At 60.8% G+C, this 57,498-nt stretch carries 51 protein-coding genes (2 of these 51 only partly in view); 18 read left to right on the top strand and 33 right to left on the bottom strand.

Going from position 1 to position 57,498, the window contains the following annotated elements; all coding sequences use genetic code 11:
* The 3 genes in view from NTD89_RS13410 to NTD89_RS13400 are tightly spaced (each overlapping or abutting the next) and all read left to right on the top strand, a layout consistent with a single transcriptional unit that may run on beyond the window.
* A protein-coding gene (locus NTD89_RS13410) for an amino acid ABC transporter permease (protein WP_032884905.1) crosses the window boundary here: on the top strand, positions 1-437 show its 3' portion. Its footprint begins 223 nt before the window's first position; 437 of the gene's 660 nt are visible here — the last part of the coding sequence; its start codon lies beyond the left edge, outside the window; its stop codon occupies positions 435-437.
* Positions 434-1,210, top strand: coding sequence for an amino acid ABC transporter ATP-binding protein (locus NTD89_RS13405; RefSeq protein ID WP_262208160.1), 777 nt, complete (start codon positions 434-436; stop codon positions 1,208-1,210). The genes NTD89_RS13410 and NTD89_RS13405 overlap by 4 nt, the downstream gene beginning before the upstream one ends.
* Positions 1,207-2,058 (top strand): transporter substrate-binding domain-containing protein, encoded by an 852-nt coding sequence (locus NTD89_RS13400; RefSeq protein WP_262208158.1) that lies wholly within the window; start codon positions 1,207-1,209, stop codon positions 2,056-2,058. The genes NTD89_RS13405 and NTD89_RS13400 overlap by 4 nt, the downstream gene beginning before the upstream one ends.
* 250 nt (positions 2,059-2,308) lie before the next feature.
* Here the strand turns inward: NTD89_RS13400 and NTD89_RS13395 are convergent, their stop codons facing one another.
* The gene (locus NTD89_RS13395) at positions 2,309-3,469 is read right to left on the bottom strand and encodes an AAA family ATPase (protein ID WP_262208156.1); all 1,161 of its coding nucleotides are present in this window, start codon (positions 3,467-3,469) and stop codon (positions 2,309-2,311) included.
* Between the two features lie 122 nt (positions 3,470-3,591).
* On the opposite strand from NTD89_RS13395, the gene NTD89_RS13390 reads away from it, so the two are divergent.
* The 4 genes from NTD89_RS13390 to NTD89_RS13375 all read left to right on the top strand — a co-directional run bounded on the left by NTD89_RS13390 (position 3,592) and on the right by NTD89_RS13375 (position 11,103).
* Positions 3,592-4,674: an efflux RND transporter periplasmic adaptor subunit gene (locus NTD89_RS13390; protein ID WP_262208154.1), complete on the top strand. Its 1,083-nt coding sequence runs from the start codon at positions 3,592-3,594 to the stop codon at positions 4,672-4,674.
* On the top strand, positions 4,671-5,741 hold the full coding sequence (locus tag NTD89_RS13385) for an efflux RND transporter periplasmic adaptor subunit (RefSeq protein ID WP_242201423.1): 1,071 nt from the start codon (positions 4,671-4,673) through the stop codon (positions 5,739-5,741). Before NTD89_RS13390 ends, NTD89_RS13385 begins: the two co-directional genes overlap by 4 nt.
* Complete coding sequence (locus NTD89_RS13380) at positions 5,738-8,791, top strand: efflux RND transporter permease subunit (protein ID WP_262208153.1); 3,054 nt, start codon at positions 5,738-5,740, stop codon at positions 8,789-8,791. Before NTD89_RS13385 ends, NTD89_RS13380 begins: the two co-directional genes overlap by 4 nt.
* A 116-nt stretch (positions 8,792-8,907) precedes the next feature.
* Positions 8,908-11,103 carry a glycoside hydrolase gene (locus tag NTD89_RS13375; protein WP_262208151.1) on the top strand — a complete coding sequence of 732 codons (2,196 nt, stop codon included), beginning with the start codon at positions 8,908-8,910 and terminating at the stop codon, positions 11,101-11,103.
* A 108-nt stretch (positions 11,104-11,211) separates the two neighbouring features.
* Here the strand turns inward: NTD89_RS13375 and NTD89_RS13370 are convergent, their stop codons facing one another.
* From NTD89_RS13370 to NTD89_RS13315, 12 genes are all read right to left on the bottom strand, one after another.
* Complete coding sequence (locus tag NTD89_RS13370; RefSeq protein ID WP_262208149.1) at positions 11,212-11,838, bottom strand: class I SAM-dependent methyltransferase; 627 nt, start codon at positions 11,836-11,838, stop codon at positions 11,212-11,214.
* A 39-nt stretch (positions 11,839-11,877) separates the two neighbouring features.
* Positions 11,878-12,522: a methionine ABC transporter permease gene (locus NTD89_RS13365; RefSeq protein WP_071482532.1), complete on the bottom strand. Its 645-nt coding sequence runs from the start codon at positions 12,520-12,522 to the stop codon at positions 11,878-11,880.
* The gene (locus NTD89_RS13360) at positions 12,512-13,627 is read right to left on the bottom strand and encodes a methionine ABC transporter ATP-binding protein (RefSeq protein WP_262208147.1); all 1,116 of its coding nucleotides are present in this window, start codon (positions 13,625-13,627) and stop codon (positions 12,512-12,514) included. The genes NTD89_RS13365 and NTD89_RS13360 overlap by 11 nt, the downstream gene beginning before the upstream one ends.
* Complete coding sequence (locus NTD89_RS13355) at positions 13,624-14,439, bottom strand: MetQ/NlpA family ABC transporter substrate-binding protein (RefSeq protein ID WP_262208146.1); 816 nt, start codon at positions 14,437-14,439, stop codon at positions 13,624-13,626. Before NTD89_RS13355 ends, NTD89_RS13360 begins: the two co-directional genes overlap by 4 nt.
* 142 nt (positions 14,440-14,581) lie before the next feature.
* Positions 14,582-15,934 carry an LLM class flavin-dependent oxidoreductase gene (locus NTD89_RS13350; RefSeq protein ID WP_262208144.1) on the bottom strand — a complete coding sequence of 451 codons (1,353 nt, stop codon included), beginning with the start codon at positions 15,932-15,934 and terminating at the stop codon, positions 14,582-14,584.
* Positions 15,934-17,127 carry an SfnB family sulfur acquisition oxidoreductase gene (locus tag NTD89_RS13345; RefSeq protein ID WP_262208142.1) on the bottom strand — a complete coding sequence of 398 codons (1,194 nt, stop codon included), beginning with the start codon at positions 17,125-17,127 and terminating at the stop codon, positions 15,934-15,936. The genes NTD89_RS13350 and NTD89_RS13345 overlap by 1 nt, the downstream gene beginning before the upstream one ends.
* A gap of 24 nt (positions 17,128-17,151) precedes the next feature.
* Positions 17,152-18,393, bottom strand: coding sequence for an SfnB family sulfur acquisition oxidoreductase (locus tag NTD89_RS13340; RefSeq protein ID WP_242201416.1), 1,242 nt, complete (start codon positions 18,391-18,393; stop codon positions 17,152-17,154).
* A gap of 187 nt (positions 18,394-18,580) precedes the next feature.
* Positions 18,581-19,366: a hypothetical protein gene (locus tag NTD89_RS13335; RefSeq protein WP_262208140.1), complete on the bottom strand. Its 786-nt coding sequence runs from the start codon at positions 19,364-19,366 to the stop codon at positions 18,581-18,583.
* A gap of 381 nt (positions 19,367-19,747) precedes the next feature.
* Complete coding sequence (gene tcyN, locus NTD89_RS13330) at positions 19,748-20,494, bottom strand: L-cystine ABC transporter ATP-binding protein TcyN (protein ID WP_262208138.1); 747 nt, start codon at positions 20,492-20,494, stop codon at positions 19,748-19,750.
* A 3-nt stretch (positions 20,495-20,497) separates the two neighbouring features.
* Positions 20,498-21,163, bottom strand: coding sequence for a cystine ABC transporter permease (gene tcyL / locus NTD89_RS13325; RefSeq protein ID WP_106577395.1), 666 nt, complete (start codon positions 21,161-21,163; stop codon positions 20,498-20,500).
* Positions 21,163-21,957, bottom strand: a complete 795-nt coding sequence (tcyJ, locus tag NTD89_RS13320) for a cystine ABC transporter substrate-binding protein (RefSeq protein WP_145159776.1) — start codon at positions 21,955-21,957, stop codon at positions 21,163-21,165. Before tcyJ ends, tcyL begins: the two co-directional genes overlap by 1 nt.
* Positions 21,958-22,237: 280 nt before the next feature.
* On the bottom strand, positions 22,238-23,233 hold the full coding sequence (locus NTD89_RS13315; protein ID WP_262208136.1) for a D-cysteine desulfhydrase: 996 nt from the start codon (positions 23,231-23,233) through the stop codon (positions 22,238-22,240).
* Between the two features lie 166 nt (positions 23,234-23,399).
* Between NTD89_RS13315 and epsC the strand changes: the two genes are divergently transcribed.
* From epsC to mgrA, 4 genes are all read left to right on the top strand, one after another.
* A complete protein-coding gene (gene epsC, locus NTD89_RS13310) occupies positions 23,400-24,326 on the top strand; it encodes a serine O-acetyltransferase EpsC (RefSeq protein WP_242201411.1) in 927 nt (308 codons plus the stop codon).
* 416 nt (positions 24,327-24,742) lie between these two features.
* On the top strand, positions 24,743-26,704 hold the full coding sequence (betT, locus tag NTD89_RS13305; protein WP_178119672.1) for a choline transporter BetT: 1,962 nt from the start codon (positions 24,743-24,745) through the stop codon (positions 26,702-26,704).
* A 168-nt stretch (positions 26,705-26,872) separates the two neighbouring features.
* A complete protein-coding gene (locus NTD89_RS13300) occupies positions 26,873-28,222 on the top strand; it encodes an OprD family porin (protein ID WP_262208135.1) in 1,350 nt (449 codons plus the stop codon).
* A gap of 108 nt (positions 28,223-28,330) precedes the next feature.
* Positions 28,331-29,368: an L-glyceraldehyde 3-phosphate reductase gene (mgrA, locus tag NTD89_RS13295; protein ID WP_145159786.1), complete on the top strand. Its 1,038-nt coding sequence runs from the start codon at positions 28,331-28,333 to the stop codon at positions 29,366-29,368.
* Positions 29,369-29,772: 404 nt separating this feature from the next.
* Here the strand turns inward: mgrA and tauD are convergent, their stop codons facing one another.
* From tauD to NTD89_RS13260, 7 genes are all read right to left on the bottom strand, one after another.
* Positions 29,773-30,609: a taurine dioxygenase gene (gene tauD / locus NTD89_RS13290; protein WP_145159788.1), complete on the bottom strand. Its 837-nt coding sequence runs from the start codon at positions 30,607-30,609 to the stop codon at positions 29,773-29,775.
* Positions 30,610-30,620: 11 nt separating this feature from the next.
* A complete protein-coding gene (gene tauC / locus NTD89_RS13285) occupies positions 30,621-31,457 on the bottom strand; it encodes a taurine ABC transporter permease TauC (protein ID WP_262208132.1) in 837 nt (278 codons plus the stop codon).
* Positions 31,454-32,233 (bottom strand): taurine ABC transporter ATP-binding subunit, encoded by a 780-nt coding sequence (gene tauB / locus NTD89_RS13280; RefSeq protein ID WP_064450187.1) that lies wholly within the window; start codon positions 32,231-32,233, stop codon positions 31,454-31,456. The genes tauC and tauB overlap by 4 nt, the downstream gene beginning before the upstream one ends.
* 18 nt (positions 32,234-32,251) lie before the next feature.
* Positions 32,252-33,229: a taurine ABC transporter substrate-binding protein gene (tauA, locus tag NTD89_RS13275; protein WP_262208130.1), complete on the bottom strand. Its 978-nt coding sequence runs from the start codon at positions 33,227-33,229 to the stop codon at positions 32,252-32,254.
* A 188-nt stretch (positions 33,230-33,417) separates the two neighbouring features.
* Complete coding sequence (gene gshA / locus NTD89_RS13270) at positions 33,418-35,001, bottom strand: glutamate--cysteine ligase (RefSeq protein WP_242201407.1); 1,584 nt, start codon at positions 34,999-35,001, stop codon at positions 33,418-33,420.
* A 214-nt stretch (positions 35,002-35,215) separates the two neighbouring features.
* A complete protein-coding gene (locus tag NTD89_RS13265) occupies positions 35,216-35,599 on the bottom strand; it encodes a PaaI family thioesterase (protein ID WP_145159798.1) in 384 nt (127 codons plus the stop codon).
* A complete protein-coding gene (locus NTD89_RS13260; protein WP_119738198.1) occupies positions 35,599-37,923 on the bottom strand; it encodes a Tex family protein in 2,325 nt (774 codons plus the stop codon). Before NTD89_RS13260 ends, NTD89_RS13265 begins: the two co-directional genes overlap by 1 nt.
* 356 nt (positions 37,924-38,279) lie before the next feature.
* Between NTD89_RS13260 and ompR the strand changes: the two genes are divergently transcribed.
* Positions 38,280-39,020, top strand: a complete 741-nt coding sequence (ompR, locus tag NTD89_RS13255) for a two-component system response regulator OmpR (RefSeq protein ID WP_053255745.1) — start codon at positions 38,280-38,282, stop codon at positions 39,018-39,020.
* 116 nt (positions 39,021-39,136) lie between these two features.
* On the top strand, positions 39,137-40,450 hold the full coding sequence (locus NTD89_RS13250) for an ATP-binding protein (RefSeq protein WP_145159800.1): 1,314 nt from the start codon (positions 39,137-39,139) through the stop codon (positions 40,448-40,450).
* 143 nt (positions 40,451-40,593) lie between these two features.
* Here NTD89_RS13250 and rimK read toward each other — a convergent pair whose 3' ends face one another.
* Genes rimK through NTD89_RS13235 form a run of 3 tightly spaced genes read right to left on the bottom strand, consistent with a single transcriptional unit; the run spans position 40,594 to position 42,771 of the window.
* Positions 40,594-41,499: a 30S ribosomal protein S6--L-glutamate ligase gene (gene rimK / locus NTD89_RS13245; protein WP_025855543.1), complete on the bottom strand. Its 906-nt coding sequence runs from the start codon at positions 41,497-41,499 to the stop codon at positions 40,594-40,596.
* Positions 41,496-41,960, bottom strand: a complete 465-nt coding sequence (locus NTD89_RS13240) for an ATP-dependent zinc protease (protein WP_370004704.1) — start codon at positions 41,958-41,960, stop codon at positions 41,496-41,498. Before NTD89_RS13240 ends, rimK begins: the two co-directional genes overlap by 4 nt.
* A gap of 31 nt (positions 41,961-41,991) precedes the next feature.
* Positions 41,992-42,771 (bottom strand): EAL domain-containing protein, encoded by a 780-nt coding sequence (locus tag NTD89_RS13235; RefSeq protein ID WP_262208127.1) that lies wholly within the window; start codon positions 42,769-42,771, stop codon positions 41,992-41,994.
* A 116-nt stretch (positions 42,772-42,887) separates the two neighbouring features.
* Between NTD89_RS13235 and NTD89_RS13230 the strand changes: the two genes are divergently transcribed.
* Positions 42,888-43,295 carry an RNA-binding S4 domain-containing protein gene (locus NTD89_RS13230; RefSeq protein ID WP_053255749.1) on the top strand — a complete coding sequence of 136 codons (408 nt, stop codon included), beginning with the start codon at positions 42,888-42,890 and terminating at the stop codon, positions 43,293-43,295.
* A gap of 134 nt (positions 43,296-43,429) precedes the next feature.
* Here the strand turns inward: NTD89_RS13230 and NTD89_RS13225 are convergent, their stop codons facing one another.
* Positions 43,430-44,233, bottom strand: coding sequence for a phosphatase PAP2 family protein (locus NTD89_RS13225; RefSeq protein WP_262208125.1), 804 nt, complete (start codon positions 44,231-44,233; stop codon positions 43,430-43,432).
* Positions 44,234-44,358: 125 nt separating this feature from the next.
* Between NTD89_RS13225 and hslO the strand changes: the two genes are divergently transcribed.
* Both hslO and NTD89_RS13215 read left to right on the top strand, forming a co-directional pair.
* Complete coding sequence (hslO, locus tag NTD89_RS13220) at positions 44,359-45,261, top strand: Hsp33 family molecular chaperone HslO (protein WP_145159804.1); 903 nt, start codon at positions 44,359-44,361, stop codon at positions 45,259-45,261.
* A 179-nt stretch (positions 45,262-45,440) separates the two neighbouring features.
* Positions 45,441-46,982 (top strand): phosphoenolpyruvate carboxykinase, encoded by a 1,542-nt coding sequence (locus tag NTD89_RS13215; RefSeq protein ID WP_145159806.1) that lies wholly within the window; start codon positions 45,441-45,443, stop codon positions 46,980-46,982.
* Between the two features lie 55 nt (positions 46,983-47,037).
* Here the strand turns inward: NTD89_RS13215 and NTD89_RS13210 are convergent, their stop codons facing one another.
* The 6 genes from NTD89_RS13210 to NTD89_RS13185 all read right to left on the bottom strand — a co-directional run bounded on the left by NTD89_RS13210 (position 47,038) and on the right by NTD89_RS13185 (position 50,789).
* Positions 47,038-47,868: a DMT family transporter gene (locus NTD89_RS13210; protein ID WP_262208123.1), complete on the bottom strand. Its 831-nt coding sequence runs from the start codon at positions 47,866-47,868 to the stop codon at positions 47,038-47,040.
* A gap of 160 nt (positions 47,869-48,028) precedes the next feature.
* Positions 48,029-48,385: a DUF1493 family protein gene (locus NTD89_RS13205; RefSeq protein ID WP_145159808.1), complete on the bottom strand. Its 357-nt coding sequence runs from the start codon at positions 48,383-48,385 to the stop codon at positions 48,029-48,031.
* Positions 48,386-48,662: 277 nt separating this feature from the next.
* On the bottom strand, positions 48,663-49,133 hold the full coding sequence (locus tag NTD89_RS13200; RefSeq protein ID WP_262208120.1) for a hypothetical protein: 471 nt from the start codon (positions 49,131-49,133) through the stop codon (positions 48,663-48,665).
* Positions 49,134-49,420: 287 nt separating this feature from the next.
* A complete protein-coding gene (locus tag NTD89_RS13195; RefSeq protein WP_262208118.1) occupies positions 49,421-49,744 on the bottom strand; it encodes a hypothetical protein in 324 nt (107 codons plus the stop codon).
* 281 nt (positions 49,745-50,025) lie between these two features.
* The gene (locus NTD89_RS13190; protein ID WP_145159814.1) at positions 50,026-50,619 is read right to left on the bottom strand and encodes a putative adenosine monophosphate-protein transferase Fic; all 594 of its coding nucleotides are present in this window, start codon (positions 50,617-50,619) and stop codon (positions 50,026-50,028) included.
* The gene (locus NTD89_RS13185) at positions 50,619-50,789 is read right to left on the bottom strand and encodes a YhfG family protein (RefSeq protein ID WP_096236773.1); all 171 of its coding nucleotides are present in this window, start codon (positions 50,787-50,789) and stop codon (positions 50,619-50,621) included. Before NTD89_RS13185 ends, NTD89_RS13190 begins: the two co-directional genes overlap by 1 nt.
* A gap of 260 nt (positions 50,790-51,049) precedes the next feature.
* Between NTD89_RS13185 and NTD89_RS13180 the strand changes: the two genes are divergently transcribed.
* Together NTD89_RS13180 and NTD89_RS13175 are read left to right on the top strand one after the other, a co-directional pair.
* Positions 51,050-52,987: an ATP-dependent DNA helicase RecQ gene (locus tag NTD89_RS13180; RefSeq protein WP_262208116.1), complete on the top strand. Its 1,938-nt coding sequence runs from the start codon at positions 51,050-51,052 to the stop codon at positions 52,985-52,987.
* 21 nt (positions 52,988-53,008) lie between these two features.
* Positions 53,009-53,440 (top strand): acyl-CoA thioesterase, encoded by a 432-nt coding sequence (locus NTD89_RS13175; RefSeq protein WP_262208100.1) that lies wholly within the window; start codon positions 53,009-53,011, stop codon positions 53,438-53,440.
* Positions 53,441-53,588: 148 nt separating this feature from the next.
* Here the strand turns inward: NTD89_RS13175 and NTD89_RS13170 are convergent, their stop codons facing one another.
* The 3 genes from NTD89_RS13170 to fdhD form a co-directional block, all read right to left on the bottom strand.
* A complete protein-coding gene (locus NTD89_RS13170) occupies positions 53,589-54,068 on the bottom strand; it encodes a glycine zipper domain-containing protein (protein WP_145159820.1) in 480 nt (159 codons plus the stop codon).
* A gap of 372 nt (positions 54,069-54,440) precedes the next feature.
* Complete coding sequence (locus tag NTD89_RS13165) at positions 54,441-56,789, bottom strand: FdhF/YdeP family oxidoreductase (protein ID WP_262208097.1); 2,349 nt, start codon at positions 56,787-56,789, stop codon at positions 54,441-54,443.
* Positions 56,786-57,498 carry the 3' portion of a formate dehydrogenase accessory sulfurtransferase FdhD gene (gene fdhD, locus NTD89_RS13160; RefSeq protein ID WP_119738173.1) on the bottom strand. Its footprint extends 127 nt past the window's final position, so only the last 713 of its 840 coding nucleotides appear in the window; the start codon falls outside the window, past its right edge; the stop codon is at positions 56,786-56,788. Before fdhD ends, NTD89_RS13165 begins: the two co-directional genes overlap by 4 nt.

The raw sequence follows: 57,498 nt of genomic DNA, 5'->3' as shown, positions 1-57,498 counted from the left end.
TGTTTTTCGGTTTGCCGATTTTCTTCGGCCTGAGCATTCCGAGTTTCTGGTGCGCGGTGCTGGTGCTGTCGTTGTGGGGCGCCAGCGAGGTGGGCGAAGTGGTACGCGGCGCGCTGCATTCGCTACCGCGTGGCCAGCGCGAAGCGGGCTTGTCGATTGGTCTGTCCGACCCGCAGCTGTACGGCTACGTGTTGCTACCCCAAGCCCTCAAGCGCATGACGCCGCCAACCATCAACGTCTACACGCGCATCATCAAGACCAGCTCGCTGGCGGTGCTGATCGGCGTGGTGGACGTGATCAAGGTCGGCCAGCAAATCATCGAGCGCACCTATGAGTCAGTACTGATCTACGGCGTGCTGTTTCTGTTTTTCTTCTTTATCTGCTACCCGTTGTCAGCCGCCTCCAAGGTGCTGGAACGGCGCTGGGCCCAAGCATGAGCGCATTGATCGAGTTCCAGGCTTTCAACAAATTCTTCGGCGAGCAGCAGGTGCTCAAGGGCATCGACCTGAGCGTGCAAAGCGGCGAAGTGGTGGTGATCCTCGGCCCCAGTGGCTGCGGCAAAAGCACCTTGCTGCGCTGCCTCAACGGCCTGGAAGTGGCGCACAGCGGCAGCCTGCGTTTTGCCGGCAACGAACTGCTGGATAAAAATACCGATTGGCGCCAGGTGCGCCAGGACGTGGGCATGGTGTTCCAGAGCTACCACTTGTTCCCGCACATGAGTGTGCTCGACAACCTCCTGCTCGGCCCGCTGAAAGTGCAAAAACGCGCGCCTCGCGAAGCCCGTGCCCAAGCGGAAAAATTACTCGAACGCGTTGGCCTGGCCGACAAGCGCGACGCCTTCCCGCGCCAGCTGTCCGGTGGTCAGCAGCAACGCATCGCCATCGTCCGTTCGCTGTGCATGAACCCGCAAGTGATGCTGTTTGACGAAGTCACCGCCGCCCTCGACCCGGAAATGGTCAAGGAAGTGCTGGAAGTGATTCAGGGCCTGGCCCGCGACGGCATGACCTTGTTGATCGTCACCCATGAAATGGCCTTCGCCCGCGCCGTCGCCGACCGCGTGGTGTTCATGGAGGCTGGTCGCATCCTCGAACACAACATCCCCGAAGAATTCTTTACGAACCCGCAAACCGCACGCGCGCAGCAGTTTCTGGAGAAGTTCTCCTTTGTTTCAACACTGCCCAAAAAGACCAAGGAATTGGAGCTGATATGAAAAAACTACTGCTGCCACTGTTGGCCGTCGCCTTACTGGCCGGCTGCGATAAAAGGGCCGAAGAGCCTGCAAAACCCGTCGCTGCTGCCAGTTATATCGACAAGATCAAGGCGCGCGACAAGCTGATCGTCGGCGTATTTACCGACAAACCGCCGTTCGGTTTTGTGAACGAAGCCGGTCGTTACGTCGGCTTTGATACGGATATCGGCCGTCAATTCGCCAAGGATTTGCTGGGCGATGAAAACAAGGTCGAGTTTGTCGCCGTCGAGCCGGCCAGCCGTATTCCGTTTCTGCAAAGCGACAAGGTCGACCTGATCCTTGCCAACATGACCGTAACGCCGGAGCGCAAGGAAGCGGTGGACTTCACCAACCCCAACCTGAAAGTGGCGGTGCAAGCCCTGGTGCCGCAGGACAGCTCGGTGAAAAGCCTGGATGACCTGGCCACCCGCACCACCATCGTCACCACCGGCACCACCGCCGATATCTGGCTGACCAAAAACCACCCGGACTGGAAACTGCTCAAGTTCGAGAAAAACTCCGAGTCCCTGCAAGCGCTGTCGGCCGGGCGTGGCGATGCGTACGCGCAAGACAACCTGGTGCTGTTCAGCTGGGCCAAGCAGAACCCGGGCTACCGCGTGCTGGAAGAAAAACTCGGTGATGAAGCACCGATTGCGCCGGCCGTGAAGAAGGGCAACATCGAACTGCGCGACTGGGTGAATACCGAGTTGGCGAAGTTGGGCGAGGAGAAGTTCCTGCTCAAGCTGTACGACCAATATGTGCGTAAAGAGCTGAGCGATGACACCAAGCCTGAGAGTGTGATTGTTGAAGGCGGTAAGTGGCAGGGCTGATCCCGCGCTGACTGTTCTACCGCTATCGCAGGCAAGCCAGCTCCCACCCTTGACCGAGTTCCAACCTTGGAATGCAGGCTAATGTGGGAGCGGGCTTGCCCGCGAAGAGGTCGGTGCAATCACCACTTATTGCGGCCAACGCCACGTTCTACCGGTATCGCAGGCAAGCCAGCTGCCACCTTTGAGTGTGTTCGCAAATCAAAATGTGGGAGCGGGCTTGCCCGCGAAGAGGCCAGTGCAGTCACTGCACCTACTCCGGCCAATGCCACGCCGGCGCATCCAGCATCCCTTGCCCCACAATCCGCGTCTCGCCCATCACCTTCTCCAACACAATCGAATTACACCCTTCATCCTGTTGCAACGCTGCGATCAACCGGCTGGCATGCGACACCACCCACACCTGGCAATGCTGGGACGCCTGGATAATCAAACGCGCCAACGCCGGCAGCAAATCCGGGTGCAGGCTGGTTTCCGGCTCGTTCAGTACCATCATGGTCGGCGGCCGTGGCGTGAGCAGCGCCGCGATCAGCAGCAAATAACGCAAGGTGCCGTCCGACAGCTCGGCCGCCGACAAGGGCCGCAGCAAGCCTTCCTGATAAAACTCAATCGCAAAGCGCCCGCCCTGCAACGGCTGGATATTCAGGCGTGCGCCGGGGAATGCATCGCTGACCGCACGCTGCAAGGCCTCTAGGTCGCCGATTTCGCGGATGGTCTGCAACGCCGCGGCCAAATCGCGCCCGTCGTGATGCAACACCGGCGTGCGCGTGCCTAATTGTGGTTGGCGAACGGGCGCGTCCACGTCGCTGCGAAAGTGATCATAAAAGCGCCAACCACGGATGCTTTCGCGCAGCAACAACACCTCCGGCGAGCCGCGCAGGCTGCCGACCTGATCAAACAGGCTGTGGTAATCGGGTGTGTGCTGGGCCAGTACATCCCAGTTGGGCCCCTCTCGCGCCCGAACCATCGGCCCGGAGCGCTGCACCAGCAGGCTGGCGGGGCGATAGAGGTGGCCGGCCCAGATGCATTCTTTTTTTATTTCGGGGTCCAGGGAGAAATAACTGATACCGGGTGACGGCAACCCCATGGAGATGGCGTAGCTGAAATCTTCCCCGGCAAATCCCAGGCGCAGACGCTTCACGTTCTGGCGGGTGGTGGCTTGTACGGCGACTTCGCCCTCACGCATGCGTCGGCTGATGGTTTCCGGCCCGGCCCAGAAGGTTGAATCCAGCCCGCCTTCACGGGCCAGCGCATTGATGACGCCGCCCTGGGCGGTTTCCGCCAGCAGGCGCAAGGCGCGATACAGGTTGGACTTGCCGCTGCCATTGGGGCCGGTGACCAGGTTCAGCCGGTCCAGAGGCACCACCAATTTATTGATCGAACGGTAATTGGCCACCGCCAGGGTTTTCAACATAGGGTATTCAGTCGACGTGGGAACCATTGGAGTATGGGATCCTCCATGCAGATAAGGAACCCTGATCTAAGCTCACAGTCGCATACACACTGGCAAGTCGGCATCACGCAAAAGGAGCCTGCATGGGCGGTCGCACTTCGATAGTTTTACTCAGCCTTGGCCTCTTGGCGCTGCTGAGCGGCTGTGGTCAGGAAAAGTCCGAGCCCAAGGAGCATTCGCGGGTTTTTGTGCAGACGGTGCAGCCGGCGGATTTCGCCGCGGCGGTGACCCTGACTGGCGATATCCAGGCCCGTGTGCAAACCGATTTGTCCTTTCGCGTGGGTGGCAAAATCATCCAGCGCATGGTCGACGTGGGTGACCGCGTGACCGCCAAGCAAGTGCTGGCCAAGCTCGATCCCAAGGACCTGCAGACCAACGTCGATTCCGCCCAGGCCCAGGTTGTGGCCGAGCAGGCCCGCGTCAAGCAAACCGCCGCCGCCTTCGTTCGCCAGGAAAAACTGCTGCCCAAGGGCTACACCAGCCGCAGCGAATACGACGCCGCCCAGGCCGCGCTGCGCAGCAGCCAAAGCGCCCTGGCCGCCGCGCAAGCCCAGCTCGCCAACGCCCGTGAACAACTCGGTTATACCTCGCTGATCGCCGATGCGCCCGGTGTGATTACCGCGCGCCAGGCGGAAGTCGGCCAGGTCGTGCAGGCCACCGTGCCGATTTTCAGCCTGGCCACCGATGGCGATCGCGATGCGGTGTTCAATGTCTATGAGTCGCTGCTGGTAGAGCCGCCGCCGGATGCACCGATCACGGTCAGCCTGCTGGATAACCCGAACATCAAGGCCGTGGGCAAGGTTCGCGAGGTCACGCCGGCGGTGGCGGCCAATACCGGCACCGTGCAAGTCAAAATCGCCCTGCAATCGCTGCCCAAGGGCATGCAGTTGGGCTCGGTGGTCAGCGCCACCGCCAATGGCCCGGCCAAGGCCAGCATCGAGCTGCCGTGGTCGGCCTTGACCAAAGACCTCAACGAACCCGCCGTGTGGCTGATCGACGGTGACGGCAAGGCGCAATTGCACAAGGTCAGCGTGGCGCGTTACCTCACCGGCAAAGTGATTATTGGCGACGGGCTCAGAGGCGGCGAAAAAGTCGTGGTGGCCGGCGGACAATTGTTGCACCCCGGCATGCTGGTCGAGATCGCCCAGCAAGGAGCCCAGCCATGAAGCGCCTGACGGCTCTGCTCGCCGCCAGCCTGTTGTTGGCCGCCTGCTCCAAGAAAGAACCGCCGCCCGAGCCCGTGCGCCCGGTGTTGTCGATGGAAGTCAAAGCCGAAGACCAGGAAAACCTCGGCCGCTTCGCCGGCACCATCCAGGCCCGCTATGAAAGTAACCTCGGCTTTCGCGTCCCCGGCCGTATCGCCCGCCGCGCGGTGGACGTGGGCGCCGAAGTGGAGAAGGGCGCCTTGCTCGCCGTGCTCGATCCCACCGATCAGCAAAACCAATTGCGCGCCGCCCAAGGCGACCTCGCCCGTGTGCAGGCGCAGTTCATCAACGCCCAGGCCAATGCCCGCCGTCAGCAGGAATTGTTCAACCGTGGTGTCGGCGCCCAGGCTCAACTGGACGTGGCCCAGACCGACCTGAAAACCACCCAGGCCACCCTCGACCAGGCCAAGGCTTCGGTCAACCAGGCCAAGGACCAGCTCAACTACGCCGAACTGCGCACCGACCACGCCGGTATCGTCACCGCCTGGAACGCCGAGGCTGGCCAGGTAGTCAGCGCGGGCCAGCAAGTGGTGACCCTCGCGCGCCCGGACATCAAGGAAGCGGTAATCGACCTGCCGGCTGGCCTGGCTGAGCGGCTGCCCACCGATGTGGTGTTTGTGGTTGCAGGCCAACTCGACCCGAGCGTCAACACCACCGCCATCGTGCGTGAGATCGAGCCTCAGGCCCAAAGCGCCACGCGCACCCGTCGTGCGCGATTGACCCTGACCGAAACACCGCCAGCCTTCCGCCTGGGCACCGCTATCAGCGTGACCTTGAGCACCGCCATCGCCCCCCGTATCCAACTGCCGGTGAGCGCCTTGCAGGAAGTTGACGGCAAGACCCGCATCTGGCTGCTCGACACCCACAGCCAGACCGTGCAGCCGCGTGACGTCACGGTGGTCAGCCGCGATGCCGACAGCGCCGTGCTCAATGGCGGCGTCAAACCCGGCGAACGCATCGTCACCGCTGGCGTGAACAGCCTGAAACCCGGGCAAAAAGTCAAAATCGACGAGGACAGCCCGCGATGAAAGGGAGCTTCAACTTATCCGACTGGGCCCTCAAGCATCAGTCCTTCGTCTGGTACCTGATGTTCGTCGCGCTGCTGATGGGCGTGTTCTCCTACATGAACCTTGGCCGCGAGGAAGACCCCTCGTTCACCATCAAAACCATGGTGATCCAGACCCGCTGGCCGGGCGCGACCCAGGAAGAAACCCTCAAGCAGGTCACTGACCGCATCGAGAAAAAACTCGAAGAACTCGACTCCCTCGACTACGTGAAAAGCTACACGCGGCCGGGCGAGTCCACGGTGTTCGTGTTCCTCAAAGACACCACCAGCGCCAAGGCGATTCCGGATATCTGGTACCAGGTGCGCAAGAAGATCGATGACATTCGCGGCACCTTCCCCCAGGGCTTGCAGGGGCCGTCGTTCAACGATGAGTTCGGTGACGTGTTCGGTTCGGTCTACGCGTTTACCGGCGACGGCTTGTCGATGCGCCAGCTGCGTGACTACGTGGAGCAAGTGCGCGCCGAGATCCGCTCGGTGCCCGGCCTGGGCAAGGTCGAGATGATCGGCCAGCAGGACGAAGTGATCTACCTGAATTTTTCCACGCGCAAACTGGCAGCGTTGGGGATTGACCAGCGCCAGGTCGTACAAAGCCTGCAGTCGCAGAACGCGGTGACCCCGGCCGGGGTGATCGAGGCCGGGCCGGAGCGGATTTCGGTGCGCACCTCGGGGCAATTTGCCTCCGAAAAGGACCTGGCCAACGTCAACCTGCGCCTCAATGACCGTTTCTACCGTTTGGCCGACATTGCCGACATCAGCCGTGGCTATGTCGACCCGGCGCGGCCGATGTTCCGTTTCAATGGCCAGCCGGCGATTGGCTTGGCCATCGCCATGCAGAAGGGCGGCAATATCCAGTCATTCGGCAAGGCCCTGCACACGCGCATGGATGAGTTGACGGCTGACCTGCCGGTGGGCGTGGGCGTGCACAAAGTCTCCGACCAGGCGGAAGTGGTGGAAGAGGCCGTCGGCGGCTTTACCAGCGCGCTGTTTGAAGCCGTCATCATCGTGCTGGTGGTGAGCTTTATCAGCCTTGGCATGCGTGCCGGGTTGGTGGTGGCGTGCTCGATTCCGTTGGTGCTGGCGCTGGTGTTCGTGTTCATGGAATACAGCGGCATCACCATGCAGCGCGTGTCGCTGGGCGCGTTGATCATCGCCCTTGGCCTGTTGGTGGACGACGCGATGATCACCGTGGAGATGATGATCACGCGCCTGGAAAAAGGCGAAACCAAGGAACAGGCGGCGACCTACGCCTATACCTCGACCGCGTTCCCGATGCTCACCGGCACGCTGGTGACCGTCGCCGGCTTTGTGCCTATCGGCCTCAACGCCAGCTCGGCGGGCGAGTACACCTTCACGCTGTTTGCGGTGATTGCCGTGGCGATGCTGGTGTCGTGGGTGGTGGCGGTGCTGTTTGCGCCGGTGATTGGCGTGCATATCCTCAGCGCCAACGTTAAACCCGAAAACAAAGAGCCGGGGCGCATCGGTCGCGCGTTCAATGGCGGCATGCTCTGGGCCATGCGCAACCGCTGGTGGGCCATCGGCATCACCGTAGGGCTGTTTGCGGCGTCGGTGTTCTCCATGCAGTTTGTGCAGAACCAGTTTTTCCCGTCATCGGACCGTCCGGAAATTCTCGTCGACCTTAACCTGCCGCAAAACGCCTCGATCAACGAAACGCGCAAGGCGGTCGACCGCCTTGAGGCGATCATCAAGGACGATCCGGATATCGCGCGCTGGAGCACCTATATCGGCCAGGGCGCAATTCGTTTCTACCTGCCCCTCGACCAGCAGTTGGAAAACCCCTACTACGCGCAGTTGGTGATCGTCAGCAAAGGCCTGGAAGAGCGCGGCGCGTTGATTGCGCGCCTGCAAAAACGCCTGCGCGATGACTTTGTCGGCATCGGCAGCTATGTGCAGCCACTGGAAATGGGCCCGCCGGTTGGGCGGCCGATTCAATATCGCGTGTCTGGCAAGGACACCGACCAGGTGCGCAAGCACGCCATTGAACTGGCGACCTTGCTGGATAAAAACACTCACCTGGGCGAGATCATTTACGACTGGAACGAGCCGGGAAAAGTGCTGCGCGTGGACATTGCCCAGGACAAGGTGCGGCAATTGGGGCTGTCGTCGGAAGACGTGGCGCAGTTGATGAACAGCGTGGTCAGCGGTGCGTCGGTGACCCAAGTGCACGACGATATCTACCTGATCAACGTGGTCGGCCGCGCCGAAGATGCCGAACGCGGCACCCCGGAAACCTTGCAGAACCTGCAGATTGTCACGCCCAACGGCACCTCGATTCCGTTGCTGGCCTTCGCCACCGTGCGGTATGAGCTGGAACAGCCGCTGGTGTGGCGTCGCGACCGCAAGCCAACCATCACCGTCAAGGCTTCGGTGCGTGATGAGATGCAGCCGACCGACCTGGTCAAGCAACTCAAGCCCGAAATCGACGCGTTCAGCGCCGGCCTGCCGGTGGGCTACAAAGTCGCCACCGGCGGCACCGTCGAGGAAAGCGGCAAGGCCCAAGGCCCTATCGCCAAAGTGGTGCCGTTGATGCTGTTCCTGATGGCCACGTTCCTGATGATCCAGCTGCACAGCGTGCAGAAGATGTTCCTGGTGGCCAGTGTCGCGCCGCTCGGGCTGATCGGCGTGGTGCTGGCGCTGATCCCCACGGGCACACCCATGGGCTTTGTGGCGATCCTTGGCATCCTGGCGCTGATCGGCATCATCATCCGCAACTCGGTGATTCTGGTGACGCAGATCGATGCCTACGAGCGCGACGGCTACACGCCGTGGGATGCCGTGGTGGAAGCCACCGAGCACCGGCGCCGTCCCATCCTGCTGACCGCTGCGGCCGCCAGCCTGGGCATGATCCCGATTGCGCGGGAAGTGTTCTGGGGGCCGATGGCCTACGCGATGATTGGCGGGATCATCATCGCCACCTTGCTGACGCTGTTGTTCCTGCCAGCGCTTTATGTGGCCTGGTACAAGATTCGCGAGCCGAAAAAAGAACAGGCCTGACCCTCGGCGCCTTCCTGCAAGGATGTGGGAAGGCTCCTGGAAACACTTTCCCTACATTCGTCTGGCAGTAAGTGTTTTACCCTCCGGGCCTGTTTGCGTTTTGGAAGGCTCGTGTCATGCGCCGTTTAGTGCTGATTTTTTGCCTGTTGCTGTCTCCCCGACTCTTCGCTGGCACCGTGCTGGAAAACGCCCTCTGGCGGGTCGAACTCGACCCCGCCACGCTGGCGCTGCGCGTCACCCCGGCGGGCGAGGCCGCAGTGCAGGCCTCCAGCGGTGTGGCGGCGCACGCGGTCACCGATGTGCAGGCCGATGCCGGGCAAGCCACTTGGCAGTGGGACAGCGGCGCCTACCACCTGACCGCGCGCCTTGAGCAGCGCGACCTTGAACTGACCATCAACGCACGCGAGCCGGGCCCATTGGCGCTGTTGCGCCAACCCGCCGAGGCCATGGGCAAAGGCTTGATCTGGCCCTTGGCCGAAGGGCATTACGTGCCGGCGGGTAACACCCTCTGGCAGGCGTTTTTGCTGGAACAGGGCGAGGTCAACACCACCCAGGATCTGAGCCTGCCGCTATGGGGCGTGGACCATGGGCGCTTTACGCTCAATTGGTTGCTGACCAACCCCTATAACAATCGCCTGGCGTGGCAGGCCGATGGCAACGGTCTGGCGCTGTTGGCATCCCATGAATTCACCGCACTGCAACCCACCGCGCCGATGACGCTGCGCCTGCACCTGGGCGATGCCGACCCGCTGGCCGGGGCCAAGCGCTATCGCCAATGGCTGGTGGAGCAGGGCCGTTATGAGCCACTGGCGGACAAGCTGCGCCAGACCCCCGAGGCTGAAAAGCTGCTGGGTGCCAGCCACGTCTATCTGTGGGGCAATGACCTGTTAGGGCCCCAGGATGTGCGCGACTGGTCGCTGTTGGTGAAGGTGCTGCGCGGCCACGAACTCAAGGGCTTGCTGGACAAAGAGACCACGCAGGTGCTGACGCAGGCCGGCACGTTGGATCGCTACCAAAAGACGGTTTTGCTGCGTGGGCTCAACGCGGCGATCAACAAAAAGGCCCGGCAAACCTGGCAGGCCAGCGACGAGCCGGACATGCGCCAACTTGCCGAGGGGTATGGCGCACTCCGGCATGAACTGGCCTCGGCATTTGCCGGCGCCTTGACCGACAGCCCTGCCACTTGGGGCAGCACCCTGTCGGCCAAGGCCCTGAAGTCGTTGCAAGACGCGGGGCTCAAGCGTCTGCTGCTGACGTTGGGCGAAGGTTGGGAAGGCGGCCTCTGGCACCCCGAAGCGATTCAGGCGGGGGTCAACGCGGGCTACTTGATGGCGCCCTACGACTCCTATGAGACCGTACTGTCCATCACCGAAAACCCGGATTGGACCACCGCGCACCTGGGCGCCAAGGCTTATCGCAACTGCGCCATCGTGTTGAAGGACGGCAAGCTCAAGACCGGCTTCCAGCAATCGGGCCATTACACCGACCCGCGCTGCGTGCGGCCGTTACTGGAAGCGCGGGTGAAAGCGGTGCAAGCCAAAGCCGGTTTTAACGCCTGGTTCCTGGATGCCTACGCCACCAGTATGGTGTTCGACAGTTACCGTGACGGCGCGCCAATGACCCAGGCGCAAAACGCTGAAGGCAATATCGACGCGTCCCGCTGGCTCAACACGGTGCTCAAGCTGCCCGCCGGCTCCGAAGACGGCAATGCGGTGACAGCCCAAGGCATTCTGTTTGCCCACGGCATGCAGACGCCAGTGATTGGCTGGGGTGATCGTGAGATGACCCAAGACAAGCAATCGCCTTACTACGTAGGTAACTGGTACCCGCCGGAGCAACCGACGGTCTTCTTCAAGCCCGTGCCGCTCAACGAGCCGTTTCGCAGCGTGTATTTCGACCCGACGATGCGCCTGCCGTTGTATCAGGCGGTGTTCCACGGCTCGGTGATCACCACGCATCATTGGTTGTTCGACAGTTTGAAGCTGAGCAATGTGCGGGCTGAAAATGAGTTGACCCAGCTGCTCTACAACGTGCCGCCGCTGTATCACTTGAGTGCGGCGACGCTTAAAGAACGGCTGCCGGTGATTCAGCATCAGGACCGGTTCTTCCGGCCGCTGCATCAACGCCTGGCGACTCAGGCGATGACAGGGTTTCGCTGGTTGACGGCCGACAAACAGGTGCAGCAAACCACGTTTGCCGATGGCACGCGGTTGGTGGCGAATTTCTCGGCTGAGGAAAACCAGGGCTATGCCGGGCGCAGTGTGACGGCGCTGGTAGAGGGTGAAAAACCTAGGGTGTATCAGGTGGATTAGCTGTGCCGGTAAGGCCTCATCGCAGGCAAGCCAGCTCCCACAGTTGAAATGCATTCCAATTGTGGGAGCTGGCTTGCCTGCGATAGGGCCGGGCCAGACGACGAAAACCTACAGTTTGCGCCACACACTCGCCAACCAAGGCTGCTGTTCCCTCGGCAACCCGGCTGGCCGGTAATAATGCTCCAGCTCCACAAACCCGGCCGCCGTCAGCAGACCCTGCCAGGTTTCAAGGTCGTGATAAGACCCATAGCGAGGCCCGTTCCAGCCTTCCAGGTTTTCACCACGCGGGTTGGAACTGAACAGCACGCCGCCAGGCTTCAGCGACCCATGCAACTGCTTGAGCACCCGAGGCAGCTCCTGCTTGGGAATATGGAACAACACCGCGTTGGCAAACACCCCGTCGAAGCGTTCGGTCGGCAGGTCCAGCTTGAGAAAGTCCTGCTGCAGCACTTCACAACCACTGTCCTCGCGGGCCATTTGCGCAAACCGTTCGCAGCCATCGAGCCCCACGGCGATATGGCCCATGCGCGTAAATGTCTGCAGATCACGCCCCGGCCCGCAGCCGAAATCCAGCACGGTCAACGGCGCTGTACCCTGGATATGGCGCAGCAGCGCGTCGATGTTCTGGCTGACATCGTGATCGCGGGTGCCTTCTCGGAAGTCCTCGGCCACCTTGTTGTAGTGGCCGAGGGTGATGGAGGTGATCTGGTTGAGGTCGTCGGGCTTGAGGGTCATGGCGGGGAATACCGGGCGCTGAGATCGCCCGACTATACCTCACCGCTTGTTCAGCACCCGAGCCAGGCGATCGCCGCCCAACTGAATCACCGCGACGAGAATCACCAGCAACACAATCACGGTGAGCATGATTTGCGTATCGAAACGCTGATAGCCGTAGCGGTAGGCAATGTCACCCAGGCCGCCTGCGCCGATGGCGCCCGCCATGGCTGACGAGTTGATCATGGTCACCAGCGTGATCGTGAACCCGCCCACAATCCCTGGCAGCGCCTCTGGCAACAGCACGTGCCAGATGATGTGCCAGCGGCGGCAGCCCATGGCCTGCGCGGCTTCGATCAAACCGTGGTCCACTTCGCGCAGGCTCACCTCGGCGATCCGCGCGAAAAACGGCGTGGCGGCGATGGTCAAAGGGACAACGGCCGCCCACACACCATAGGTGGTGCCGACAATCAGCCGGGTAAACGGGATCAGCGCCACCATCAGGATCAGAAACGGAATGGAGCGGAACAGATTGACGAACGCGCCGAGCACGCGATTCAGCGCCGGTGCCTGGTAGATGCCGCCCTTGTCGCTGGTGACCAGAAACACCGCCAGCGGAATACCCACCAACAGCGCGATCAACGACGACACGCCAACCATCAATAGGGTGTCGATGGCGCCCTGCAATAAACGATCAAACCACATAGCCCAGCACCTCCACCTGTTGCGCCCAACGCCCGGCCAGGGTGCGCAGTGCTTGTGCGTTGTGCGGCGAGCCATTCACCGCCAACAGTAATTGCCCCAAGGCATGCCCCTGAATGCGCTCCACGCCGCCTTGCAGCAAGCGCACGCGCCCGCCAAGGGCGCTGAACAGCGCGGCCAGGTCGGGTTCGTCGGTATCGCTGCCGGTGAACTGCAAACGCAGCACCAACGCGGCGTCGGCCGATGTCTGGGTGAGTTGCAGGCGGTTTTGCAGTTCTTCCGGCAGCCCGTGTTGCAGCGGCGCCAGCAGGGTTTTGCTGACCTCATGCTGCGGGTTGCCGAATACTTGCCACACCGGGCCTTGCTCCACGATTCGACCGTGTTCAAGCACCACCACGCGGTCGCAGATGTCACGGATCACCGCCATCTCGTGGGTGATCAACACGATGGTCAGGCCCAGGCGTTTGTTGATTTCGCGCAGCAGGCCGAGGATCGACTGAGTGGTTTCCGGGTCGAGGGCCGAGGTGGCTTCGTCGCACAGCAGAATCTGTGGGTCGTGCACCAGCGAACGGGCGATGCCAACACGCTGTTTCTGCCCGCCGGACAGCTGCGCGGGATAAGCCTTGTGCTTGTCCTGCAAACCCACCAGCTCCAGCAGCTCACGCACCTTTTGCTCGCGCTGCAGCTTGGGCACGCCGGCGACCTTCAGCGGCAGCTCGACGTTCTGCCACACCGTTTTGGCCGACATCAGGTTGAAGTGCTGGAAGATCATGCCGATGCGCCGACGCAACGCGACCAGGCGGTCCTCGTCGTACTCGCCGATGTCCACCTGATCGATCAGCACGCGCCCGCTGCTGGGTTGCTCCAGGCGGTTGATGGTGCGGATCAGCGAGGATTTGCCGGCGCCGCTGCGGCCGATGATGCCGAATACCTCACCGCGCTGGATCGCCAGGTCAATGCGTTGCAAGGCATGCACGCTGCCGTCATAGGTTTTGCCCAGGTTGATAAACCGCACATGGGCGCGGTTCAAATCCGGGTGCAGTTCTGTCTGCTCGGCGTCCCTGGGCGCGGTGCCCAAGTCGCGCAGTTGGGCGTTGGCGGCGGTCATTTTTTATCTTCCCAGCCGACTTGGTAGAGCTTGCCGAGGGATTTATCCAGCGCGGCGCGTACCACCGGCGAATGCTGGTAGATGTCGACGAACTTGATCACGCGCGGGTCGGTTTTGCTTTTGGGCTGGATCACAAACTGGATCACGTATTCCGGGTGATCGAGGCCGTCGAACAGCAGCGCCGACTCGGCATCGAAGGTCTTGGACAGACGGATGTAGGCCGGGTAGCCCTGCACCAGGTCGGCGTCGTCATAGGCGCGCACCAGTTGCACGGCTTCCACTTGCAGGATCTTGATCTTCTTCGGGTTGGCGATGATGTCTTCTTCGGTGGCCTTGTAACCCACGCCCGGCTTGAGCGTGATCAGCCCGGCCTTGGCCAGCAGTTGCAGGCCGCGACCGCTGTTGATCGGGTCGTTGGCGATCGCCACGCTGGCGCCCTGAGGCAGGTCGTTGAAGCTTTTGTACTTCTTCGAATACAGGCCAACGTTATTGATGATGCCCGGCGCATACGGCACCAGGTCGAACCCGGCGGCAGCCTTGGCGTTTTCCAGGAACGGGATGTGCTGGAAGTAGTTCACGTCGATGTCGCCGGCGGCGAGGCTGACGTTGGGCGCGATCCAGTCGGTGAACTCCACCAGTTCGACCTTCAGGCCTTGCTTGTCGGCTTCGGCGACGGCGGCTTCCAGGGGAATCGCGAAGGCGGCGGTGGTGCCGACTTTCAGCGGTGCATCGGCGGCGAATACCGCCGAGCTGAATAAACCAAGGGCCAGGGCCAGTGCTTTGACTGGGTGGGTGAGCAGGGTCTTTTTCATAATCGATTTCCAGTCATAAGGTGTGAGTGCAAACAATTCGGTCAACTGTGGGAGCTGGCTTGCCTGCGATAGCGGTGGGCCAGCAAAAAAAATGTGCCTGACAGACCGCCATCGCAGGCAAGCCAGCTCCCACAGTTTTGGTTCAGTGTCGGTAGGTGGAACCGGTGTGTTGTTCGGGTAAGCGCGCGGAGCCATGGAAGACTTTTTCGCGCAAGGTGCCGGCTTCATAAGCCGTCTTGTACGACCCACGCTTCTGCAACTCCGGCACCACCAGATCGATGAAGTCCACGTAGCTTTCCGGCGTGACAATGCGCGTCAGGTTGAAGCCATCCAGCCCGGTTTCGCTGATCCACGATTCCAGCTCGTCAGCGACCTGTTCCGGTGAGCCGACCAAGGTGATGTAGCGCCCGCCGAGGGCGTGCTGCTCGAGCAATTTGCGCCGCGTCCAATCGTTGTTTTGCAGGTTCTTGGTGGCCGACTGAATCGCGTTGCTCTTCACGTACTGGATCGGTTCATCGATTTCGTATTGAGCAAAGTCGATCGCCGTAGAGGCCGAGAAGTGCGCCACACCGGCTTCCGGGCTGGCATAGCTCACGTACTCGGCGTGCTTGGCCCAGGCCAGTTCTTCGGTGGCGCCCACGATCACGTTGAGGCCCATGAACACCTTGATGTCCTCCGGGTTGCGCCCGGCCTCGATGGCACTGGCACGCACCTTGTCGACCTGGACCTTGGTGGCGGCCTTGTTCTGCCCGCTGATGAATACGCACTCGGCATGGCGTCCGGCGAACAGCAAGCCGCGCTCCGAGCTGCCGGCCTGGAACAGCACCGGCGTGCGTTGCGGCGACGGCTCGCAAAGGTGATAACCCTCGACCTGATAGAACTCGCCGTGGTGCTCAACCTTGTGCACCTTGCCGGGCTGCGCATAGACCCGTTGCTGTGGATCGTTGATGACCGCGTCGTCTTCCCAGCTGCCTTCCCAGAGTTTGTACAGCACTTGCAGGTATTCATCGGCCTGGTCGTAGCGCCGGTCATGCTCGACCTGTTCGGTCAGGCCCATGGCCTTGGCGGCGCTGTCGAGGTAGCCGGTGACGATGTTCCAGCCGACCCGGCCACGGCTCAGGTGGTCGAGGGTGGACATGCGTCGGGCGAACAGATACGGCGGCTCGTAGGTGAGGTTGGCGGTGAGGCCGAAGCCGAGGTTTTGGGTGACGGCCGCCATGGCCGAGACCAGCAACAACGGATCGTTGACTGGCAGCTGGATCGACTCTTTGAGCGGCACGTCGATGGAGTTCTGGTAGACGTCGTACACGCCGACAATGTCAGCAATGAACAAGCCGTCGAACAGCCCGCGCTCCAGGGTCTGCGCCAGGTCGGTCCAGTATTGGAGGGTTTTGTACTGCGTCGAGGTGTCCCGTGGGTGTGTCCACAGGCCGTGGTTGATGTGCCCGATGCAGTTCATGTTGAAGGCATTGAGCAGGATTTTTTTCTTGGCCATCAGATGGTCCCCCGCAGTGGCGGGTTTTCATCGTTGAGGTAGTAATTGCCCACCGCATGGTACTTCCAGCGCACCGGGTCGTGCAGGGTGTGCACGCGGGCGTTGCGCCAGTGGCGATCCAGGCCATGTTCGGCCAGGGTCGCCTGGCTGCCGGCCAGTTCGAACAAGGTGCTGCCGGCGGCCAGGGAAATTTCAGTGCTCAAGGCGCGCACTTCGGCGACGGCGATGGACGCTGCCGCGACGGTTTCGGCAGTGCTGTCGGCCTGGGCGCGGTCGAGGAACTCACCGGAGCGCTCCAGTAATGCCTCGGCGGCGTGCAGGCGAATGCTCAGGTGGCCGAAGCTTTTCAAGGTGAGCGGGTCTTCAGTGGCCTTGTCGTTGCCGGAGTCGATCCACGGCCGGGTCTTGGTGCGCACAAAATGCAGCGCATCCTCGAAGGCGGCACGGGCGATGCCGGTGTCGATGGCAGCGTGAAGGATCTGCGCCAATGGGCCGACTGTGGTCGGGCGCTCGAAGGCGCTCTGGAACGGGACCACATCCTGTGCGGCAACCCAAACGTTGTCGAACACCACGGAGCCGCTGCCGGTGGTGCGCTGGCCGAAGCCGCTCCAGTCGTCGATGACCGTCAGGCCTTCGCTGTCGCGCGGCACAAATGCCAGTTGCTGCACGCCGTGTTCATCCACCACTGAGGTGGGGATGCGTTGCGCGTAGATGGCCCCGGTGGCGTAGAACTTGCGGCCGGTGATACGAAAACCGTCGCCGTCGCGGGTGATTTTGGTCACCCGGTCATGGGCAGTTTTGGTACCCAGCTCCGCCAAGGCGTTGCCGAAACGTTGGCCCGCGAGCACCTCGGCGTACAGGCGTTTTTGCTGCGCCGGGCTGCCATTCACGCGCAGCACTTCCAGGGCATAAAAATGGTTTTGCGGGATCTGGCCCAGCGAGGCGTCCGCCTGGGCAATCAGCGCAATGACCTTGGCCAGGGTGACGTTGGACACACCCGCGCCGCCGTGTTCCTTCGGCACGCTGATGCCCCACAGGCCGGAGCGCGAAAACACATCCAGCTCGGGCAGGGGCAGGCGGCGTTCGCGGTCGCGCTGGGCACTGTCGCGACCCAAGTCTTCGGCCAGGTCGCTGGCGACAATAAGGGCTTGTTCGTCGCTGGTGATAACCGCGACGTTTGTAGAGAAAGTCATGATGTTCTCCAGATGTCTGGTCGGTCAGATCCAGGAATGACGAGCCGGCAACGTGCCGTTCAGGCGATAGGCGCCGATGGCGTGATACTTCCAGCGCACCGGGTCGTGCAGGGTGTGCACGCGGGCGTTGCGCCAATGACGGTCGAGGTTGAATTCGGCGAGGGTGGCGCGACTGCCGGCCAGTTCGAAGAGCTTTTCGCTGACCTGCAGCGAGACTTCGGTGGTCAGCACTTTCGCTTCGGCCACGGCTATCGATGCGCGCGCGGCGGATTGCGCGGTGATCGGCGCAGCGCTGACCTCGTCCAGCACCTTGCCGGCCTTGCGCAGCAGTGCCTCGGCGGCATGCAGTTCGATGTTCAGCTTGCCGATATCGGCGATCACATACAGGTCATCGCTGGCACGTTCGACCTTGGCGTCGATCCATGGGCGCGAGCGTTCACGCACGAAGGCGATGGTGTCATCCAGAGCGCCGCGGGCGATGCCGGCGTCGATGGCCGCCTGGATCAATTGCGAGACGGCGCCCTGGATGTTCGGGCTTTCGCCGATGCGCCAGTTCTCTATCACCAGCTCGGCGTCCACCGGTACCCGGTCAAGCAGCACGGTGCCGCTGGCGGTGGTGCGTTGGCCGAAGCCCGACCAATCGTCAACGATGCGCAGCCCTTGCGTGCCACGGCGCACAAAGGCCATGACTTGTTTGCCGTCATCGTTCAACGCCTTCACCGCCACCCAATGGGCAAACAGCGCGCCGGTGGAGTAGAACTTCTGGCCGCTGACCACGTAGCCATCGCCTTGGGCGGTGAGCCGCGCTTTGAGTTCCAGGGTGTTTTTGGTGCCGCGTTCCGGGCCGCCATTACCGATGCGCCAGCCGTCGAGGACGCTCTGGAACAGCTGTTTTTTCTGGCGTTCGGTGGCAGCGCCCTGCAGCAGATGCAGGATGCCGAAGTGGTTCTGCGGGATCTGCCCGAGGGCCGGGTCTGCCGCGCTGATGATCGCGAACACCTCGGCCAGGGTCACGAACGATACCTGTGGGCCGCCGTATTCACGGGGAATGGAAATACTGCCGAGCCCGCTGCGGGTGAACTGCTCAAGCTGCGCCCAGGGCAGCTTGCGCTGCTGGTCGCGCTTGGCCGCTTGCAGGCGCGCGGCCTGAGCCAGTTCGTGGGCTGCGCTCAACGCTTGCGCGTCGTCGCGCAGCACAGCCGCCGGCAACAGCAGTGGGGCTACGTCCAGATCACTCTGGGGGGGTGTTAGAGCCAAGTTAGACATCAGCGCCGCTCCTTGGCTGCACGTAATGCCCTGGCGTTATGCACCGGGGTAATTCTGACCATACCGACCTCGCATTCAATGAAATAAAAACAGAAAAATCAGAGATGTCCGGTGGTCCGGTGCATATACCCTAAGCGTGTTAAATTTTTAAATAAACTAACTTTTAGGAATATTCATAGAAGGTCTGTTACCCAGGTTCGCAGGGAGAACCGGGCTGACGTGGTTGGTAGGTCGATGTGGCCCCGGCCGGGCGGGCCGGCGCCTGCGACGAGCAGGCGGCGATGTTCAACGTGCGCGCGGGTGCCCAGCGCGAATTATTGCCGACGCGGTCCAGAATGCAGTACGTCACGTCCAGCCGGCAGTCGTCGCCCGCTTCGACAATCACCGCAGAGGGCACCCACACCTGCACCGTCAGACCGACGTCTTTGCTCTGGATCGTCGGCAGGTCCAGACGCACGTCGCCCCAACGCAGGGTGATGGCGTCGCCGGTGGCCATATGCGCGTACGGCTCGATGCTCAGCGGAATGCCGCGTCGCACCTGGCTACCGTTGATGCCGTAGCGGCGGATCATGTCGGGCAGGCTGACGGGGGCAAGGTTCTGGTTTTCGTCACTGAACAGGGGCGACGGCTGGCCGCCGGGTGGGCAGGTCTTGACCCGCACGTGCGTGACCGCCGAACGGGCCGGGCCGTGGCCGATCTGCATGACCTGATAGTGAATCTGCGCCGAGCCATCCTGCACAAAGCTTTGCGGGATGCGCAGGCGGGTGGGTGTGCCGATTTTGCACGCGCTCACGCGCCGGGAGTCGGCAAAGCAGTTGTTCCAGAACAGCTCGATCAGGTCGCCTTCCTCCATGCCGGGGTAGGGGGCGATATCCACCTGCAGTTGGGCGGCGGCGAGGGCGTTGATACCGTATCGATTAGCCTGGGGCAACGTCGGGGCGGTAAGCATGGCCGAGGGTGCAGTGCGCGTCATAAGTCATCTCCTTGATGCAGCCAGCAGCAATCGTTCCGGCGCCCGTGGCGCGAGTGTGCGCCGGGTGCCGAAAGGAACGATTCAGTGAATAGCCGGGATAGGATCCAATCCTCTGGGCCCTAGATAAGAGGGTTGGCCGGCGGGCGTCAATGGCGGCAAAGGGCTAAACGGCGGGTTGGAGCAGATTCAGAAAGAGCTGACGAGGCGGGGGATTTTAAGGTGGGTACGGCGGTGCGTTTTATTCGTTATCGCGAGGATTTTATGTAGGAACGCGCTTTGGTGGGCGCTGGCTTGCCTGCGATAGCATCGCTGCGGTGTGACTGACACACCGAGGTGCCCGCATCGCACGCAAGCCAGCGCCCACCTAGGTTTTTCGGGGTGTCAGTGGGCCAGAAACTTGCTCAGGAACTGCTTGGTGCGTTCTTCCTTGGGGTTGGCAAACAGCGCCTTGGCCTCGCCCTGTTCGACGATCACGCCCTTGTCGAAGAAGATCACCCGGTTGGCCACATCCCGGGCGAAGCTCATTTCGTGGGTGACGATGACCATGGTGCGGTTTTCTTCGGCCAGGCTGCGGATAGTCGCCAGTACTTCACCGACCAGCTCCGGGTCGAGTGCCGAGGTGGGTTCGTCAAACAGAATCACCTCCGGCTCCATGGCCAATGCACGGGCGATTGCTACGCGCTGTTGCTGGCCACCGGACAAGCGCCGCGGGTAAGACCCTTCCTTGCCCGCCAGACCGACCCTGGCCAGCAGCGTGCGGCCCAGTTCGGTGGCTGCTTCGCGAGGCATCTTCTTGACCACCATCGGGCCTTCGATGACGTTTTCCAGCGCGGTGCGGTGCGGGAACAGGTTGAAGTTCTGGAACACAAAACCCACGTGCTGGCGCAAGCGCCGCACCAGGCCTTGTTGCTGGTTGAGCGGCTTGCTGCTGTCGATCTCGATGTCACCCACCTTGATGCGACCGCTGGTGGGTTCTTCGAGGAAATTCAGGCAGCGCAGGAAGGTGGTCTTGCCGGAACCACTGGGACCAATGATGGCGACAACTTCGCCTTCCTTGACCTCAAGGTCGATCCCGTTGAGTACCACCTGACCCTTGAATTGTTTGGTCAGTTTTTCAACCACGATCATGCTTCAAGACTCCAGGTCATGCCGGTTGACCCGGTCTTCCAGGCGGTTCTGAAAATGCGCCAGGATGCTCGCCAGGATCCAGTAGATCAGGGCAGCGGAGAGGTACATGGTGAAAATTTCGAAGGTGCGCGCAGACACCAATTGGGCCTGGCGGAACAGCTCGGGCACCTGGATGGTCGCGGCCAGCGCCGTGTCTTTTACCAGCGAAATAAAGCTGTTGCCCAACGGCGGCAAGGCCGTGCGCATGGCCTGCGGCAGGATGGCCCGGCGCAGGGTCTGCGCGCGGGTCATGCCGATACTGGCTGCAGCTTCCCATTGGCCGCGCTCGATGGAGCTGATGGCGGCGCGCAGGATTTCACAGGCATAAGCCGCCATGTTCAGCGAAAAGCCAATCATGGCGGCCGGGATCGGGTCCAGCTCGATGCCCACTTGCGGTAAGCCGTAGTAGATCAGGAACAGCTGCACCAGCAAGGGCGTGCCGCGAAAGAACGACACGTAGACGCGGGCGATCCAACTGACCAACTTGAAGCGCGACAAACGCATCAAGGCCAGGCCGAAGCCCAGCAGCAAGCCGAAAAACATCCCGCCGAGGCTAAGAATCACCGTGTAGTACGCGCCCTTGAGCAGAAAGGGCGCGGAGTCCAGCGCGAGTTGGAAACCTGCTTCCATTATTGAGTGACGTCAGCGTTGAAGTATTTCTCGGACAGCTTCTTCAAGGTGCCGTCGGCACGCAGTTTGTCGAGGGCCTTGTTCACGGCGTCGAGCAGTTCAGGCTCGCCTTTGCGCAGGGCAATGCCGGCTTCCTGGCGGGAGAAAGCATCACCGGCGGCAGCAGTGTCCGGGGCTTTCTTGGCGTATTCCAGCGCGGCCAGACGGTCGATCAGGATGGCGTCGATGCGCCCGATGCGCAGGTCCTGGAACTTGGTAGGGTCATCGTTGTAGGTCTTGATGATGGCTTTGGGTTGGTTGTCCTTGAGCCATTGTTCGTAGTTGGTGCCCAGGCCTACGCCGACTTTCTTGCCGGCCAGGTCATCGGCGGTCTTGATGGCGTCGACGTTTTTCTTCAGCACCAGCGCCTGGATACCGGAAACGGTGTAAGGCTTGGAGAAGTCGTACTTCTTCTTGCGCTCTTCGGAGATGGTCACTTGGTTGACCACGGCGTCCAGGCGCTTGGATTCCAGGGCCGCGAGGATGCCGTCCCACGGTGTGGCTTGCAGCTTGACCTTGACGCCCAGCTCTTTGGCCAGCGCTTCGGACAGCTCGACTTCGAAACCGCTGAGCTTGCCGCTTTCATCGACGAAGCTGAACGGCGGGTAGGTGCCTTCCAGGCCGATCTTGATCTCGCCGGCCTTCTTGATGGTGTCCAGCTGCTCACCAGCGATGGCTTGGCCCATCAGACCAGCCCCGAGTGCCAAGCCCAATGTGCCAACCAGCAACGTGCGACGGAATACAGAAATAGTCATGAACAGCCCCTGTGTTTTTTATGTTGAGCGAAGCAGGTGACGCAGTAGTCGTATCCTGCCTTAAAGCGCGAGGCGCGTCTTCGCCTTCGGCGCGACTATAAAGCCAGTTTCTAAGACTTGAAAATAATATAAATTCAATTTGTTATGCGATTTAAGAATATGCGGTCAATCCAATGTGGGAGCGGGCTTGCCCGCGATAGCGGTGTATCAGCCAACACTTTTGTAGCCGACTGACCGCTATCGCAGGCAAGCCAGCTCCCACATTTTGATCCGTGTTTATTCAGTTAAACACGGAGTCATACGCAAACAACGCCGGCGCTCCGCCGGTGTGCAGGAAAATAATCGGACCTTCTTCAAACCGCTGGCGACCGATGCCATCGAGCAAGCCGGCCATGGCCTTGCCCGTATACACCGGGTCCAGCAGCAGGCCTTCCTGGCTTGCCAGTAACTTGACCGCCGCCAGGGTGCCGGCGTTCGGTTCGCCGTAGCGCGGGCCGAAATATTCGTCCCACAGGATCACTTTGAATGCGTCGGGGACGTCCACGCCGAGCAACTCGGCGGTGCGTTCGGCCAGGCCCTGCACTTTCGGGAACTGAGCTTGCTCGGTGCGCGACACGGTAATGCCCACCACCGGCAAATTCGGCAGCACTTCGCTCAACGCCAGGGCGAGGCCACTGTGGGTGCCCGCACTGCCGGAGGCGAGTACCACGGCGGCGAACTCAATGCCGCTGGCTTCGATCTGCCCGGCTAGCTCCAGCCCGGCGCGCACGTAACCCAGCGCCCCGAGTGCATTCGAACCGCCGATAGGCACCAGGTAGGGCTTTTTGCCGTTGCTGCGCAGGCGATCGGCGAGGGCATTGAGTTGGTCGTCAACGTTGTCGAGGTTCTCGACCAGTTCTACTTTGGCGTCAAACAGCTCCAGCAACAGGCGATTGCCGTTGCCCAGGTAGTTCGGGTCTTCGGTGCCGGTCGGGTTCTCCAGCAGTGCCACGCAACCCAGGCCCAACTTGGCGGCCAGCGCAGCAGTCTGGCGCACATGGTTGGACTGGATCGCGCCGGCGGTCACCAGGGTGTCGGCGCCTTGAGCGAGGGCATCGGCTGCCAGGTATTCGAGTTTGCGCAGCTTGTTGCCGCCCATGGCCAGTGGCGTGGTGTCATCGCGCTTGACGTAAATGTCCCTGCCCAGCCAAGTCGACAGCCGCTCGAGTTTTTCCAGGGCAGTGGCACCGCCCAGCAGGTCCAGGCGGTTAAAACGGTCGAGCTGTTGTTTGATCATGGCGACGCACAGTGGCTAAGTGATTGGGCGACTATAGGCAGGCACTTTTCAACCGGCAACCGCCAATCGCTTATGTCGGTTAGTTCTTAGCATCACACCATTGGTTCTTAAGGGCCGTCTGGGTGCATACCGTAAAGTGATGGGCAATTCGTCAGGAGTGAATACCGTGAGTGAGCGTTCCAGCCATTGGCAATTGCAGACCATCGTCAGCCAGCTGCGCAGCGCCCGGGACCAGTGGCGAACGCGCAATGGCCGCTTGAGTGGCGAGCACGGCGGCCGCGAATTGCCGTCGCGCGAGGCCGTGGCGCAGATTCTTGAGTCGCTGTGCGGCGCGTTGTTCCCGATGCGCCTGGGGCCGGTGGACTTGCGTGAAGAAAGTGAAGACTTTTACGTCGGCCACACCCTCGACGTCGCCTTGAATGCCCTGCTCGGCCAGGCGCGCCTGGAGCTGCGTTACGCCGCACGCCAGGGCGGCAAGGATGACGGCGAGGTCGATGCCCTAGCGATCCGTCTGATCCAGGATTTTGCCCTGGCCCTGCCTTCGCTGCGCAGCCTGCTGGACACCGATGTGCTGGCCGCCTACCACGGCGACCCGGCCGCGCGCAGTGTGGATGAAGTGCTGTTGTGCTATCCGGGGATTCTGGCGGTGATTCACCATCGCCTGGCGCATCATCTGTACCGCGCCGGGCTGCCGCTGCTGGCGCGGATCAGCGCGGAGATCGCGCACTCGGCCACGGGTATCGACATTCATCCGGGCGCGCAGATCGGCCCGAGTTTCTTTATCGATCATGGGACGGGTGTGGTGATTGGCGAAACCGCGATCATCGGCGAGCGGGTGCGCATTTATCAGGCAGTGACGTTGGGCGCCAAGCGCTTCCCGGCAGATGAGGACGGGCAGTTGCAAAAAGGCCATCCACGCCATCCGATTGTTGAAGATGATGTGGTGATCTACGCCGGGGCGACGATCCTGGGGCGGATCACCATCGGCAAGGGCTCGACGATTGGCGGCAACGTGTGGCTGACCCGCAGTGTGCCGGCGGGGGCGAATATCACGCAGGCGAATTTGCAGCATGAGGATGGGGCGCAGAAATAGTTTTTGAGCCACGCGCTGGTCGAAGGTGGGAGCTGGCTTGCCTGCGATAGCGGTGTATCAGGCGACAGACGTGTTGCTGACCCACCGCCATCGCAGGCAAGCCAGCTCCCACATTGGATCGCATTGCAAATCCGAGAAGGTTTCTCCCCGAAATCGCTGAACGATTTACCTCGCGCACCCGTCATACCAATCCCTGAGCTAGTGTAGGAATGACCTACCACTCAGCCCTGCGATTAGTCCCAAACCGCCTATTCATGTTTAACTTGAATGTTCGTTCAAGTTAAACCGGTGGTTCGCTGCCCGCTCACAACAGGAGGCTTACCTTTGCTGAGTCCGTTATTTACAGCCACATCCCACACCCTGGGGGTGCATCGTTCATGAGTGCATCGTCTACCCCATCCAGCGGCATGGTGCGCATGAATGCGCCCGTTTTCTACTTTGCCGCCAGTTTCATCCTGCTATTTGGCATCACCGTCATCGCTATCCCGCAACAGGCCGGTGCCTGGCTGCTGGCTGCGCAAAACTGGGCGGCCAACACGGTCGGCTGGTACTACATGCTCGCGATGACGCTGTATCTGGTCTTCGTGGTGGTCACCGCGCTATCGGGCTACGGCAAGATAAAACTCGGTGCCGACCACGACGAGCCCGAATTCAGCTACCTGTCCTGGGCCGGCATGCTGTTCGCCGCCGGGATCAGCATCACGCTGTTCTTCTTCTGCGTGTCCGAGCCGCTGACGCACCTGGTGCAACCGCCCCAAGGCGCGCCGATGAACGCCGATGCCGCGCGCCAGGCCATGCAGATCCTGTTTCTGCACTGGGGCCTGCACGGCTGGGGCGTGTTCGCGTTTGTTGGCATGGCCCTGGCGTATTTCGCCTACCGGCATAACCTGCCGCTGGCGCTGCGCTCGGCGCTGTACCCGCTGATCGGCAAACGCATCAACGGCCCCATCGGCTACGCAGTGGATGGCTTCGGCATCATCGCCACCGTGTTTGGCCTGGGCGCCGACATGGGCTTTGGCGTGTTGCACCTCAATTCCGGGCTGGATTACCTGTTCGGCATTGCTCACACCCAGTGGATTCAGGTCGGCCTGATCACGCTGATGATGGGCGCCGCGATCCTCGTCGCCGTCTCCGGTGTCGACAAGGGCGTGCGGGTGATGTCCGACATCAACATGCTGCTGGCCTGCGCACTGCTGCTGTTTGTGTTGTTCGCCGGGCCCACCCAGCACTTGCTCAACACCCTGATCCAGAACATCGGCGACTACCTTGGCGCCTTGCCGACCAAGAGTTTCGATGTGTACGCCTACGACAAACCCAGCGACTGGCTGGGCGGTTGGACGGTGTTCTACTGGGCCTGGTGGATTGCATGGTCGCCGTTCGTGGGCCTGTTCATCGCACGTATTTCCCGTGGGCGCACCATCCGTGAGTTCGTGTTCGGCGTGCTGCTGATCCCGCTGGGCTTTACCCTGGCGTGGATGTCGATCTTCGGCAACAGCGCCATCGACCAAGTGCTCAACCACGGCTTGACCGCCCTCGGCCAGTCGGCCATCGATGACCCGTCGATGAGCCTTTACTTGCTGCTGGAAACTTACCCGTGGAGCAAGACGGTCATCGCGGTCACGGTGTTCATCAGCTTCGTGTTCTTCGTCACCTCGGCCGACTCCGGCACCGTGGTGCTGTCGACCTTGTCGTCCAAAGGCGGTAACGCCGATGAAGACGGGCCTAAATGGCTGCGTGTGTTCTGGGGCGCGATGACTGCATTGGTCACCAGTGCCTTGCTGTTTGCCGGCAGCATCGATTCGCTGAAGTCGGCGGTGGTGCTGACCTCGTTGCCGTTCTCGCTGATCCTGCTGCTGATGATGTGGGGGCTGCACAAGGCGTTCCACCTCGAATCGCAAAAGCAGATTGCCCAGTTGCATTCGCTGGCGCCGGTATCGGGCTCACGCAAGGGCACCGGCGGTTGGCGCCAGCGCCTGAGCCAGGCGGTGCATTTTCCGTCGCGCGATGAGGTGTACCGGTTCCTTGAAACCACCGTGCGCCCGGCGATCGAAGAAGTGACGGCGGTGTTTGTCGAGAAAGGCCTCAGCGTCGTCACCCAGCCCGACCCGTCCAACGACAGCGTCAGCCTGGAAATCGGCCACGGCGAAGAGCATCCGTTCGTGTATCAAGTGCAGATGCGTGGCTATTTCACGCCGTCGTTTGCGCGCGGCGGCATGGGCTCCAAGCAGCTCAACAACCGCCGTTACTACCGGGCGGAAGTGCACTTGAGCGAGGGCAGTCAGGACTACGACCTGGTGGGCTACACCAAGGAGCAGATCATCAACGACATCCTCGACCAGTACGAGCGGCACCTGCAGTTCCTGCACTTGGTGCGCTAGTTCCCTCTCACCAAAAAAAGCCCGCAAAGCCCCGTTCTACGGGGCTTTCTTAAATTTAATTTCATTCGTTGAAGCTGCGCTTTGACGCGCAACTGTCATCTGGCCACTGCGTAATTGTGTGAAGCGTTTGACGCTTTCATTTCAGAACAGTGACGGAGACCGGTAACAATGAAGACGTTAATAAGCCCCGTGGTGGGTGTCGCCATGGCGAGCTTTATGCTGTCCGCCCACGCCGATTTTATCGACGACAGCCACGCCGATGTGACCTTGCTCAACCGCTACCTCAACCAGCAAGGGCGTGATGTGGTGAACAGCAACGCCAAGGCCCACAGCATTCGTGATTGGGGCCAGGGTTTCGAGTTCAACTTCAAGTCGGGCTACACCGATGGGCCGGTTGGTTTTGGCCTTGATCTGCAGGCCTTCTATGGCTTGAAACTGGATTTCGGTGGTGACCTCAATGACAAGGATCACCAGGGCCGCTACCCCGGCAGCATGTTCCCGTTGGACGACGGCAAATCCGCCGACCAGTTTGGCGTGCTGAGCCCCACGTTCAAGATGCGCTTTGCCAAGGATGAGCTGCGCGTGGGCACGCTGTACGGCAACAACCCGGTGCTGGCCAACACCGACGGGCGCCTGTACCAGCAGACCAACACCGGCGTGCAGTTGGTGTCCAAGGACCTTAGCGATTTCACCTTCACCGGCGGCGATATCTTCAAAACCAAGATCCGCAACGAAACCGGCGACCAAGGCATGATCACCGCCGGTGGCACCAAAGAGAGTGACCGCTTCCTGTTCGGCGGTGCGGACTACACCGGCATTCAGAACACCACCGTCAGCCTGTGGTATTCCAACCTTGAGGATTACTACCAGCAGTTCTTCCTCGGCGCCAAGCGTCATGACGCGGTGGCCGTGGGTGCATTCGACACCGACGTGCGCGTGTTCCGCAGCCTGGGTGTGGGCGCCAACGCCGATGGCGACAAAGACTTCGCCGGGGCCGGCCTCTACGGTGACGGCACCAGCAAAGGCCGCATCAACCAGACCACCGCCAGCTTGCTGGAGAGCTACAGCCTGGACGGCCATACCGTGGGCCTCGGTATCCAGAAAAACAGCGGCGACAGCGACTTCCCGTACCTGGATTCGGGCCTGAACAGTGGTGACGCACGCCAGGGCCCAGGTTCAGGTGCGGACACACCGGCGCTGACCAACATGCAGCTGAACAAATTCCAGCACGCCGGCGAGCGTACCTGGTTGGCGCAGTACAAATATGACTTCGGCAAGCTGGGCCTCACCGGCCTGACATTCTCGGCCGCCTATGCCCACGGCGATGACATCCGCACTGCGCAGGGCGACACCAGCGAATGGGAACGCAACATCGCGGTGGCCTACCAAGTACCCACCGGCACCCTCAAGGGCCTGGGCGTAACCTGGAAAAATGCCCACGCCAGCCCGGACATTACCGGTGCCACTGTGCAAGATGAAAACCGCTTCTATGTCAGCTACGTCGTTCCACTTTGGTAGGAAATTGCTGTAAAAGAGACGGGCATAGTTAAGCGATTCAGCGGCTTAAAAGGCCTGGGAATAACCTTATTCCCAGGCCTTATTTGCCCTAAGCCCAGAGAGGATTCGATGACGTACATTGCTGCCGAAAACCGCTATGAATCTATCCCTTATCGCCGCGTAGGCCGCAGTGGATTGGTGCTGCCTGCACTGTCCCTGGGGCTGTGGCACAACTTTGGCGACAGCACCCCGATCGACACCCAGCGCGCGTTGCTGCGCACCGCGTTCGACCTGGGCATCAACCACTTCGACCTGGCCAACAACTACGGCCCGCCCTACGGCAGCGCCGAGATCAACTTCGGCCGTTTGCTGCGCGAAGACTTCAAGCACTATCGCGACGAGCTGATTATCTCCAGCAAAGCCGGCTGGGACATGTGGCCCGGCCCTTACGGCCAGGGCGGCGGTTCGCGCAAATACGTATTGGCGAGCCTGGACCAGAGCCTGCAACGCCTGGGCGTCGACTACGTGGATATTTTTTACTCCCACCGTTTTGATGCCGACACGCCGCTGGAAGAAACCGCCAGCGCCCTCGCCACTGCCGTGCAACAGGGCAAGGCGCTGTACATCGGTATCTCGTCTTATTCCGGCGTGAAAACCCGCGAGATGGCTGCACTGCTTCAAGAATGGAAAGTGCCGTTGCTGATCCACCAACCGGCCTACAACCTGCTCAATCGCTGGGTGGAAAAAGACCTGCTGGACACCACCGAAGAACTCGGTGCCGGGGTGATTGCGTTCACGCCGCTGGCCCAGGGTTTGCTCACCGACAAGTACCTCAACGGCGTGCCGGCGGATGCGCGGGTTAATCGTCCAGGGGGTGGTTCGCTGCAGGCCAAGCACTTGTCCGAAGCCAACATCGCCCACGTGCGCGCGCTGAATGAAATCGCCAAGCGTCGCGGCCAGAGCCTGGCGCAACTGGCGCTGGCCTGGACCCTGCGTGACCCACGGGTGACCAGTGCGCTGATCGGCGCAAGCCGGCCGGAGCAGATCATTGAAAACGTCGGGGCGCTGCAGAACTTGAGCTTCAGTGCCGAGGAACTGGCGGAGATCGATCGGTTCGCCCAGGAAGGCGGGATCAACCTGTGGGAAAAACCATCGACCGCTGAATAACCTGATAGCACCGGGTCAATGTGGGAGGGGGATTGCCCCCGATGGCGGTTTCAGTCACGTGACCCGTTGACTGACCCAGCGCTATCGGGGGCAAGCCCCCTCCCACATTTGATGTGCAGTGTGGCGGCTAGAACGGCAAAACCCCAAGAATCGACTCGCCGCTGCGGCCGGTAGTCATCGACCGCTGAATAACCTGATAGCACCGGGTCAATGTGGGAGGGGGCTTGCCCCCGATGACGGTGTCAGCCAGGTGACCAGTTGACTGACCCAGCGCTATCGGGGACAAGCCCCCTCCCACATTTTTGCTCTTCAGCGTGGCAAATTTATTCGCCACGACTCGATCACTGTGGGAGCCGGGCTTGCCCGCGATGGCGGTGGGTCAGTCGATGAAGGTTGTGCCTGGCTTAAAAGGGCACGTCGCCCAGAATCGTTGCGCGGTGCATCACCCGCCGTTGTGGCCGGTAGTCATCGACCGCGTAATGCTGGGTCACGCGGTTGTCCCAGAACGCTACGTCATTCTCCTGCCAGCGCCAGCGGATGGTGAATTCTGGCCGTGTCGCATGAGCAAACAACAGCTTCAAAATCGCTTCGCTTTCGGCCGGCTCCAGCTCATTGATCTTGGTGGTAAACCCATCACTGACAAACAGCGACTTGCGCCCACTCACCGGGTGCGTGCGCACTACCGGGTGCGACAGCGGCGGGTTTTTCTTGCGGGTTTCTTCCCAGCGCGCCAGGTCTTCGGCAGTGTTGCCAAAACGCTCCAGCGGGAAGGATTTGGTGAAGTCGTGTGTGGCGGTCAGGCCATCGAGCAAGCGCTTGAGCGGCGCCGACAGCGCCTCATACGCCGCAATGCCACTGGCCCACAACGTGTCGCCACCAAACGCCGGCAGCAGCTTGGCGCTGAGTACCGCGCCGAGGGCCGGCGTGGGCAGGAACGTCACGTCGGTGTGCCATACGGCATTGTCACGCACGTCGGTCACGGCGGTATCCAGGATCAGCACTTCGGGCTGCTCCGGCACGTTGGGGTAAATCGGGTGAATGTGCAGGTCGCCAAAATTTGCCGCGAACCGCGCCTGTTGCTGTGGGGTGACGGCTTGGCCACGGAAGAACAGCACCGAGTGGGTGAGCAACGCCTGCTCGATGGCGTCGCGCTGTTCCAGGTTCAGCGGCTGGGTGATATCGACGCCACTGATCTGGGCGCCCAGGGCGGTGCTTAATGGCGTAACGGTCAGGCTGCTCATGCTCTTCTCACTCAATGTGCCTGGCCATGCCAGGGCACCCATTTACGCTGCAGGGCACGCAGGCCCATTTCCATGGCGAAGGCGATCAGGGCGATCACCAGAATCCCCAGCACCACCACATCGGTGACCAGGAACTGCGCCGCCGACTGCACCATAAAACCCAGGCCGCTGGTGGCGGCGATCAACTCGGCCGCAACCAAGGTCGACCAGCCAACGCCCAGGCCGATGCGCACACCGGTGAGGATCTCGGGCAGGGCGCTCGGCAGGATCACGTGGCGAATCAATTGGGCACGGGTGGCGCCCAACGACTGCGCGGCCCGCAGCTTGGCCGGGTCGACGGTGCGCACGCCGGTCGCGGTGGCGATGGCGATAGGCGCGAAGATCGCGAGGTAAATCAGCAGCACCTTGGACAATTCGCCGATGCCGCACCAGATCACGATCAGCGGCAGATAAGCCAGCGGTGGAATCGGCCGGTAAAATTCAATCAGCGGGTCGAGAATGCCGCGCGCAATACGGTTGGCACCGATGGCAATGCCCACCGGCACGGCGGTCAGCACCGCAAAACCCAGACCCAGGCCGATGCGCTGCAGGCTCGCGCCCAAGTGCTGCCACAAGGTGGAATCCATGTAGCCAGTGGTCGCCAGCAGCCAGCCTTTTTGCAGCACGGCGGACGGTGGCGGCAGGAACAGCGGTTCGATCAAACCGGTGGCAGTCACCGCCCACCAGAGTGCCAACAAGGCAAACAAAGTGAGCACGCTGATCCACCGTGTGCTCAGGCTGCGACGCACCGGAATAACGGCGTGAGCCACCGGCTTGGCGGTGGTGGCGGGGAGTTCGTAACTGCTCATGCGGACACCTGCCGTTGCGAGAACACTTTGCCCAGCACGTGCTCGCGGGTTTCGATAAAGCGCGGGTCGGACTTGATCGCACGTGCCGATTCACCGGCGGCGTAGCGCTGGCCGAAGTCCAGGTGCAAGCGCTCAACGATCTGGCCCGGGTTGGGCGCCAACAGGATCAAATCGGTGGCGAGGAACACCGCCTCTTCGATGTCATGGGTGATCAGGAACACCGGCTTGGCTGTGCGCCGCCAGACTTGCAGGAGCAATTCCTGCATCTGTTCGCGGGTGAAGGCATCGAGGGCGCCGAAGGGTTCGTCCATCAGCAGCACACGCGGGTCGGCCGCCAGCGCGCGGGCCAGGCCCACGCGTTGCTTTTGGCCGCCGGAGAGTTGCCAGATACGACGACTGTCGAAGCCGGCCAGGTCGACCAGGGCGAGCATTTCCCGGGCGCGTACTTCGCGTTGTGCCTTGGGCACGCCAGCCAGCTCCAGGCCGAAGCCGACGTTGGCGAGCACGTCTTGCCAGGGCAACAGAGCGTCGTCCTGGAACACCACGCCGCGCTCGGCGCTGGGGCCTTTGACCGGCACGCCATCGAGGGTGATGCGCCCGGCAGAGGGTTCGACGAAACCGGCAATCAGGTTCAACAGCGAGGTCTTGCCACTGCCGGACGGGCCGAGGGCCACCAGCAATTGCTGGGGCCCAAGGTCCAGTGAAATATCAGACAGTACCGGTTCTGTGGCGCCTGGGTACTGTGCGCTGATGCGCTCCAGTTGTAGCAAGGCCATCGCAATGAACTCCTTGAATCAGTGAGTGATGAACTTGGCGCTGACGTAAGGGGCGTAGTCCGGCAGCACGGCGTCGACTTTGCCTTGCTCCTTGAGAAACGCGGCGGTGTCGGTCACAGCCTTGGTGGTCGGGGCGCCCAGCAGGGTCACCTGATCAGCGGCCAGCGGGTAGACGTTGCCTTGCAGCAGCAGCGGGATGTCACTGGCCTTGGCGCCGGAAAGCTTGACCAGCTTGTCGACGTTGCCTGTGTCGGCGAGCCACGCTTGTGGGTCTTTGCGGTATGCGGCGTAGGCGTCCAGCGTGACTTTGGCGAAGGCGGTGACGATTTCCGGATGCTTCTCGGCGAAGTCTTTGCGCACGATCCACGCATCGAAGGTCGGCGCGCCGAACTTGGCCAGTTCGCCGGAGGTGATCAGCACCTTGCCGTTTTCCTTGGCCACGCCCAGGGCGGGGTCCCACACGTAGGTGGCGTCGATGTCGCCGCGCTTCCAGGCGGCGATGATGGCCGGTGGCGCGAGGTTGAGGATGGTCACTTTCGAAGGGTCGATGTTCCAGTGCTTCAGCGCGGCCAACAGGCTGTAGTGGCCGGTGGACACGAACGGCACGGCGATCTTTTTGCCGATCAGGTCCTGCGGGCTGTTGATCCCTGAACCGTTGCGCGCCACCAGGGCTTCGGCGCCGCCGATCTGGGTGGCGACGAGGAAGGTTTCCACTGGGACTTTACGGGTGACGGCAGCGGTCAGCGGGCTGGAACCGAGGTAGCCGATCTGCACGTCGCCGGAGGCGATGGCGGCGATGATGTCGGCGCCATTGTCGAATTTGCGCCAGTCAATCTTGGCGTTAGTGGCTTTTTCGTACGCGCCGTCGGCCTGGGCGACTTTCGCCGGGTCCACGGTGGTTTGATAAGCGATGGTGACATCTGCCGCCTGGGCAAACAGGCTGGCACCGGCCAGGGAAAATGCAGCCAAGAGGCGCAGAGGGGTAAGCAGTTTCAAGGGGAAGCTCCTCAATCAGGCGGCCGAGGGTCGGCGAGTGAGGAGACTAAATGATCTAAGAACTCGAAAATAAATAACTTTTTCGAATTAGCTTATTAGAAGAAGAGTGAACGCAGGTATTCAATCAGACGAGGGCAAATGTGAGAGGGGGCAAGCCCTCCCACATGTTGAGCCGGGTTCGGCTTCAGTTAGTTACTGATCGCCAGGATGCTCGCCTGGTACGACCCGACGAACACATCAAAGTCGCCGACCTCGTTCTGCTCCAGTTCCGCCTGTTGCGCCAGCGACGTGCGCGCCAGTTCTTCAAAACGCGCCTGCTCGTCGGCTGGCAGCGGCTCTTTACGGAAATGCTCGGCGTGCACCTCGCTCTGGTGCAGGGAGAATTGCGCAAAGCTTTCCTTGCGCTCGGCCATCGCCGCCAACACTTGGGCCGACGGCGTCAGGGACGGATCCTTGACCTTCGCCAGCTGAGCGTCCAGCGCCTCGCTGTGCTCGGTAATGCCATGGCTCTGATCCAGCAACGCCGCCAACGGCGCAATCTGCTCCAGCAGTTCGGTGGCCCATTCCTTCATGTCCACAGGCTGGCCCTGACGCTGCAATTGCAGGCCCGGACGGCGGCCTTCCTTGACCACGCTGAGGAAGTTGGAGGTGGCATTGCCGCACTCGTTGTTGGCGAACAGCGGGCTGTCGTTCAGTGCGCAATACAGCAGGAACGCATCGAGGAAGCGCGACTCCGGCAGGTCGATACCCATCGGCAGGAACGGGTTGATGTCCAGGCAACGCACTTCGATGTACTGGATGCCACGGGCCACCAGCGCCTGGATGGGGCGCTCGCCGGTGTAGGTCACGCGCTTGGGGCGAATGTTGGAGTAGTACTCGTTTTCGATCTGCAGGATGTTGGTGTTGAGCTGAACCCACTCACCGTCCTTATGGGTGCCGACTTCGACGTAGGGCGCGTAGGGCGTTGCCACCGCTTCGCGCAAGCTGTCGGTGTAGCTCGCCAGGTCGTTGTAGCACGGCGTCAGGCCAGCCTGGGCGTTGCTCTGGTAACCCAGGTCGCTCATGCGCAAGCTGGTGGCGTACGGCAGGTACAGCGTGTCGGCGTCCAGCACTTCCAACTGGTGCGAGCGACCGCGCAGGAACCCGGCGTCCAGGGCTGGCGAGGCACCGAACAGGTACATCAGCAGCCAGCTGTAGCGACGGAAGTTACGGATCAATGCAATGTAGGCCGTGGACTGGTAGTCGCGGTCGGTGCCGACGAAACCTTCAGTCTCCTTGAGCAATGGCCACAACTGCTCCGGCAGGGAAAAGTTGTAGTGAATGCCGGCGATGCACTGCATGGTCTTGCCGTAACGCAGGGCCAGGCCCTTGCGGTAAACGTATTTGAGCTGGCCGATATTGGAGGTACCGTAGTAGGCAATCGGAATATCTTCCTCGGCCGGCAATGGGCACGGCATCGACGGGCTCCACAGGTACTCGCTACCGAGTTTGCTGTAGGCAAAGCGATGGATCTTGTCCAGGCTGCTCAGGGTATCGGCCGGGTTGGGCAGGGCTGGGGTAATGAACTCCAGCAGCGATTCCGAGTAGTCGGTGGTGATCAATTCGTTGGTCAACGCGGCGCCCAGGGCTTCGGGGTGCGGCGTTTGTGCCAGGCGACCCTCACCCGTGACGCGTAGGCATTCGCGCTCGATGCCGTGCAAGCATTGCTCTAGCAGGGAGAGGTGTTCGCGCTTGCCGAGCAGGGCCAGGCGGCGGTTGAGAAGTTCGCTCAAGTTGGATTCCTTCACGCGTCAGTCGCCCCAATATGGGGGTGGGCAGGACGGTCTACAAGGGTGAAGTTAAAACTGGCGTTATCGCCTGGTTTTGAGTCGATTTGACCCGCTTTGAAAAAGCCTACTTCACTCCATGAATTGGGCTATAGCGCAGCAAGAAAATTCCGACGCTGTTGTCGCAGCGCCGAAATTAACTCAAATCGAGGGCGGGGAGCTATAGGACAGCGAATGTGCCTTGTGCTTTTGCGACCAGTTTGTCGTCCTGATACACCTCTGCTTCAACCACCAACGTGCGTCGACCTGCGTGGATAACACGGCTGGTGCACAGCACGTCGCCGTCGGACACGGCACGGATATAGTTGATTTTGCACTCGATGGTCGCGCTCTGCTGGTCGAAGCCATGGGAGCTGGAACAGGCCAGCCCCATGGTGATGTCCACCAGGCTGAAAATCGCCCCGCCGTGGAGCTTGCCTGCACGGTTGCGCAGCTGCGGCTCCAGGGTCAGGGCCACCTCGGCAACGCCCTCGTCCAGGCGTTGCAGGCGACAGCCGATCAGCTCGCTGAACGCGCTCTGGGTCAAACCGGCCGGGATTTCCATCAGCGTTTCTTCAACTGTTTGGCGTTGGCGAACAGCGACGCCATCGCGTTGTTGCTAGGCGCTGCGGTGGCGGTTTCTTTGCGCGGTGCGTTGTTCTGCGACTGGCGTGGCGCCGAGCCTGGGCGAGCGCCACGGGCACCGTCGATTTTCTCGCCGGGGGTGTCGCTCATGCGCATCGACAAGCCAACGCGTTTGCGTGGAATGTCGACTTCCATGACCTTGACCTTGACCACATCACCGGCTTTCACCGCCTCGCGAGGGTCTTTGATGAACTTCTCCGAAAGCGCGGAGATATGCACCAAACCGTCCTGATGCACGCCGATGTCCACAAACGCGCCGAAGTTGGTCACGTTGGTGACCACGCCTTCGAGGATCATGCCCAATTGCAAGTCCTTGAGGTCTTCGACGCCGTCCTGGAACTCGGCGGTCTTGAACTCGGGACGCGGGTCACGGCCAGGTTTTTCCAGCTCTTGCAAGATGTCGGTGATGGTCGGCACGCCGAAGGTTTCGTCGGTGTACTTTTTTGGGTCCAGGCGCTTGAGGAACGCGGCGTCGCCGATCAGCGAGCGGATGTCGCGGTCGGTCTCGGCAGCAATGCGCTGTACCAGCGGGTAGGCTTCCGGGTGAACCGCCGAAGCGTCCAGCGGGTTGTCGCCGTTCATTACGCGTAGGAAGCCGGCGGCCTGTTCAAAGGTTTTTTCGCCCAGGCGTGCGACTTTTTTCAGCGCAGCGCGGGTTTTGAACGCGCCGTTTTCGTCGCGGTGGGTGACGATGTTCTGCGCCAGCGTGGAGTTGAGGCCGGAAATACGGGCCAGCAGAGCGACAGAGGCAGTGTTCACATCCACGCCGACCTTGTTCACGCAGTCTTCCACCACCGCATCCAGACCGCGTGCCAGTTTCAGCTGCGACACGTCGTGCTGGTACTGGCCCACACCGATGGATTTAGGGTCGATCTTCACCAGCTCGGCCAGCGGGTCTTGCAGGCGGCGAGCAATGGAGACGGCGCCACGGATCGATACGTCGAGGTCCGGGAATTCCTTGGAGGCCAGTTCCGACGCCGAGTACACCGACGCGCCGGCCTCGGAGACCATGACTTTGGTCATTTTCATGGCTGGGTATTTTTTGATCAGCTCGGCGGCCAGCTTGTCGGTTTCACGGCTGGCGGTGCCGTTGCCGATGGCGATCAGGTCCACGGCGTGCTTGGCGCACAGCGCGGCGAGGATAGCGAGGGTCTGGTCCCACTTGTTGTGCGGCACGTGCGGATACACGGTGGCGTGGTCCAGCAGCTTGCCTGTGGCGTCGACCACGGCCACTTTGCAGCCGGTGCGCAGGCCCGGATCGAGGCCCAGAGTCGCGCGCGGGCCGGCCGGCGCTGCCAGCAGCAGGTCGTGCAGGTTGTGGGCGAAAACATTGATCGCTTCGGTTTCGGCGCCGTCGCGCAGCTCGCCGAGCAGGTCGGTTTCCAAGTGGGTGTAAAGCTTGACCTTCCAGGTCCAGCGCACGACTTCACCGAGCCACTTGTCCGCCGGACGGTTCTGATTCTGGATGCCGAATTGTTGACCGATCATGCCTTCGCACGGGTGCATGGTGCCCGGCAGCTCGTCGCCGACCTTCAGCGCGGAGCTGAGAATACCTTCGTTGCGGCCGCGGAAAATGGCCAGTGCGCGGTGCGACGGCATGCTCTTGAGCGGTTCGTCGTGCTCGAAATAGTCGCGGAACTTGGCGCCTTCCTCTTCTTTGCCGGCGATGACGCGAGCGCTGAGGGTGGCTTCCTGTTTCAGGTAGTTACGCAGTTTTTCCAGCAAGTTGGCGTCTTCGGCAAAACGCTCCATGAGGATGTACTTGGCGCCTTCGAGGGCCGCCTTGACGTCGGCGACGCCTTTTTCGGCGTTGATGAAGCGCGCGGCTTCGGTTTCCGGGGTCAGCGACGGGTCGTTGAACAGGCCGTCCGCCAGGTCACCCAGGCCGGCTTCCAGGGCGATCTGGCCCTTGGTGCGGCGCTTCTGTTTGTACGGCAGGTAAAGGTCTTCGAGGCGGGTCTTGGTGTCGGCGAGTTTGATGTCGCGTTCCAGTTGCGGGGTCAGCTTGCCTTGTTCCTCGATGCTGGCGAGGATGCTGATGCGCCGTTCGTCGAGTTCTCGCAGGTAGCGCAAGCGCTCTTCCAGGTGCCGCAGCTGGATGTCGTCGAGGCTGCCGGTCACTTCTTTACGGTAACGGGCGATGAAGGGCACCGTGGAGCCTTCATCCAGTAGAGCGACGGCCGCTTCGACCTGTTGTGGGCGTACGCCGAGTTCCTCGGCGATGCGGCTGTTGATGCTGTCCATAAAACCACCTGAAATTCTGAAAGCAGCTCGCAGGCCCGGAAAACAAGGCGTTGCAAGGCTGGTTGAGCGGCCCGACTGGCGCCGCTACCTGGGTCAAAAGGCAGCCTGTTGACCCTCGAAATCGGAAAATTGCTGCCCGTCGCGGTAAAAAATAGCGAGGCAGCAAGCAGTAAAGTCTGACATTGCTCAGCGCAAAGGCGGCGCATTATAACCAGCGTTCTGCAGCTGGGGGGGATTGCGCCGAAGGTTGCAGGGCGCGCGTTCGCTGGCGGTAGAGGAAAAATCTGCTAACAATGCACACGGTGCGTATAACGGCAGCTACGCCATAATGCGCGCCGAGATAAGAGGAGCATCTAATGAGCAGCACTGCACAAACTGCTGAAGGCGAAAAAATTCTCATCGTTGATGACGATCCGGGGCTGAGCAGCCTGCTGGAGCGTTTTTTCAACTCCAAGGGCTACCGTGCCCGCGCGGTGCCGAACACCGAGCAGATGGACCGCCTGCTGGGGCGCGAAGTGTTCAATCTGGTCGTACTCGACCTGATGCTGCCCGGCGAAGACGGCCTCACCGCCTGCAAGCGCCTGCGCGGTGCGAACAACCAGATTCCCATCATCATGCTTACCGCCAAGGGCGATGAGCTGAGCCGCATCAAGGGCCTTGAGCTGGGCGCTGATGATTACCTGGCCAAGCCGTTCAACCCGGACGAGCTGATGGCCCGGGTCAAAGCCGTGTTGCGCCGTCAGGCAGCCCCGGTACCCGGCGCGCCAGGCAGCGAAGACGAAAGCGTCACCTTTGGCGACTATGAACTGTCGCTGGCCACCCGTGAGCTCAAGCGTGGCGAAGAAGTGCACATGCTGACTACCGGTGAGTTCGCCGTACTAAAGGCCCTGGTGATGAACGCGCGCCAGCCGCTGACGCGCGACAAACTGATGAACCTGGCCCGTGGCCGGGAGTGGGATGCTCTGGAGCGCTCCATCGACGTGCAGATTTCCCGTCTGCGCCGCATGATCGAGCCGGACCCGTCCAAGCCGCGCTATATCCAGACGGTGTGGGGTGTGGGTTATGTGTTCGTGCCGGATGGCACCGCAACCAAGTGACCGATGATTTGCAGGCGCGGGCATCCGGCGTTTGACTCCATGAGAGTCAACGGGATGCCCGGCGTCTGCAATTCTGCGAGCGCCGCTCGTTTCTGCAAGGTGTCCAGCCGTTTCCTATGAAAACCCCGTTGTGGTTCCCGCAAAGTTTCTTTTCACGCACCCTTTGGCTGGTGCTGATCGTCGTTCTGTTTTCCAAGGCACTGACGCTGGTTTATCTGTTGATGAACGAAGACGTGCTGGTGGATCGGCAGTACAGCCACGGCGTCGCCCTGACGCTTCGTGCCTATTGGGCCGTCGATCCCGAAAACCGTGAAAAGGTGGCCAAGGCATCGACGCTGATTAGAGTCGACGGCGCCGGTGTACCTGAAGGCGAGCAGCATTGGCCCTACAGCGAGATTTATCAGCGCCAGATGCAGGCTGAGCTGGGGGACGACACCGAGGTGCGATTGCGCATGCATGTTTCGCCTGCGCTGTGGGTGAGGGCGCCGAGCCTGGGCGACGCGTGGATCAAAGTGCCGCTTTACCCGCACCCGTTGCGGGGACAGAAGATCTGGAACGTGCTGGGCTGGTTCCTGGCGATTGGCTTGCTTTCAACGGCGTCCGCCTGGATTTTCGTGCGCCAGCTCAACCAGCCACTCAAACGCCTGGTCTTTGCCGCGCGCCAACTGGGGCAGGGGCGCAGTGTGCGCCTGCCGGTCAGCGATACGCCCAGTGAGATGACCGAAGTGTATGGCGCCTTCAACCAGATGGCGGAAGACGTTGAACAGGCCGGGCGCGAACGCGAGTTGATGCTGGCGGGCGTGTCCCACGACCTGCGCACACCGTTGACACGGTTGCGATTGTCCCTGGAGTTGATGGGCAACCATAACGACCTCACGGATGACATGGTGCGTGACATCGAAGACATGGACGCGATTCTCGATCAGTTCCTGGCGTTTATCCGTGATGGCCGCGACGAAGTGGTCGAGGAAGTCGACCTGACGGACCTGGTGCGCGAGGTGGTGGCGCCCTACAACCAGAACGGCGAACAGGTGCGCATGCGCCTGGAGCCGATTCAGCCGTTTGCCTTGCGGCGGGTGTCGATGAAACGCCTGCTCAACAACCTCATTGGCAACGCCTTGCACCATGCCGGTTCCGATGTGGAAGTGGCGGCGTATGTGTCCGGCGACAGTACTGCGCCTTATGTGGTGTTGAGTGTGATGGACCGCGGTACGGGGATCGACCCGGCGGAACTGGAAGGCATCTTCAACCCGTTCACCCGTGGTGACCGTGCCCGGGGCGGCAAGGGCACGGGCTTGGGGCTGGCGATTGTGCGGCGGATTGCTTCAATGCATGGCGGCAATGTTGAACTGCGCAACCGGCCGGACGGTGGCCTGGAAGCACGGGTGCGTTTGCCGTTGGGGCTGATGCTGCCCAGGGACGCTGTCTAACAAACAACAAAGATCAAAAATGTGGGAGCGGGCTTGCCCGCGAATGCGGTGGACCAGTCAATAGATACATCGACTGACACCCCGCCTTCGCGAGCAAGCCCGCTCCCACATTGGTGTTGCAGGGTGGCAACGCTTGCCGCGTATCAGCCCTTGCCCTTGGTGCGCGTCATATTTGGCCCACCATTCTTTTCCAGATGCTGAATGATGATGCCCGCCACATCCTTGCCGGTGGTGGTTTCAATGCCTTCCAAGCCCGGCGATGAGTTCACTTCCATCACCAGTGGCCCGTGGTTGGAGCGCAGGATATCCACGCCCGCTACCGCCAGCCCCATCACTTTGGCCGCCCGCAGCGCGGTCATGCGTTCTTCCGGTGTGATCTTGATCAGGCTGGCGCTGCCGCCACGGTGCAGGTTGGAGCGGAATTCCCCCGGCTTGGCCTGACGTTTCATTGCCGCAATTACCTTGTCACCCACCACGAAGCAGCGGATGTCCGCACCGCCGGCTTCCTTGATGTATTCCTGCACCATGATGTTCTGCTTGAGGCCCATGAATGCCTCGATCACCGATTCGGCAGCAGTCGCGGTTTCGCACAGCACCACGCCGATGCCTTGGGTGCCTTCCAGTACTTTGATCACCAGCGGCGCGCCGTTGACCATGTCGATCAGGTCGGGAATGTCATCGGGGGAGTGGGCAAAGCCGGTCACCGGCAGGCCGATACCGCGCCGCGAGAGCAATTGCAATGAGCGCAGTTTGTCGCGCGAGCGGGCAATGGCTACCGATTCATTGAGGGGGAATACGCCCATCATTTCAAACTGGCGCAACACCGCGCAGCCATAAAACGTCACCGAGGCACCGATGCGCGGGATCACCGCATCAAAGCCTTCCAGCGGTTTGCCCCGGTAATGGATCTGCGGCTTGTGGCTGGCAATGTTCATATAGGCACGCAACGTGTCGATCACCACCATTTCGTGGCCACGTTCGGTGCCGGCCTCAACCAGGCGGCGGGTGGAATACAGACGCGGGTTTCGCGACAGCACAGCAATCTTCATGCAGCACCTGGGGCAGAAATAGTAGAGACCGGGAACACCGGCTTGTCTTGAACGTACTTGACGCCTGGACTGACCACCAAGTGGCCGTCAATCAGCGCCTTGGAACCCAGCAACAGGCGGTAACGCATGGCCTTGCGACAGGCGAGAGTGAACTCCACTCGCCACACCCGATCACCCAGCGCGAGGGTGGTGCTGATCACATAGCGCACCTGCGCATGGCCGTTAGAGCTCTTGATGGTTTTCATTGTCACCACCGGCGCCTCGCAGCGGCGGTGACGCAGTTGCACCACGCTGCCCAGGTGCGCGGTAAAGCGCACCCACTTCTCACCGTCGCGCTCAAATGGCTCGATATCGGTGGCGTGCAGGCTCGAGGTACTGGCACCGGTGTCGATCTTTGCGCGCAGGCCAGCCACTCCCAAGTCGGGAAGTGCCACCCACTCACGCAGACCCACAACGGTCAAATGGTCAAATGTCTTCAATATGGGTAACCGATCAGTTCGCCCAGGCCTGTGGTGAAACCTCGGCCAGGGCTTTGAATGCAGGCTTGGCGAACCAGTAACCCTGCATCAGAAATATTCCGCAGTCGGACAGGAAGTCGCGCTCGCCGGCACTTTCGATGCCTTCGGCAATGACAGTAACGCCCAACTGCTCACAGATTGTGACAATCCCCTGGACGATTACCTGACGGACACGATCCTTGTCGACATCGCGAATCAGCGCCATGTCGAGTTTGATCAGGTCAGGTTGGAAATCGGCCAGCAGGTTCAGCCCCGAATAGCCCGCACCGAAATCGTCGATGGCGGTCTTGAAGCCGAATTCGCGGTATTCACGCAGAATATTGGTCAAATGGCGATAGTTATCTACGTGCTCGCTTTCCAGCGTTTCAAAAATCAGCTGGTTCAGCGGAAAGTTGTGCGCGCGGGCCGCCTCCAGGGTGCTGCGAATACACAGCTCGGGCCGGTACACGGCATTGGGCATGAAATTGATCGAAAGATGGGTTTGCATACCCAAGGCAGCGGCCCCGGCAATCGCTTGGGTACGACACCGCTGGTCAAAGCGGTAACGGTTGCTTGCGTTGACCTGGCCCAGCACCGACAGCGCGCCTTCGCCTTGCGGGCCTCGCACCAACGCTTCGTGGGCGAAGATCGAATGGTCTCGAAGATCTACGATAGGCTGATAGGCGAACGCGAAATCGAAACCCAGGGGTTCGCTTTGCTGGCAACCCACGCAACGCTGGTTTGGCGAGGTGAGTGAAATGGGGAAGTCGGTCACGGCGTATCCTCGCAAAAACAGGGTGGTGCCTGGCGTATCTTAGGTGAGCGTTGGGGTTTATGCGTCGAAGGGCTTCAACGGTAAAGTTGCGACATTTTTCAGAGCGAGGAATTCAAGTGGCTCAAAAGCAGGAAGAGGAAGAAAAAGTCCGTTTGGACAAGTGGCTGTGGGCAGCGCGCTTCTTTAAAACCCGTGCCCTGGCCAAAGCCGCTATCGAAAGCGGCAAAGTGCACCATCGCGGTGAACGCTGCAAGCCGGGCAAGGAGCCGCGCGTCGGTGATGAGCTGCAGATTCGGGCAGGGTTTGATGAGAAAACCGTCGTGGTGCAAGCCTTGTCCGTTGTGCGCCGCGGCGCGCCCGAAGCGCAGGCGTTGTACACCGAAACCGAGGCCAGTATCGCCAAACGCGAAAATGCGGCCGCCATGCGCAAGGCCGGGGCTACCGGTATGACGACCGATGGCAAGCCGAGCAAGAAGCAGCGTCGCGATTTGTTCAAGTTTCGCGGCAGTGGTAATGATGATTGACAGCGCACATCTCCAGGTCAATGGAGATCAAATGTGGGAGCTGGCTTGCCTGCGATAGCGTCAGGCCAGCCAGTCTTTCCGTCACTGACCCACCGCTATCCCAGGCAAGCCAGCTCCTACATGAATCTGCTTCGTCAGGCGGCAGTGCGTATGACGCTCAATCGCCCGATCACCGGCAGCTTACCGAGCAAACCGAAGATCGGCGCCGTCAGTCGCAGCAACCCATTCGACACCTTCGCCGCAAACGGCGTGTAATACCCCCATCCCAGCGCCAACAGGGCCAGCAATACCCCGCCGATATAATCGTCTTGCCCCCAGTGCGCGCCGGCCACCAGTCGCGGCATCATGAACAACAGCGCCAAGCCCCAAATCACCAGCACCTGGCCGATGCGCTTGGCAAACACCGTCATGAACATGCCCCAGATCAGCAATACCGACGCGTGATCGCCGGGGAAGCTCTGGCTCGAACGGTCCTTCAACTCCCAGGTTTTTTCCAGACCAGGGAAGTAGTCACTCATATGAATCGCCCCGCTGATCACCATCGACGGGCTGCTGTGCTGCCAGCCCATCTGCGCCGCGAGTTTGGAAAACAGCATGCGGATGAACAGCAACAGCAGCAGAATCCCGAAAAAGCCGAAAAATGCCTGGCGCACTTCAATCGCCTTGAACACCCAATCTCCGCGAATCAGCAACGTCAGCAAAATCACGCCGACCACCGCGTCAAATGGTCGCAGACTGGTCACGGCCCACACATGCAGCCAGCTCGAATGACTCGCCAGCGGGTCATTGAGCAGGTGAAACAGCCATTCGTCGAAAATTACACACAGCATCTGGCCCGTGGGCCACAGCCAAAAACACAGCAGTCCGATAGCGAGTAGATTGCACAGTGCCCATCGCCGGAGGTTCCACTTGGCTTGGAACAAACCCGGATTGTTCATAAACTGTTCCTCTTCGCTCTATTTAGCTCTCCGTTTCCAGGAGAAAGCCGCACCAAGATGGTGCTAAAGCGTTTAATTTTATAAACCTTGTAATCATTTTGTCATCAATTCAGATACCCAGACCTATGACTGATCTACCGGATACCGACTTCACCCAACGCTTCATCTTCGACGAGAACGACGCCCGCGGCGAACTGGTCTCGCTGGAGCGCAGCTATGCCGAAGTCCTCGCCAAGCATCCCTATCCGGAGCCGGTTGCGCAGCTGCTTGGTGAGTTGATGGCGGCGGCATCGCTACTGGTGGGCACCATGAAGTTCGACGGTTTGCTGATTTTGCAGGCGCGTTCCGAAGGCCCGGTGCCGATGCTGATGATCGAGTGCTCCAGCGAGCGCGAAATTCGTGGCCTGGCCCGTTACGACGCCGACCTGATCGCGCCGGACGCCACGCTGTCTGACCTGATGGCCAACGGCGTACTGGCAATCACCGTCGACCCGACGGAAGGCCAGCGCTACCAGGGCATCGTCGATCTCGACGGCGAAACCCTGTCGGACTGCTTCACCAACTATTTCGTGATGTCTCAGCAGGTGGGTACCAAGTTCTGGCTGAATGCCGACGGCAAGCGCGCCCGTGGCCTGCTGCTGCAACAACTGCCGGCCGACCGCATCAAGGACGACGATGAGCGCACCGACAGCTGGCGCAAGCTGACCGCCCTGGCTGGCACTCTGACCGCTGAAGAGCTGCTGGGCCTGGACAACGAAACCATTCTGCATCGCCTGTACCACGAAGAGGCTGTGCGCCTGTTCGACCAACAGGGCCTGCGCTTCCGTTGCAGCTGCTCGCGCGAGCGTTCGGCGAATGCCTTAGTCAGCCTGGGCCTGGAAGATGCGCAGAATCTGGTGGTGGAACACGGTGGCAATATCGAGATCGACTGCCAGTTCTGCAATCAGCGTTACCTGTTCGATGCCGCCGATGTAGCCCAATTATTCGCCGGCGCAGGCATCGACACCCCTTCCGACACCCGCCACTAAAACGTTTAAGCACAGGTAAATCACCTGACAAATGCCGGATTAGCGCAGTTCTGACGGGAGGGCCCTACTCTTTTTGGGCTTTTCTGGCATAATCCGGCCCACTTTTTTCGCGGTAGTAGTGCGCAACTTTCTACTACAAAACGTTTGGAGCACTCGGCCATAGGCCGACGGGGAACCTCATGACGCAAGCCAATAACGCCGTATACACCGATCTGAGTGTTGACGATCTGGTCAAAGAAGCCCTGCAGCGCGGTGAAGGCGTGCTTGCCGATACCGGCGCGCTGGTCGTAGAAACCGGTCACCGTACCGGCCGTTCTCCGGTCGACCGCTTCATCGTTGAAGAGCCTACCACCCAGGACGCCATCGCCTGGGGCCCGATCAACCGCAAGTTCCCAGCCGACAAGTTCGATGCGCTGTGGGCTCGCGTCGAGGCGTTCAACAACGCGCAAGAGCATTTCGTTTCCCACGTTCACGTAGGGGCTGCAGAAGACCACTACCTGCCCGTGAAAATGACCACCCAGACTGCCTGGCAGAACCTGTTCGGTCGTTGCCTGTTCATCAACCCGGCTCAGTACAACCCTGCCGGCCGTGATGAGTGGCAAGTGCTTAACGTGGCCAATTTCGAATGTGTGCCAGAGCGTGACGGTACTAACTCCGACGGTTGCGTGATCCTCAACTTCGCCCAGAAAAAAGTCCTGATCGCCGGCATGCGTTACGCTGGTGAAATGAAAAAAGCCATGTTCTCGGTGCAGAACTTCCTGCTGCCGGCTGCTGACGTGCTGCCTATGCACTGCGCCGCCAACATCGGCGAAGAAGGCGACGTGACCCTGTTCTTCGGTCTGTCGGGCACCGGTAAAACCACCCTGTCCGCCGACGAAAGCCGTTACCTGATCGGTGACGACGAACATGGCTGGGGCGAAGGCGTGGTGTTCAACATCGAAGGCGGTTGCTATGCCAAGTGCATCGACCTCTCCGAGAAGAACGAGCCGGTTATCTGGAAAGCCATCAAGCACGGCACCGTGCTCGAAAACGTGGTGATCGACGATGCCAAGCACGCCGACTACACCAACGTCAGCCTGACCCAGAACAGCCGTGCCGCCTACCCACTGGAGCACGTTGCCAAGCGTTCCGAGAAGAACCTGGGCGGTGAGCCAAACGCGGTGATCTTCCTGACCTGCGACCTGACCGGCGTACTGCCGCCCGTGTCGATCCTCAGCGAAGAACAAGCGGCCTACCACTTCCTGTCCGGCTACACCGCGCTGGTGGGCTCGACCGAAATGGGTTCGGGCAGCGGCATCAAGTCGACCTTCTCCACCTGCTTCGGCGCGCCGTTCTTCCCGCGCCCGGCCGGCGAATACGCAGAGCTGCTGATCAAGCGCGTGCGCGGCTTTGGCTCCAAGGTCTATCTGGTCAACACCGGCTGGACCGGCGGCGGCTACGGCGTCGGCAAACGCTTCAACATCCCGACCACTCGCGGCGTGATCGCAGCGATCCAGAGCGGCGCGTTGATCGGCGCTGAGACCGAACACCTGGACACCATCAACCTTGACGTGCCATTGGCCGTACCGGGCGTTGAGACTGGCCTGTTGAACCCACGTAACACCTGGGCTGACAAGGCTGCCTACGACGAAGCGGCGAAAGCGCTGGCGGGTCTGTTCATCGAGAACTTCAAGAAGTTTGAAGTGAGCGATGCGATCAAGGCGGCCGGGCCGAAGTTGTAAGGTTCAAGCTGTTAAAAAGCCGCCCCTAGTGGGCGGCTTTTTTATGCGCGAAAGGTTAGTTGGCGATGTGCAAAACCACTGCGCCGGCCAGCACTAATGCAACGCCCAACACTTGCACCGCCGACAACCGTTCCTTGAAAAACACAAATCCCAGCACCGCCGCAATCCCACCCGACCCCGCCATCGCCCCCCACGAAAATGCCGAGAAACCCCCGAGGTTCATCAAGCTCGCACCGGTCAATGTCGCGCAGTTTTTCAGCGGTGGAATCTTCAGGCCATCTTTGATCTTCAGCACCATCACCACCAACACGCACAGGCCTACCAGGTAACCCAGCCACAACATGGTGATCGGTCCCAGTGCCGGCAGCGTGTAGCGACCTTGCAGCCAGAAGCTGCTGCCGTACAGCAAGGCGGCGAGCATGGCGTAGGCAATGGACAGGCGTGGGTGGTTGTGCGGGACGCCGTTGTCCTTGTGGATGCTGGACAGGATCACGCCCACCACGCACACGCCGATGCAGCCCAGTTGGACCAGGCTGATGTGTTCGCCGCTGGCCCAGGACAGCAGCGTCGTGACCACGCCGTACGACGTCACCAGCGGCGCGACGATGGCCGCTTTGCCCAAGGCGAAAGCCTTGGACAGCGCGAGGGCGCCCGAGACGGTGAGCAGCGCGGCCGCGATGCCCAGGAGCCAGACGCTCAACGGGGCATTCAGGGATTTGAACAGGTAGGCCGGGAAGATGACCAGCAGCAAGGTCATGATCAGGAAACCGAGGGCTTGGCCGAAGTACACCGCGCGTTTAACGCCGACCGCCCGGGCGTTGAGACCCACAAGAAAGTCCGTGCCACCCCAGAGCAGGGCGGCCAGCAGGCCCATTAATACGTCCATGTACGGTCCTTGGTATGTAGGCAATTTGCCAGGTTAGCGCATCGCCAATGTGGGAGCGGGCTTGCTCGCGAATGCGGTGGATCAGTGAGAAATACTCTGCCTGACACACCGCCTTCGCGAGCAAGCCCGCTCCCACATGTGAGCCTCAGTGTTGTTCAGATCAACTGAGGTTTTCCAGAGTCTGGGTGTCCCAGCTATGGGTCTTGATGGCCAGGTAGAGCATGCCAATGGTCAGCGGCACTTTATCGCCTCGGCCTTTGGCGCGGCGTTTGAGGAACACATCGAACACCGGCGGTTGGAAGTAACGGTAGGCATCGTAGTCGCCCAGATCGACTGCAAAATCCTGCTCCAGCGCTTCCATGAATTGCTTGGCCTCGGCGCGGTCGCAGCCAAGGTCGAAGTTGAGCGAGGTTTCAAGGCGAAGGGTCTTGTGCTTCGGCAGGCCGATTTCTTCGTGCAGCAATTGCAGGAGCTGCTGCATGACGGGGTCTTCGGGGAAGTTGGGGGCGAGGTTCATGGTGGGAGCACGCAGAAGTGGGTGAGGGGGATGGTTGCGTTGTCGGCGGAATTTGTTTCGGGTGATGAAGAGTAGCAACCCTAACAAGAATATGAAGACCGGTAGGAATGGCATTCTGAGGATCACCGCTATGTAGGGTAGCAGGAACGTCAAAGTGAGACCTGTGGTGAGACAGGTGATGGCGAAGCGCTTTCTAAGCGTGGGGTCGGTGATCTGGTAATGCACCACCATATAGATAAGGAGAAAAATCGCGGATTGAAGGTAAAGGTCCATGTGATCAAGACTCGTCTGAGTAGACATGCATTGAGAGTGTTGACCGCTGAGGCCCGATTCCTCCTCTCACATTTGCGTCCAATCCGATGATGATGTCACCTGCGTGATACCTGCGAAGCTTTCCGGAAATCGTATCGCCAACTAAGCCAGCCGTTACCGTTGATATAGCTATCCCCGGGGCTTTAATCGCACCGGAAATTATTTGTTTGATGAACACGTTTTGATCGTTTAACCGGTCGGCCTGGCTCCGTCTCAGCGGCTGGGAAATCGCGACTGCTATCTCGCAGGGTAAATCTCGGGCCAACATTTTCTCATACAAGCTGCGTATCTGATCGCGCACTTGTCGCGCAGCTGTTTTTGCTTCAAGCAGGCACAGGTTAGCCAAGGCATGCCGACTTTCAGGCACAACAGTGAAGCGAATCACTATGAAGGTGACGCCATAGTGGCTGATGTGTTGAGTCCTTTCGATGTTCACGGGTTTTCGCCTGGACAGTTGAGAAGGCGCTAGTTTCGGTCATGGGAAGGGGCGTTATGTAGAGGGGTTAGCAGGTGTTTTAAGTAGTTTGGGAATAGGGCTACGCGGTGTTTGCCTGTTTCTCACAGAGGTTTCCGGCATTTACGGTTTGACAGTGTTTTTTTCAGCTACATCTATCAAATGTGGGAGCTGGGCTTGGCCGCTATGGGGGGGCAGGCGCTGAAATATAGCCTGATTTACCGCTATCGCCGCGGTGCCACGATTCGACAAGCCAGCTCCTACAGGGTTTAGCTCAGTGGCTGGCTTGGGTGTGGTTGCTCATCGACCGTCGGTTGCAGTTGCACATGTTGCGATGCTTCCAGCAGATCACAGCCATCCTGCATCAGCAGGTAAAGAGCATTGATGATGTGGGAGATGTCTTTGAGGTCGGCGTGTTCGTAGGTAAGGCAGGTGAAGGTTTCCAGTAAGTCGGTGGCAGCGCGGATGCGCTGGTGTGCGGCGGACTGGATGTCTTCGGCGGTGGCTTCAGTGTCGATGACGAGAGGGTGGGTGTTGGTGAAATTGGTGCGCAGAAGGCGATAGCGATTTTCGGACGGATTTATAGCGTTCATTTATTTGAATCTCTGTGTAGTTAGAGGACCGCCATCATCGTGACCAAGCGATGGGTGGCGGACTGTGTCCAGGTTGGTCAACCGGCAGAGATTCACCCGGCACGCCCGAAGGCGTCCCAAACACAGCCGCCATGAAGCGTGTGGGCACAGGAGTGCCTACGACATCTGAAGGTGCGTATGTGAACTCTGTATCGGGTGACCAAACCCGATCGCTGATTGTGCAGCGAGGGGCGAACTATAGGTGGGTGGGGTGGGATGGTGCAATACAGGCAAGAGGCTGTTTAGCGAGGTACGCTGATACACCGCTCAAAAATCGCCTCAAGCCCCCGATAATCACACGCCACCGCATCAATGTTCGCCGGTATCCACGCCGCTTGTTTCACCAGCCACCAATTCACTGAAAAACCGGCATTCACAATGATCTGTTCGAACAAAATCCGCTGCGCGCGGCCATTGCCTTCACGAAAGGGGTGGATGACGTTGAGGTCGCCATAAGCCTCGGCAATCAGCGGCACCAGTTCAGCCTGGGTCGCGCCTACATACCAATTGCCTTGTTCCATATGCCGAATGATTTTCGCCGCTTCCGGCGGAATGCGTTCCGGCGTGCAGAACAGGGTATCGCCTTTCTGGATGTTGACGCTGCGCAGCTCCCCGGCCCAGTCGTAGATATCGCCGAACAGGGTGCGGTGGATGTGTTGCAGTCGTTCGAGGCCGTAAGGCGGAGGATAGAGTGGGAGGCTGCCTACAGCAATTTCGGATAGTTCGCGCTCGGCTTGATGCAGGAGTATTTCATCGCGCAAATCGAGGCGGTTGCGCAGGACACCGCTATCGGGGTAGCAGTACGGATCCTGGCCCACCCCGTATTTGTCGAGCATCAGTGCGGAGTTTTGCGGTACTTGGCGAGGACGGCTTCGCGGGTCGGCAGGGGTTTGTCGACATCGGCCGGTTGGGTGTCGAACCCTTCCAGGCGCAGGCTTGCCAAGTAATTGGAACGACGGATCTTGTGGTAATGATCCTGTTTTTGCTCAAACGTCGGTTCGCTCATTGCAGCGTACTCCTGGGTCGCAAGGGTTGATTGTAGCGCAATGCGTCAAAGGGTAGGCGGGATAAAACCACATCAAACTGGATCGTCCCTACGCGCAGCACGAGGAGCGAGCTGTTGGGTAAAACCTCGCACTTCGGCCCAAGGCCATCCTCCAGGCTGTGTATCATCCTGTCTCTTTTTTCCTTGTGACCTTTCTCGATTCGCTGAGCGCGCTGGTCTATGTTTTGGGCTCGTTTCAGCGGTCAATGGAGTGACAGCTTATGCACAACACCCTCCAACAGGTCTTTGGTTATCCACAGTTTCGTTCGGGCCAGGAAGAGGCGGTCAGCGCCGTACTGGCCGGCCGTTCGGCCGCTGCTATTTTCCCCACCGGTTCGGGCAAGTCGTTGTGTTATCAGCTGTCGGCGGTGCTATTGCCGCACCTGACGCTGGTGGTGTCGCCCCTGCTGGCGTTGATGCAGGACCAGCTGGGTTTCCTGCAACGCCATGGCATTTGCGCCGGCAGTATTGATTCGGCGCAGAGCCGCGAGGACGCCAATGATGTGATGTCCCGCGCGCGTTCGGGTGAGCTGAAAATTCTGATGATCTCCGTGGAGCGCTTGAAGAACGAGCGCTTCCGTAACTTTCTGCAAAGCGTGCAGATTTCGTTGCTGGTGGTGGACGAGGCGCACTGTATTTCCGAGTGGGGCCACAACTTCCGTCCGGACTATTTAAAGCTGCCGGACTACCAGCGTCAGTTCAATATCCCACAAGCGCTATTGCTGACGGCTACAGCCACGCCCAAGGTGATTGCCGACATGCAGGCGAAGTTCGCCATTGCGCCGGACGATGTCATCACCACAGGCTTCTACCGGCCCAATCTCAACCTGCTGGTAGAGCCGGTGAGCGGGCATGACAAACGTCGGCGCCTGGTCGAATGGATGAGCGAGCGGGCCAATCAGCCAAGTATCGTCTACGTCACCTTGCAGAAAACTGCTGAGCAGATCGCCGAACATTTGAACCGCAACGGCATTCAGGCCGAGGCTTATCACGCCGGTTTGCCCCACGACAAACGCGAGGGTATCCAGCAGCGTTTCATGGGTGGGCGCTCCAATTGCATCGTCGCCACCATCGCATTCGGCATGGGCATCGATAAAAGTGACATCCGCAATGTGGTGCACTTCGACCTGCCTAAATCCATTGAGAACTACAGCCAGGAAATCGGCCGTGCAGGGCGGGACGGGCAGCCGTCCGATTGCCTGGTGCTGGCCAACCGCGACAGCCTCAATGTGCTGGAAAACTTTGTGTACGGCGACACGCCGGAACAGGCGGGCATTCTCCGTGTGCTGGAGGAGTTGCAGGCGGCGCGCGGCGAGGGGCAGTGGGAGTTTTTGTTGAGGTCGCTGTCGGACCACAGCAACATCCGCGAGCTGCCACTGAAAACGCTGCTGGTGCAGTTGGAGCTCAAGGGCGTGATTGCGCCGCGTTATGCTTTTTACGCCGAGTACCGCTTCAAGTACCTGATCGAACCCGAGGCCTTGCTGGCGCGTTTCTCCGGCGAGCGACAGCAGTTTGTCGCGGCGATTATTCAGGTATGCAGTCGCGCCAGAACCTGGGCGACCGTGGATTTCGACGCGCTGTACCAGCAGCACAATGCCGAGCGCAGCCGGGTGGTGAAAGCGCTGGATTACTTCCAGGAGCAGGGTCTGATCGAACTGGAAAGCAAGCAGATGACGGAGGTTTACAGCTTGCTGCACACCGAGTTCGATCCACAGGCGTTGAGCGAAGAGTTATACACAGGCTTCAAGCAGCACGAGGTGAAGGAGGTGGCGCGGATCCATGCCATGCTCGATCTGTTTGCCACCGAAGAATGCCTGGGCCAGCGTTTGGCCCACTACTTTGGCGATGAAAATGCGCCGCTGCGCTGCGGGCATTGCTCGGTATGCCATGGCCACGTGGCGCATTTACCGCCGCCGCCGAGTTTGCCAGCGCTCGTGGATAAAAACTTCATGGCGCTGTGCGGTGATTTTATCCACAGGCATCATGAGCACACCGGGCAACTGCCGGGCGCGGAGCGATTGACACGATTCCTCGGTGGTATCAGCGTGCCGCTGTTTACCAAGTTGAAGGCGCGGGGTATTCCGGGCTTCGCTGCGCTGGAGGCGTATCCCTACGCCGAGGTGCGTGAATGGGCCCAAGCCCATCTGAACGACCTGTAAATCCACTCATGAGAGCTGCACATGTCTGATTCGATGCCGCAACGCGCTGACTACCGTCACTTCCAACCGATCATCACGCGTTGGCACGATAACGATGTGTATGGTCACGTGAACAATGTCACCTACTACAGCTTCTTCGACACGGCGGTGAATACTTACCTGATTGAAGAGGGTGGGTTGGATATTCACGACGGTGAAGTGGTGGGGTTTGTGGTGAGTTCGGCGTGCGATTACTTTGCGTCGATCGCGTTTCCCGATCGCATAGAGATTGGCCTGCGCGTGGGCAAGTTGGGTAACAGCTCGGTGCAGTATGAGTTGGCGGTGTTCAAGTCAGGCGAAGACGATGCCTGTGCGGCGGGGCGCTTTGTGCACGTCTTTGTGGACCGCGCGTCGAACCAGCCGGTGACGATTCCGGGGCGATTGCGCGAGGCGTTGCAGCGACTGGTGGTGTGACGCAGCCATTGTGACCAATGAAGCTCAAATGTGGGAGCTGGCTTGCCTGCGATAGCGGTGGTTCAGGTTTAGTTGTGCTTCCTGACCCAACGCTATCGCGGGCAAGCCCGGCTCCCACAGGAGTTTCCGTGTGCCTTGGACCGTTGGCTTAACGGTGACGGTAGTGATGCTTGTTCTTGCGATGCCCGTACGCATGGCCACGGCCACGATGGTCATCACGGTCATAACGACGGTTATCCCGCCCACGATAGCGACGGTCGTCGTCATCGCTCTTGTTGCCCATGTAGTTGCCCAGCGCGCCACCCGCACCGCCGCCTGCGGCTGCGCCGATCAGGCTGCCGGTGTTGCCGCCCATGCTGCGGCCCACCACGTTGCCGCCTGCCGCGCCGAGTGCGCCGCCAATGGCTGCTTCACCACGGCTGCGCTTGTCAGCGCCGACTGCACTGCCGCCCGCGCCGCCCAGCGCCGCGCCGATGGCCGAACCGGTGTTACCGCCGACCTGCTGGCCAACAACCGAACCTAGAACCCCGCCCAATGCGCCGCCCACACCGGCTTCGGTGGTGCCACCGGCCATGGCTGCGCCACTGACCAGGCCAAGGGACAACAAGAGAATCGAGGAAAACTTCATAGAGAGACCTCAAGAGGATGACGGCGCGATCCTGAGGTTGTATCGGGATGCTGACAATCGAAAACCGACCAGTGGCACAGGTTGTATACAATTCTCTAAGTTGCTGTTTTGTATGGGGAACTTAAGTTGTTTTTGCGAGTCTTTAACTACTTCGGAACGGCCGCTTTTATGCAAAAGCGGCCTTTTTTGTGCGTTGGATTTTTCGTAGTCGTGGCGAACGGCTTGTTGTGGCGAGCGGGCTTGCCCCGCGTTGGGCTGCGAAGCGGCCCCTAATAATGTCACCGCATTCTTTCAGTCAGAACGCAGTGCCTGGATCAGGGGCTGCTACGCAGCCCAACGCGGGGCAAGCCCGCTCGCCACAACGGGTTTCGGTCAGGCCGAACGCGCCATGATCAAGCCGGTCGCACTCGCTGCTTCCAGACGGATCGCCACAAACTTCGATGTCGGCGTATGGCTGCCATCACCGGTGCTCTCCAGCGGCACCAGCGGGTTCACTTCCGGGTAGTAAGCGGCTGCCTGCCCCGCCGGAATATCAAACGCCAGCAACGTAAAGCCCTTCACTCGGCGTTCACGGCCATCTTCCCACAGCGAAACGATGTCGGCTTTCTGCCCGGGCTTGAAGCCCAGGCGGATGATGTCGGCTTCATTCACGAACAACACGTCACGCTGACCTTTCACGCCACGGTAGCGGTCGTCCAGGCCGTAAATGGTGGTGTTGTACTGATCGTGAGAGCGCATCGACTGCATGATCAGGTCCGGCACCCGGCCCGTGGCGTGGGTGCGTTCGTGGATCAAGTCTTTGGGCAGCACGTTCGGGCGGAAATTGGCGCGGCCCGAGGGCGTATTCCAGCGGCGTGCGCCGGCGGAGTTGCCCAGGTAGAAACCGCCCGGGTGTTTGATGCGCTCGTTGAAGTCCTTGAAGCCTGGGATGGTGTCGGCGATCAGGTCGCGGATGCGCCCGTAGTCGGCGACCAGCCAGTTCCAGTCCACCGGTTTGCTGCCCAGGGTTGCGGCAGCAATGCCGGCAAGAATCGCAGGCTCGGATTTCATCATCTTCGACAGTGGCTGCAGTTGGCCATTGGAGCCGTGAACCATGCTGAACGAGTCTTCCACCGTGACCGCTTGCGGGCCGTCGGCCTGGATATCGATGTCGGTACGGCCCAGGCACGGCAGGATCAGCGCGTCTTTACCGTGCATCAAATGGCTGCGGTTGAGCTTGGTGCTGATCTGTACGGTCAGGTCGCAGCTGCGCAGCGCTTCAAAGGTGCGCGGGCTGTCGGGCGTGGCTTGGGCGAAGTTACCGCCCAGGCCGATAAACACTTTGGAGCGGCCTTCGAGCATCGCGTGGATGGCTTCCACGACGTTATGCCCATTGTGGCGCGGCACCTGGAACTGGAAGCGCCGTTCCAGGGAATCGAGGAATGCCACGGGTGGGCGTTCGTTGATGCCCATGGTGCGGTCGCCCTGCACGTTGCTGTGGCCGCGCACCGGGCACAGGCCGGCGCCTGGGCGGCCGATGTTGCCGCGCAGCAGCATCAGGTTGGCGATTTCCTGGATGGTCGGCACCGAGTGGCGATGCTGGGTGATGCCCATCGCCCAGCACATGATCACGTTCTTGCCTTTGGCGTACATGCGCGCCGCTTGCTCGATCTCCACCAGGGTCAGGCCGGACTGCTCGACGATCTCATCCCACGAGGTGTCATCGATCTGGCCGAGGTACTCCAGCACGTTGGTGGTGTGCTCGTTGAGGAAGTCGTGATCGAACACGGCTTCTTTGCCTTCGGCCTGGGCCTGGCGCTCCCACAGCAGCAGGAACTTGGCCATGCCGCGCAGGATGGCCATGTCGCCGCCCAGTGCCGGGCGGAAGTAGGCGGTGTTGGTCGGCTTGTCGCCGTTGGTGAGCATTTCCAGCGGGTGTTGCGGGTGCTGGAAGCGTTCCAGGCCGCGCTCTTTCAGCGGGTTGATGCACACCACCTGAGCGCCGCGTTTAACTGCCTCACGCAACGGTTCGAGCATGCGCGGGTGGTTGGTGCCGGGGTTCTGGCCCCATACGAAAATCGCATCGGCGTGTTCGAAGTCGTCAAAGGTCACCGTGCCTTTGCCAACCCCCACGCTTTGCGCCAGGGCCACGCCGCTGGCTTCGTGGCACATGTTCGAGCAGTCCGGGAAATTGTTGGTGCCGTAAGCGCGTACGAACAGCTGATACAGGTACGCCGCTTCGTTGCTGGCGCGGCCCGAGGTGTAGAACTCGGCCATGTCCGGGCTTGGCAGTGCGTTGAGGTGCTTGCCGACCAGGTCGAACGCCGCTTCCCAGCTGATCGGCGTGTAGCGATCAGTTTCGGCGTCATAGCGCATCGGCTCGGTCAGGCGGCCCTGGTATTCCAGCCAATAATCGCTTTGCTCCAGCAGTGCGGTGACGCTGTGCTTGGCAAAAAATGCGGCATCCACGCGGCGTTTGGTGGCTTCCCAGTTGACCGCCTTGGCGCCGTTTTCGCAGAACTTGACCATGCCGCTTTCCGGCGAGTCGCCCCAGGCGCAGCCCGGGCAGTCGAAACCGCCGTTCTGGTTGGTCTTGAGCATCATGCGCAGGTTTTTCAGCGCGTTGTCGCTGGTCAACCAGGCCTGCGCCACGCTGATCAGCGCGCCCCAGCCGCCAGCCGGGCCTTTGTAGGGCTTGTAGCGCGGAGTCGGGGTTTGGTCGGCTTGGTGGTGCTGGCTCATGACTGGTTCTCCATCGCAGGGCTGTAGACCCGCGGCGCACTTTTCTGCGGCAGGTGGATGAGATTGAGGTTGTGTCGGCGGGCCCATTGCAAGGCCAGGCCGGTAGGCGACGACAGGCTGACCAAGGTCTGGATGCCTGCGCGCAGAACTTTCTGGATTAATTCGAGGCTGCAGCGACTGGTGACAATCGCCAGGCCGCCGTCGGTCGGAATCTTTTGGCGGATCAAGGCGCCGATCAGCTTATCCAAGGCGTTATGCCGGCCGATGTCTTCGCGGCCCATCAGCAATTCGCCCTGATTATTCATAAATACCGCCGCATGCACTGCGCCGCTGTACTGGCCCAACGGCTGGAACGCGCTGATGCGCTGGCGCAGGCCGTCGAGCCATTCGGCGGGTGGCAAGGGCGCGCCGGGCAGCACTTGAAGGTCTGGCAGGGCTTGCTCCACCGCCTCGACACCGCACAAACCGCAGCCACTGGTGCCTGCCAATTGGCGGCGCTGTTGCTTGAGGTTCCAGAAGGCACGGCTGGAAATTTGCACCTGAGCGTACTGGGCGGAGCCCGAACCGCTGAGTTTCAAATCATATATGTCGCTAACGTCGGCGATAATGCCGCTGCCGATGCTGAAGCCGACGATGAAATCTTCCAGGTCCGTTGGCGTCACCAACATGACCGCCTGACTGATGTCGTTATAGGCAATCGCCAACGCCA

Origin of the sequence: Pseudomonas sp. 14P_5.3_Bac1 (assembly GCF_025466135.1) — a bacterium.
Lineage (GTDB): Bacteria > Pseudomonadota > Gammaproteobacteria > Pseudomonadales > Pseudomonadaceae > Aquipseudomonas.
The sequence above is the reverse complement of the archived record's forward strand: the minus strand, read 5'-3'. Positions and strand labels throughout refer to the sequence as shown.

Bases quoted from the DNA above. Each gene is read 5' to 3' on its own strand.
- NTD89_RS13405 (WP_262208160.1), top strand. From the start codon at position 434: ATGAGCGCATTGATCGAGTTCCAGGCTTTCAACAAATTCTTCGGCGAG.
- NTD89_RS13400 (WP_262208158.1), top strand. From the start codon at position 1,207: ATGAAAAAACTACTGCTGCCACTGTTGGCCGTCGCCTTACTGGCCGGC.
- NTD89_RS13395 (WP_262208156.1), bottom strand. From the start codon at position 3,469: ATGTTGAAAACCCTGGCGGTGGCCAATTACCGTTCGATCAATAAATTG.
- NTD89_RS13390 (WP_262208154.1), top strand. From the start codon at position 3,592: ATGGGCGGTCGCACTTCGATAGTTTTACTCAGCCTTGGCCTCTTGGCG.
- NTD89_RS13385 (WP_242201423.1), top strand. From the start codon at position 4,671: ATGAAGCGCCTGACGGCTCTGCTCGCCGCCAGCCTGTTGTTGGCCGCC.
- NTD89_RS13380 (WP_262208153.1), top strand. From the start codon at position 5,738: ATGAAAGGGAGCTTCAACTTATCCGACTGGGCCCTCAAGCATCAGTCC.
- NTD89_RS13375 (WP_262208151.1), top strand. From the start codon at position 8,908: ATGCGCCGTTTAGTGCTGATTTTTTGCCTGTTGCTGTCTCCCCGACTC.
- NTD89_RS13370 (WP_262208149.1), bottom strand. From the start codon at position 11,838: ATGACCCTCAAGCCCGACGACCTCAACCAGATCACCTCCATCACCCTC.
- NTD89_RS13365 (WP_071482532.1), bottom strand. From the start codon at position 12,522: ATGTGGTTTGATCGTTTATTGCAGGGCGCCATCGACACCCTATTGATG.
- NTD89_RS13360 (WP_262208147.1), bottom strand. From the start codon at position 13,627: ATGACCGCCGCCAACGCCCAACTGCGCGACTTGGGCACCGCGCCCAGG.
- NTD89_RS13355 (WP_262208146.1), bottom strand. From the start codon at position 14,439: ATGAAAAAGACCCTGCTCACCCACCCAGTCAAAGCACTGGCCCTGGCC.
- NTD89_RS13350 (WP_262208144.1), bottom strand. From the start codon at position 15,934: ATGGCCAAGAAAAAAATCCTGCTCAATGCCTTCAACATGAACTGCATC.
- NTD89_RS13345 (WP_262208142.1), bottom strand. From the start codon at position 17,127: ATGACTTTCTCTACAAACGTCGCGGTTATCACCAGCGACGAACAAGCC.
- NTD89_RS13340 (WP_242201416.1), bottom strand. From the start codon at position 18,393: ATGTCTAACTTGGCTCTAACACCCCCCCAGAGTGATCTGGACGTAGCC.
- NTD89_RS13335 (WP_262208140.1), bottom strand. From the start codon at position 19,366: ATGACGCGCACTGCACCCTCGGCCATGCTTACCGCCCCGACGTTGCCC.
- tcyN (WP_262208138.1), bottom strand. From the start codon at position 20,494: ATGATCGTGGTTGAAAAACTGACCAAACAATTCAAGGGTCAGGTGGTA.
- tcyL (WP_106577395.1), bottom strand. From the start codon at position 21,163: ATGGAAGCAGGTTTCCAACTCGCGCTGGACTCCGCGCCCTTTCTGCTC.
- tcyJ (WP_145159776.1), bottom strand. From the start codon at position 21,957: ATGACTATTTCTGTATTCCGTCGCACGTTGCTGGTTGGCACATTGGGC.
- NTD89_RS13315 (WP_262208136.1), bottom strand. From the start codon at position 23,233: ATGATCAAACAACAGCTCGACCGTTTTAACCGCCTGGACCTGCTGGGC.
- betT (WP_178119672.1), top strand. From the start codon at position 24,743: ATGAATGCGCCCGTTTTCTACTTTGCCGCCAGTTTCATCCTGCTATTT.
- NTD89_RS13300 (WP_262208135.1), top strand. From the start codon at position 26,873: ATGAAGACGTTAATAAGCCCCGTGGTGGGTGTCGCCATGGCGAGCTTT.
- mgrA (WP_145159786.1), top strand. From the start codon at position 28,331: ATGACGTACATTGCTGCCGAAAACCGCTATGAATCTATCCCTTATCGC.
- tauD (WP_145159788.1), bottom strand. From the start codon at position 30,609: ATGAGCAGCCTGACCGTTACGCCATTAAGCACCGCCCTGGGCGCCCAG.
- tauC (WP_262208132.1), bottom strand. From the start codon at position 31,457: ATGAGCAGTTACGAACTCCCCGCCACCACCGCCAAGCCGGTGGCTCAC.
- tauB (WP_064450187.1), bottom strand. From the start codon at position 32,233: ATGGCCTTGCTACAACTGGAGCGCATCAGCGCACAGTACCCAGGCGCC.
- NTD89_RS13265 (WP_145159798.1), bottom strand. From the start codon at position 35,599: ATGGAAATCCCGGCCGGTTTGACCCAGAGCGCGTTCAGCGAGCTGATC.
- NTD89_RS13260 (WP_119738198.1), bottom strand. From the start codon at position 37,923: ATGGACAGCATCAACAGCCGCATCGCCGAGGAACTCGGCGTACGCCCA.
- ompR (WP_053255745.1), top strand. From the start codon at position 38,280: ATGAGCAGCACTGCACAAACTGCTGAAGGCGAAAAAATTCTCATCGTT.
- NTD89_RS13250 (WP_145159800.1), top strand. From the start codon at position 39,137: ATGAAAACCCCGTTGTGGTTCCCGCAAAGTTTCTTTTCACGCACCCTT.
- rimK (WP_025855543.1), bottom strand. From the start codon at position 41,499: ATGAAGATTGCTGTGCTGTCGCGAAACCCGCGTCTGTATTCCACCCGC.
- NTD89_RS13225 (WP_262208125.1), bottom strand. From the start codon at position 44,233: ATGAACAATCCGGGTTTGTTCCAAGCCAAGTGGAACCTCCGGCGATGG.
- hslO (WP_145159804.1), top strand. From the start codon at position 44,359: ATGACTGATCTACCGGATACCGACTTCACCCAACGCTTCATCTTCGAC.
- NTD89_RS13215 (WP_145159806.1), top strand. From the start codon at position 45,441: ATGACGCAAGCCAATAACGCCGTATACACCGATCTGAGTGTTGACGAT.
- NTD89_RS13210 (WP_262208123.1), bottom strand. From the start codon at position 47,868: ATGGACGTATTAATGGGCCTGCTGGCCGCCCTGCTCTGGGGTGGCACG.
- NTD89_RS13205 (WP_145159808.1), bottom strand. From the start codon at position 48,385: ATGAACCTCGCCCCCAACTTCCCCGAAGACCCCGTCATGCAGCAGCTC.
- NTD89_RS13195 (WP_262208118.1), bottom strand. From the start codon at position 49,744: ATGAACGCTATAAATCCGTCCGAAAATCGCTATCGCCTTCTGCGCACC.
- NTD89_RS13190 (WP_145159814.1), bottom strand. From the start codon at position 50,619: ATGCTCGACAAATACGGGGTGGGCCAGGATCCGTACTGCTACCCCGAT.
- NTD89_RS13185 (WP_096236773.1), bottom strand. From the start codon at position 50,789: ATGAGCGAACCGACGTTTGAGCAAAAACAGGATCATTACCACAAGATC.
- NTD89_RS13180 (WP_262208116.1), top strand. From the start codon at position 51,050: ATGCACAACACCCTCCAACAGGTCTTTGGTTATCCACAGTTTCGTTCG.
- NTD89_RS13175 (WP_262208100.1), top strand. From the start codon at position 53,009: ATGTCTGATTCGATGCCGCAACGCGCTGACTACCGTCACTTCCAACCG.
- NTD89_RS13170 (WP_145159820.1), bottom strand. From the start codon at position 54,068: ATGAAGTTTTCCTCGATTCTCTTGTTGTCCCTTGGCCTGGTCAGTGGC.
- NTD89_RS13165 (WP_262208097.1), bottom strand. From the start codon at position 56,789: ATGAGCCAGCACCACCAAGCCGACCAAACCCCGACTCCGCGCTACAAG.